Annotated in this window: 59 protein-coding genes and 3 tRNA genes; 56 read left to right on the top strand and 6 right to left on the bottom strand. The window is 37.2% G+C overall.

The genetic code is table 11. The features are described 5' to 3' along the window. Positions 1-433: 433 nt before the first annotated feature. From ACQKIM_RS15195 to rsmI, 13 genes are all read left to right on the top strand, one after another. The gene (locus ACQKIM_RS15195; RefSeq protein ID WP_427545321.1) at positions 434-868 is read left to right on the top strand and encodes an SRPBCC family protein; all 435 of its coding nucleotides are present in this window, start codon (positions 434-436) and stop codon (positions 866-868) included. A gap of 287 nt (positions 869-1,155) precedes the next feature. Beyond that, on the top strand, positions 1,156-1,728 hold the full coding sequence (locus ACQKIM_RS15190; protein ID WP_427545319.1) for a TetR/AcrR family transcriptional regulator: 573 nt from the start codon (positions 1,156-1,158) through the stop codon (positions 1,726-1,728). A gap of 61 nt (positions 1,729-1,789) precedes the next feature. After that, positions 1,790-2,326 carry an HXXEE domain-containing protein gene (locus ACQKIM_RS15185; protein ID WP_427545317.1) on the top strand — a complete coding sequence of 179 codons (537 nt, stop codon included), beginning with the start codon at positions 1,790-1,792 and terminating at the stop codon, positions 2,324-2,326. A gap of 107 nt (positions 2,327-2,433) precedes the next feature. Next, the gene (locus ACQKIM_RS15180; protein ID WP_427545315.1) at positions 2,434-3,858 is read left to right on the top strand and encodes an aminotransferase class I/II-fold pyridoxal phosphate-dependent enzyme; all 1,425 of its coding nucleotides are present in this window, start codon (positions 2,434-2,436) and stop codon (positions 3,856-3,858) included. 18 nt (positions 3,859-3,876) lie between these two features. After that, entirely contained in the window at positions 3,877-4,506 is a 630-nt protein-coding gene (gene tmk / locus ACQKIM_RS15175; protein WP_427545313.1) for a dTMP kinase, read from the top strand. 150 nt (positions 4,507-4,656) lie between these two features. Further along, a complete protein-coding gene (locus tag ACQKIM_RS15170; protein ID WP_010857007.1) occupies positions 4,657-4,986 on the top strand; it encodes a cyclic-di-AMP receptor in 330 nt (109 codons plus the stop codon). Between the two features lie 65 nt (positions 4,987-5,051). Further along, on the top strand, positions 5,052-5,492 hold the full coding sequence (locus ACQKIM_RS15165; protein ID WP_283870247.1) for a YaaR family protein: 441 nt from the start codon (positions 5,052-5,054) through the stop codon (positions 5,490-5,492). 170 nt (positions 5,493-5,662) lie between these two features. Next, positions 5,663-6,667 (top strand): DNA polymerase III subunit delta', encoded by a 1,005-nt coding sequence (gene holB, locus ACQKIM_RS15160; RefSeq protein ID WP_427545311.1) that lies wholly within the window; start codon positions 5,663-5,665, stop codon positions 6,665-6,667. After that, positions 6,660-7,475: a PSP1 domain-containing protein gene (locus tag ACQKIM_RS15155; protein ID WP_427545309.1), complete on the top strand. Its 816-nt coding sequence runs from the start codon at positions 6,660-6,662 to the stop codon at positions 7,473-7,475. Before holB ends, ACQKIM_RS15155 begins: the two co-directional genes overlap by 8 nt. 27 nt (positions 7,476-7,502) lie before the next feature. Beyond that, a complete protein-coding gene (yabA, locus tag ACQKIM_RS15150; protein ID WP_427545307.1) occupies positions 7,503-7,859 on the top strand; it encodes a DNA replication initiation control protein YabA in 357 nt (118 codons plus the stop codon). A gap of 65 nt (positions 7,860-7,924) precedes the next feature. Next, positions 7,925-8,674: a tRNA1(Val) (adenine(37)-N6)-methyltransferase gene (locus tag ACQKIM_RS15145; protein ID WP_427545305.1), complete on the top strand. Its 750-nt coding sequence runs from the start codon at positions 7,925-7,927 to the stop codon at positions 8,672-8,674. Further along, entirely contained in the window at positions 8,658-8,921 is a 264-nt protein-coding gene (locus ACQKIM_RS15140; RefSeq protein ID WP_427545303.1) for a GIY-YIG nuclease family protein, read from the top strand. Before ACQKIM_RS15145 ends, ACQKIM_RS15140 begins: the two co-directional genes overlap by 17 nt. After that, entirely contained in the window at positions 8,918-9,793 is an 876-nt protein-coding gene (gene rsmI / locus ACQKIM_RS15135) for a 16S rRNA (cytidine(1402)-2'-O)-methyltransferase (RefSeq protein ID WP_427545301.1), read from the top strand. Before ACQKIM_RS15140 ends, rsmI begins: the two co-directional genes overlap by 4 nt. Before the next feature lie 231 nt (positions 9,794-10,024). On the opposite strand, the gene ACQKIM_RS15130 is transcribed toward rsmI, so the two are convergent. Continuing rightward, the gene (locus ACQKIM_RS15130) at positions 10,025-10,303 is read right to left on the bottom strand and encodes an AbrB/MazE/SpoVT family DNA-binding domain-containing protein (RefSeq protein ID WP_427545299.1); all 279 of its coding nucleotides are present in this window, start codon (positions 10,301-10,303) and stop codon (positions 10,025-10,027) included. Between the two features lie 335 nt (positions 10,304-10,638). Here ACQKIM_RS15130 and metG point away from each other — a divergent pair, with 335 nt between their 5' ends. The 26 genes from metG (at position 10,639) to ACQKIM_RS15000 (ending at position 35,702) form a co-directional block, all read left to right on the top strand. Beyond that, entirely contained in the window at positions 10,639-12,630 is a 1,992-nt protein-coding gene (gene metG / locus ACQKIM_RS15125) for a methionine--tRNA ligase (protein ID WP_427545297.1), read from the top strand. Between the two features lie 253 nt (positions 12,631-12,883). Then, positions 12,884-13,654 carry a TatD family hydrolase gene (locus tag ACQKIM_RS15120; RefSeq protein WP_283870254.1) on the top strand — a complete coding sequence of 257 codons (771 nt, stop codon included), beginning with the start codon at positions 12,884-12,886 and terminating at the stop codon, positions 13,652-13,654. 135 nt (positions 13,655-13,789) lie between these two features. Beyond that, positions 13,790-15,001 carry a ubiquitin-like domain-containing protein gene (locus tag ACQKIM_RS15115; RefSeq protein WP_427545294.1) on the top strand — a complete coding sequence of 404 codons (1,212 nt, stop codon included), beginning with the start codon at positions 13,790-13,792 and terminating at the stop codon, positions 14,999-15,001. Between the two features lie 244 nt (positions 15,002-15,245). Further along, positions 15,246-15,812 (top strand): ribonuclease M5, encoded by a 567-nt coding sequence (rnmV, locus tag ACQKIM_RS15110; protein WP_427545292.1) that lies wholly within the window; start codon positions 15,246-15,248, stop codon positions 15,810-15,812. Next, on the top strand, positions 15,805-16,686 hold the full coding sequence (gene rsmA / locus ACQKIM_RS15105; protein WP_427545290.1) for a 16S rRNA (adenine(1518)-N(6)/adenine(1519)-N(6))-dimethyltransferase RsmA: 882 nt from the start codon (positions 15,805-15,807) through the stop codon (positions 16,684-16,686). The genes rnmV and rsmA overlap by 8 nt, the downstream gene beginning before the upstream one ends. Positions 16,687-16,842: 156 nt before the next feature. Next, positions 16,843-17,103, top strand: coding sequence for a biofilm formation stimulator Veg (gene veg / locus ACQKIM_RS15100; protein ID WP_283870258.1), 261 nt, complete (start codon positions 16,843-16,845; stop codon positions 17,101-17,103). Positions 17,104-17,216: 113 nt separating this feature from the next. Beyond that, positions 17,217-17,399: a small, acid-soluble spore protein, alpha/beta type gene (locus ACQKIM_RS15095; protein ID WP_054772167.1), complete on the top strand. Its 183-nt coding sequence runs from the start codon at positions 17,217-17,219 to the stop codon at positions 17,397-17,399. A gap of 284 nt (positions 17,400-17,683) precedes the next feature. Then, on the top strand, positions 17,684-18,550 hold the full coding sequence (ispE, locus tag ACQKIM_RS15090; RefSeq protein WP_427545288.1) for a 4-(cytidine 5'-diphospho)-2-C-methyl-D-erythritol kinase: 867 nt from the start codon (positions 17,684-17,686) through the stop codon (positions 18,548-18,550). Between the two features lie 56 nt (positions 18,551-18,606). Continuing rightward, positions 18,607-19,440, top strand: coding sequence for a pur operon repressor (gene purR, locus ACQKIM_RS15085; RefSeq protein WP_427545286.1), 834 nt, complete (start codon positions 18,607-18,609; stop codon positions 19,438-19,440). After that, a complete protein-coding gene (locus ACQKIM_RS15080) occupies positions 19,437-19,811 on the top strand; it encodes a RidA family protein (RefSeq protein ID WP_427545284.1) in 375 nt (124 codons plus the stop codon). Before purR ends, ACQKIM_RS15080 begins: the two co-directional genes overlap by 4 nt. 157 nt (positions 19,812-19,968) lie before the next feature. Then, positions 19,969-20,094 (top strand): hypothetical protein, encoded by a 126-nt coding sequence (locus tag ACQKIM_RS15075; protein WP_427545283.1) that lies wholly within the window; start codon positions 19,969-19,971, stop codon positions 20,092-20,094. A gap of 688 nt (positions 20,095-20,782) precedes the next feature. Next, positions 20,783-21,085 (top strand): septation regulator SpoVG, encoded by a 303-nt coding sequence (gene spoVG / locus ACQKIM_RS15070; RefSeq protein ID WP_054772170.1) that lies wholly within the window; start codon positions 20,783-20,785, stop codon positions 21,083-21,085. Positions 21,086-21,411: 326 nt separating this feature from the next. After that, positions 21,412-22,782 carry a bifunctional UDP-N-acetylglucosamine diphosphorylase/glucosamine-1-phosphate N-acetyltransferase GlmU gene (glmU, locus tag ACQKIM_RS15065; RefSeq protein WP_427545280.1) on the top strand — a complete coding sequence of 457 codons (1,371 nt, stop codon included), beginning with the start codon at positions 21,412-21,414 and terminating at the stop codon, positions 22,780-22,782. A gap of 24 nt (positions 22,783-22,806) precedes the next feature. Beyond that, complete coding sequence (locus ACQKIM_RS15060; RefSeq protein ID WP_427545278.1) at positions 22,807-23,766, top strand: ribose-phosphate diphosphokinase; 960 nt, start codon at positions 22,807-22,809, stop codon at positions 23,764-23,766. A 249-nt stretch (positions 23,767-24,015) separates the two neighbouring features. Further along, positions 24,016-24,591, top strand: a complete 576-nt coding sequence (locus ACQKIM_RS15055; RefSeq protein WP_427545276.1) for a 50S ribosomal protein L25/general stress protein Ctc — start codon at positions 24,016-24,018, stop codon at positions 24,589-24,591. A gap of 152 nt (positions 24,592-24,743) precedes the next feature. Further along, complete coding sequence (gene pth / locus ACQKIM_RS15050; RefSeq protein WP_427545274.1) at positions 24,744-25,304, top strand: aminoacyl-tRNA hydrolase; 561 nt, start codon at positions 24,744-24,746, stop codon at positions 25,302-25,304. A 212-nt stretch (positions 25,305-25,516) separates the two neighbouring features. Next, the gene (locus ACQKIM_RS15045) at positions 25,517-25,744 is read left to right on the top strand and encodes an anti-sigma-F factor Fin (protein ID WP_427545272.1); all 228 of its coding nucleotides are present in this window, start codon (positions 25,517-25,519) and stop codon (positions 25,742-25,744) included. Between the two features lie 137 nt (positions 25,745-25,881). Beyond that, entirely contained in the window at positions 25,882-29,394 is a 3,513-nt protein-coding gene (gene mfd / locus ACQKIM_RS15040) for a transcription-repair coupling factor (protein ID WP_427545270.1), read from the top strand. Between the two features lie 313 nt (positions 29,395-29,707). Further along, positions 29,708-30,244 carry a stage V sporulation protein T gene (gene spoVT, locus ACQKIM_RS15035; RefSeq protein WP_427545268.1) on the top strand — a complete coding sequence of 179 codons (537 nt, stop codon included), beginning with the start codon at positions 29,708-29,710 and terminating at the stop codon, positions 30,242-30,244. A gap of 157 nt (positions 30,245-30,401) precedes the next feature. Then, positions 30,402-32,024, top strand: a complete 1,623-nt coding sequence (locus ACQKIM_RS15030) for a putative polysaccharide biosynthesis protein (RefSeq protein WP_427545266.1) — start codon at positions 30,402-30,404, stop codon at positions 32,022-32,024. 9 nt (positions 32,025-32,033) lie between these two features. Next, entirely contained in the window at positions 32,034-33,494 is a 1,461-nt protein-coding gene (mazG, locus tag ACQKIM_RS15025; RefSeq protein ID WP_427545264.1) for a nucleoside triphosphate pyrophosphohydrolase, read from the top strand. 3 nt (positions 33,495-33,497) lie between these two features. Then, positions 33,498-33,788 carry an RNA-binding S4 domain-containing protein gene (locus tag ACQKIM_RS15020; RefSeq protein WP_427545262.1) on the top strand — a complete coding sequence of 97 codons (291 nt, stop codon included), beginning with the start codon at positions 33,498-33,500 and terminating at the stop codon, positions 33,786-33,788. A 141-nt stretch (positions 33,789-33,929) separates the two neighbouring features. Then, positions 33,930-34,229: a sporulation protein YabP gene (yabP, locus tag ACQKIM_RS15015; protein ID WP_004229167.1), complete on the top strand. Its 300-nt coding sequence runs from the start codon at positions 33,930-33,932 to the stop codon at positions 34,227-34,229. Beyond that, positions 34,226-34,717 carry a spore cortex biosynthesis protein YabQ gene (yabQ, locus tag ACQKIM_RS15010; protein ID WP_427545260.1) on the top strand — a complete coding sequence of 164 codons (492 nt, stop codon included), beginning with the start codon at positions 34,226-34,228 and terminating at the stop codon, positions 34,715-34,717. The genes yabP and yabQ overlap by 4 nt, the downstream gene beginning before the upstream one ends. Positions 34,718-34,734: 17 nt before the next feature. Continuing rightward, positions 34,735-35,139 (top strand): FtsB family cell division protein, encoded by a 405-nt coding sequence (locus tag ACQKIM_RS15005; protein WP_427545258.1) that lies wholly within the window; start codon positions 34,735-34,737, stop codon positions 35,137-35,139. A gap of 134 nt (positions 35,140-35,273) precedes the next feature. Then, entirely contained in the window at positions 35,274-35,702 is a 429-nt protein-coding gene (locus tag ACQKIM_RS15000; protein ID WP_219363866.1) for a S1 domain-containing RNA-binding protein, read from the top strand. A gap of 215 nt (positions 35,703-35,917) precedes the next feature. Here ACQKIM_RS15000 and ACQKIM_RS14995 read toward each other — a convergent pair whose 3' ends face one another. From ACQKIM_RS14995 to ACQKIM_RS14980, 4 genes are all read right to left on the bottom strand, one after another. After that, the gene (locus tag ACQKIM_RS14995; RefSeq protein ID WP_427545256.1) at positions 35,918-36,169 is read right to left on the bottom strand and encodes a hypothetical protein; all 252 of its coding nucleotides are present in this window, start codon (positions 36,167-36,169) and stop codon (positions 35,918-35,920) included. A 178-nt stretch (positions 36,170-36,347) separates the two neighbouring features. Further along, a tRNA-Glu gene (locus ACQKIM_RS14990) sits at positions 36,348-36,419 on the bottom strand. A gap of 6 nt (positions 36,420-36,425) precedes the next feature. After that, positions 36,426-36,502 (bottom strand) — tRNA-Met (locus ACQKIM_RS14985). 9 nt (positions 36,503-36,511) lie between these two features. Continuing rightward, positions 36,512-36,586: transfer RNA gene (locus ACQKIM_RS14980), tRNA-Gly, on the bottom strand. Between the two features lie 456 nt (positions 36,587-37,042). On the opposite strand from ACQKIM_RS14980, the gene ACQKIM_RS14975 reads away from it, so the two are divergent. The 17 genes from ACQKIM_RS14975 to lysS all read left to right on the top strand — a co-directional run bounded on the left by ACQKIM_RS14975 (position 37,043) and on the right by lysS (position 56,534). Further along, on the top strand, positions 37,043-39,427 hold the full coding sequence (locus ACQKIM_RS14975; RefSeq protein WP_427545254.1) for a SpoIIE family protein phosphatase: 2,385 nt from the start codon (positions 37,043-37,045) through the stop codon (positions 39,425-39,427). A 40-nt stretch (positions 39,428-39,467) separates the two neighbouring features. Next, complete coding sequence (tilS, locus tag ACQKIM_RS14970) at positions 39,468-40,874, top strand: tRNA lysidine(34) synthetase TilS (protein ID WP_427545252.1); 1,407 nt, start codon at positions 39,468-39,470, stop codon at positions 40,872-40,874. A 65-nt stretch (positions 40,875-40,939) separates the two neighbouring features. After that, a complete protein-coding gene (hpt, locus tag ACQKIM_RS14965; protein ID WP_283870272.1) occupies positions 40,940-41,482 on the top strand; it encodes a hypoxanthine phosphoribosyltransferase in 543 nt (180 codons plus the stop codon). A 283-nt stretch (positions 41,483-41,765) separates the two neighbouring features. Further along, on the top strand, positions 41,766-43,796 hold the full coding sequence (gene ftsH / locus ACQKIM_RS14960) for an ATP-dependent zinc metalloprotease FtsH (protein ID WP_427545250.1): 2,031 nt from the start codon (positions 41,766-41,768) through the stop codon (positions 43,794-43,796). Between the two features lie 239 nt (positions 43,797-44,035). After that, a complete protein-coding gene (locus tag ACQKIM_RS14955) occupies positions 44,036-44,869 on the top strand; it encodes an aldo/keto reductase (RefSeq protein WP_427545248.1) in 834 nt (277 codons plus the stop codon). Between the two features lie 192 nt (positions 44,870-45,061). After that, positions 45,062-45,829 carry a type III pantothenate kinase gene (locus tag ACQKIM_RS14950; protein WP_427545246.1) on the top strand — a complete coding sequence of 256 codons (768 nt, stop codon included), beginning with the start codon at positions 45,062-45,064 and terminating at the stop codon, positions 45,827-45,829. 21 nt (positions 45,830-45,850) lie between these two features. Further along, on the top strand, positions 45,851-46,732 hold the full coding sequence (gene hslO / locus ACQKIM_RS14945; RefSeq protein ID WP_427545244.1) for an Hsp33 family molecular chaperone HslO: 882 nt from the start codon (positions 45,851-45,853) through the stop codon (positions 46,730-46,732). After that, positions 46,716-47,687, top strand: a complete 972-nt coding sequence (locus ACQKIM_RS14940) for a peptidyl-prolyl cis-trans isomerase (protein ID WP_427545242.1) — start codon at positions 46,716-46,718, stop codon at positions 47,685-47,687. Before hslO ends, ACQKIM_RS14940 begins: the two co-directional genes overlap by 17 nt. 280 nt (positions 47,688-47,967) lie before the next feature. Then, positions 47,968-48,897 carry a cysteine synthase A gene (gene cysK, locus ACQKIM_RS14935; RefSeq protein ID WP_427545240.1) on the top strand — a complete coding sequence of 310 codons (930 nt, stop codon included), beginning with the start codon at positions 47,968-47,970 and terminating at the stop codon, positions 48,895-48,897. 254 nt (positions 48,898-49,151) lie between these two features. Further along, the gene (locus ACQKIM_RS14930; protein WP_427545238.1) at positions 49,152-50,561 is read left to right on the top strand and encodes an anthranilate synthase component I family protein; all 1,410 of its coding nucleotides are present in this window, start codon (positions 49,152-49,154) and stop codon (positions 50,559-50,561) included. Beyond that, on the top strand, positions 50,558-51,139 hold the full coding sequence (gene pabA / locus ACQKIM_RS14925) for an aminodeoxychorismate/anthranilate synthase component II (protein WP_427545236.1): 582 nt from the start codon (positions 50,558-50,560) through the stop codon (positions 51,137-51,139). The genes ACQKIM_RS14930 and pabA overlap by 4 nt, the downstream gene beginning before the upstream one ends. Next, on the top strand, positions 51,140-51,979 hold the full coding sequence (gene pabC, locus ACQKIM_RS14920; RefSeq protein WP_427545234.1) for an aminodeoxychorismate lyase: 840 nt from the start codon (positions 51,140-51,142) through the stop codon (positions 51,977-51,979). A 13-nt stretch (positions 51,980-51,992) separates the two neighbouring features. After that, positions 51,993-52,847, top strand: a complete 855-nt coding sequence (gene folP / locus ACQKIM_RS14915; protein WP_427545232.1) for a dihydropteroate synthase — start codon at positions 51,993-51,995, stop codon at positions 52,845-52,847. Beyond that, entirely contained in the window at positions 52,847-53,212 is a 366-nt protein-coding gene (folB, locus tag ACQKIM_RS14910) for a dihydroneopterin aldolase (RefSeq protein WP_427545230.1), read from the top strand. Before folP ends, folB begins: the two co-directional genes overlap by 1 nt. Next, complete coding sequence (gene folK / locus ACQKIM_RS14905) at positions 53,212-53,706, top strand: 2-amino-4-hydroxy-6-hydroxymethyldihydropteridine diphosphokinase (protein WP_427545228.1); 495 nt, start codon at positions 53,212-53,214, stop codon at positions 53,704-53,706. Before folB ends, folK begins: the two co-directional genes overlap by 1 nt. A 108-nt stretch (positions 53,707-53,814) precedes the next feature. Continuing rightward, positions 53,815-54,855 (top strand): tRNA dihydrouridine synthase DusB, encoded by a 1,041-nt coding sequence (gene dusB / locus ACQKIM_RS14900; protein ID WP_427545226.1) that lies wholly within the window; start codon positions 53,815-53,817, stop codon positions 54,853-54,855. 185 nt (positions 54,856-55,040) lie between these two features. Beyond that, positions 55,041-56,534 carry a lysine--tRNA ligase gene (gene lysS, locus ACQKIM_RS14895; protein ID WP_427545224.1) on the top strand — a complete coding sequence of 498 codons (1,494 nt, stop codon included), beginning with the start codon at positions 55,041-55,043 and terminating at the stop codon, positions 56,532-56,534. A 534-nt stretch (positions 56,535-57,068) separates the two neighbouring features. Here lysS and ACQKIM_RS14890 read toward each other — a convergent pair. Further along, a partial coding sequence (locus ACQKIM_RS14890) for a hypothetical protein (RefSeq protein ID WP_427545222.1) occupies positions 57,069-57,260 on the bottom strand: 192 nt, incomplete at its 5' end.

Raw genomic sequence — 57,260 nt, 5'->3', positions numbered from 1 at the left:
GGTTGGCGGACCTTTCAGTGTGTCTTTAGACATGGGCCAGTACCCCAGCGTTTCACGCGTAGAGCAAACCACCAGTTAGACTGGTGGTTCTGATTATTTGAATTAAACTTGATATACAAAGAGGGATATACGGTATTATACAGAGATTTTAGCTGGGTGATGAGAACTTGGAGTAATTATCGTGGTAATACTGATTATATGATTTTCACTATTAGATAGAAGAAATAAAAATATACTTAGCCATTTTAAAAATAACTTTGAATTCATAAGAAATAAATTAATAACTTAGACTTGGGATTTTTAAAGAATTGACTTGCTTTAGCATACTCATAATATTTGAGGTTTAACTAAAGGCATGCTTTTCTGTTCAAACATATACCACAAAATGCTAAAATTTAAGTAGCTTTCATTTATAAATAAAGGGGTGCTTAAAATGGCAACGGGGTTATATAGTGAAGAAATACAAATTGAGAAGGAAAAATTACAAGCATTTATTCAAAATAAAGAAGAATGGGCTGAACTTATACCAGGCTACTTACATCACGAGTTTCCAGATGAACAAGATATGATTTGGGTGTTTCAAGGTGATTTTGGCATTATTCAAAAGGCTGTAAAAGTGGAACTTAAATATAAGGAATCTCCTACAAATCAAGTTATGTTTGATCTAATAGGTTTATCAGACCCTATAAATGGTGATGGTTTTTTTGAAATTAAGCAAGGGCATGGCGATACATGTCAGCTTGTTGGGAACTTAACAATGAAAGCTAGTGGTTTTTTAGCTGGAATGATGAATCCGATATTAGAAAAATTTGTTCCACAATTAGTAGAGCAACTAGTACAAAAAATGGCAGTTAAAGCAAGCTTATAAAAGTGAGTAACTATTAGAGCAATTAAGTTTATGCAAAAATGATTATAACTATAAGTTGAAAAGATCGTTGCTCTTAGGAGGTAATGGTCTTTTTATGTTGATTACCAAATGTCAGTCATAACAATAGTGGACTCTTATATGTAAATTTCCGGCGATACCTAAAGTAGCTTGTGTGGTATTAAGCATAAAATGTTTCAGGTAAAATTATGGAACAACTTGACAAATTTTTTCAAAAAATTTATATTTGAGTAAATACTCAAATTCTAAGGAAATAGTGGTGAAAGTATTTGGCAACAAAAAAGGATAAAATTTTAGAGGCAGCATTAGATTTATTTACTAAAAAGGGCTTTAATGCAACGACTACTAAAGAAATAGCATTAACAAGCGGTGTAGCAGAGGGGCTAATCTTTTATTATTTTAAAGATAAAAATGATCTTCTCCATAAACTCATTCGAGAATTTTCATTTATAGGTTCTCTTCAAAAGGAAATAATGGAGATTACCAAGATGGAACCATATCCCGCTTTACTTCAATTCGGACAATTATATGCTAATTTTTTGTCACAAAATAAAAGTTTTTTAGTTTTTATTTGGTCTCCAGAAATCGTACAAAACTCGGATGTTGGTGAAGATATTGTAGATTTTATTTTTATTATGCGTGAACATGCTAGTGTACTTTTATCAAGAGTCGTTCCATGTTCTGTTGAGAAGAGGGCTATTGATATAGCAGCCTCAATGTTCCTTTCGTCAATATTAACGCACTTATTAGTTGAAGAAAGAACAATGGGCGACAGTCTAATAATAAATCAATATATTGAGGAGATAGTTACAGTCATATTAAAAGGCATTCAAAATACATAAAAATTTTTTAGAAAAAATTGAGTAATTACTCAGTATTTTTTTGATGAAAGAAGGTATGTCTATGCTTCAGTGGATTGATATTCAGACACTTATTTGGTTATTTCCTATTATGTTTATCCTCCATGATTTTGAAGAAATTATTATGGTGGAAAAGTGGTTAAATAGTAAATCTCCAATTTTGTATGCAAAATTACCAAAAAAAGCTGCTGATAGAGTGATTAAGCAATTTTCTATGTCAACAGCACAGTTTGCGGTAGCTGTAGTGGTCATATTCTTCTTTGTAAGTAGTTCGACTTTTAGTGCCAGTCAATTTGTGAATCAAGGGCAATTAGGGGATATTTATATATTCACTATTGTTACATTAACTTTTTTCCTCCATGCTTTTACCCATCTAGGGCAGTCAATATTTCTTCGTTCTATAACACCTGGTGCAGTCACATCATTAATTATCATTATTCCATATAGCTTAATTCTGTATCACTCACTATTGATGAATAATGTGATAACATGGAACAACATTTTAATTTGCTTACCTTTTTGTCTATTAATAATACCCCTTGCGTTATTTGCCCACTGGGTTGGGAGAAAGATTATATGATAAATAGTTTTTATGTCAATCTGGTGTAAAAGCTATCCTGCTTAGTGGGATAGCTTTTTACTCGTGTTATAATTAAAGAAGAATATAACGGAAATGGGTGTTTTGTTTTGCAAAAGAAAAAGCCGATTGTAGAAGGGTTAGAGCGCTTTCGACAACAACAAAATATTTCCTTTCATGTCCCAGGGCATAAGCACGGAGAGCTATCTCGTCTTCCCCAGGCCTTTAAAGATGTTATGAGGTATGATGTAACGGAGTTATCAGGTCTTGATGACTTACATCATCCTGAGGAAATGATATTAGAAGCAGAAAATTTATTGGCAGATACATATGGGACAATGAAAAGTTTCTTTTTAGTAGGTGGATCTACGGTAGGGAATTTAGCAATGATATATGCTACCTGTAAAAAAGATGATACGATTATTGTTCAACGTAATGCTCATAAGTCTATTTTTCATGCAATTGAGTTGGTTGGGGCAAGACCTGTATTTGTCTCACCTATGTGGGATGATCAAACACTAACGGCAACTCATGTTTCCTATAAAGATTTAAAAGAAGCTGTTGATTATTATCCAGAGGCTCGGGCTGTTGTTTTAACATACCCTACTTACTATGGTATGACGTCTAAAGAAATACAGCAGCAGATTGCCTATTGTCATGAAAAGGGAATACCTGTCTTAGTGGATGAGGCACATGGGGCCCATTTTAGTGCATGTTCCTTATTTCAACCATCAGCATTAACATTTGGCGCAGATATAGTAGTACAGTCTGCACATAAAACTCTGCCTGCAATGACAATGGCATCCTTTATGCATGTTAATTCAGATATAATAAATGTCGATAAAATAAATTATTATCTACGTATGCTACAATCTAGCAGTCCATCCTACCTTTTATTAGCATCTTTAGATGATGCACGCTATTATATACAGACATATATGGAGAGTGATGGTGCATATATAATAGAAAAAAAGGATCAATGGGTGGAAGCATTACGGGCTATCGGTTCTTTAAAAGTTATCGAGGTAGATGATCCTATAAAGTTATTACTTCGTGTAGAGGGCTATAGTGGTTTCCAGCTACAAGAGGCACTGGAGGCAAAACAAGTCTATGTAGAGCTAGCAGATGCAAATCAGGTGTTGCTGGTACTACCTTTATTAAAACAGGGACATAACTATCCCTTTGCAGAAATTCGTGTTCGTATTAAGGATGCGATAACAATATTATTAAATGCACCAAAAACAGATATAATAACGGCTTCGCATACAGCTTATAATTTCGTAGCTATTACCGAACCTGCCTATTCTATTGAGGAAATTGAAATATCGGATAAAGAATGGTTGCCATATATGCGTACAATGGGGCGAATCTCATCAAGCATGGTTATCCCTTACCCTCCAGGCATTCCATTACTTGTTCCAGGAGAAAAAATAACAGTGGCAAAATTGAGTCAGCTTGAGGAATTGCTGGCTACGGGTGCAACATTCCAAGGAAATCACCGTTTAGAAGAAAAAATGATTGAAGTCATGAAATAGTTGGAGGCAATAAACAGGATGAATAGCAATTTATTTATAACATTTGAAGGTCCAGAGGGTGCCGGAAAGACAACAGTCATTCAAAAAATAGCCGAGCGACTAGCTCAGGAGAATATTGATGTATTAGCAACGAGAGAACCTGGTGGTATTGAGATTGCTGAAAAAATTCGGACAATTATTTTAAATCCTGCACATACAGCAATGGATGAGCGTACTGAGGCGTTATTGTACGCAGCTGCCCGAAGTCAGCATTATTTTGAGAAAGTAAGACCTGCATTGGATGCGGGTAAAATGGTTATTTGTGATCGCTTCATTGATTCCTCATTAGCTTATCAGGGATATGCACGTGGTATCGGTGTGGATGAAGTATTATCTATTAATGAGTTTGCAATCGGTAAGAAACTACCTGATATAACAATTTTATTTGATCTTGATCCAGTGATTGGTTTAGCACGTATTCATGCTCATAGTGAACGAGAAGTAAATCGATTAGATGTTGAAAGCTTAGCCTTCCATCAGAAGGTTCGAGAAGGGTATTTACAGCTAGTGAATCATTATCCAGAGCGTATACAAATTGTTAATGCGGATCAAAATATTGAGCGTGTTGTAGAAGATGTATGGGCATTATTATTTGATGCAATGCAGTAAAAGCATGAAGTTGTCTAACACATTGTGATATAATGGTAGCATCTATTATTTTATTTAATGAGAAAAAAACGCTCATTAAATTGAATTATTCCTATAGATAATGGTAACAAAAATCAATCTAGGTTAATTTTATAAAAGGGGTGAGTGCGAATGAAGTTAGTCGTAGCTGTAGTGCAGGATCAGGATAGCAGTCGCTTATCAAATGCTTTAACGAAGAATCAGTTTCGCGCAACTAAGTTAGCGAGCACAGGAGGTTTTTTACGTTCTGGAAATACGACGTTTCTTATTGGGACGGAAGACTCTCTCATACCCAAAGTTTTAGATATTATTCGAGATAATTGCCGAGCTCGGGAACAAATGGTGGCACCAGTTTCACCATTGGGCGGTAATGCGGATTCCTATATACCTTATCCTGTAGAGGTTGAAGTAGGAGGAGCGACAGTTTTTGTTTTACCAATTGAGCAGTTTCATCATTTTTAGTTAAGTACGAAATTTAAATTAGCTTTTGTGTATTGATAAAGAAAGCAAGTGGGGGCGAATACAGCTTGAAGATCAATCAAGATATACGTGTCGGGTTAAATACTAATCGCAAAGAGCCACTACAAAATAATAATCAAAATAACCGATTTGGAGATATGGTCGTCAAGCAGGGAACCAAATTGCAGACTGAACAGCTTACACGATTGCTAGGGGATATTTCTACTGCGGGTGACCGAGTTGCAAGATCACGAAATTTACGAGAGCTTGCTCGTTTTAAAATGCTTGTTAAAAAATTTCTACAAGAAACAGTCGAACATGGTATGGAATTAAAGCAATCACATACTTGGAATCGTTTTGGTGAGGGAAGACGTTTGAAAATTATCGAAACGATTGATTCTCGCCTTGTGGAGTTGGCACAAGATATTTTAGATGAAGAGAAAGAAGCAATTGATCTTCTTGATAAAATCGGTGAGATAAAAGGCTTATTAATTAATCTGTATATGTAAAACCCGTGTCTCGTTCTCTTGTAGGCGCGGGCTTTTTTCAAATATATTTTGCTTATTGCTACAAATATAGTGTGACTAACTATCTTTTCTAATTATTACAGGTAATTCTGTATCGAGAAGAGAGCAATCGCAAACTATTTGTAACAGTTAATAGGAAGGAATTTTAAAAAATGGCCAAGAATGTTGAAGAGCTATTTTCACTACAACCTGTCGTAATGAAGCAGCTTCAAACGATTTTTGACAAAAATAGATTAGCACATGCATACATTTTTGATGGCGAAAAAGGGACAGGCAAAGTAGATATTATGCGTTTTTTTGTCAAATTAATGCTATGTGAGCACCCAAATCAAAATGTTCCATGTGAAACATGTCGAAATTGCAGACGTGTTGATTCTGGTAATCATCCTAATATTCATCAAATATATCCAGAGGGCCAATTTATTAAAATTGATCAAATACGAGATTTAGTTGCTGAAATGAAGATGATGGGTGTTGAAGAAGGGCGAAAGATTTATGTACTTCATCATGCGGATCGATTAAATATTGCATCTGCAAATATGATTCTAAAATTTTTAGAAGAACCTGATGGAGAGGTTACTGCCATTTTGCTAACAGAGCAAATGCAGTCAATATTACCAACGATCCGCTCTAGATGTCAGCATATAAAGTTTCAAAAAATGCCTCGACATATATTGTTAAAGCATTTGCAAGAAAGTAATATTTCTTACTCAATGTCTTGTACAGTGAGCATGATGACGAATGAGCTCGAAACAGCTATATTGTTGGCAAATGACGAGCAGTTTGCACTTGCTCGAAAAACAGTGTTAAAATTAGTAGAGACAATTCGCCAAAATGTACATGAAGCAATGCTGGTTGTGCATGAAGAATGGTTGCCACTTTTTAAAGAAAAAAGTGAGATGGAACAAGCATTGGATTTACTACTATTTGCTTACCGTGATATAGTGTCAATAAAAGCTAATCCCGAGGCAGCTTGTACTTATCCAGACATGTTACAGACTTTTAAAGAAGCTGCGTTACATTCGACTTATGAATGCCTATCTAGTCAAATGGAGTCTATTTTACAGGCGCGCGCATCTTTACAGCGTAACATGAATAGGACGTTATTGATGGAGCAGCTAATGCTAAATCTGCAGGAGGGATACACATTTGTATAATGTAGTGGGAATCCGCTTTAAAAAAGCGGGTAAAATATATTATTTTGATCCAGCATCATATCTACTAGAAGACAGTCAATATGTCATTGTAGAGACAGCTCGTGGTGTAGAATATGGTAAAGTAGTTGTCCCACAAAAGGTTGTTGGGGATAATGATGTTGTATTACCGCTTAAACAAGTACTACGACCAGCGGATGAACGTGATCGTATTCAGGTAGAGGAAAATGCTGCTGAGTCAAAGCGGGCATTTGAACTGGCAAGTACAAAAATTATAGAGCATAATCTAGAAATGAAGCTAGTAGATGTTGAATATACATTTGATCGTAATAAAATTATTTTTTATTTTACAGCAGAGGGACGTGTCGACTTTAGGGATCTAGTAAAGGATTTAGCCTCAGTATTTAGAACACGTATCGAACTTCGCCAAATTGGTGTACGTGATGAGGCTAAGTTGTTGGGAGGCATAGGTCCATGTGGGCGAATGCTTTGTTGCTCAACTTTTTTAGGTGATTTTGATCCAGTTTCTATTAAGATGGCAAAAGATCAAAACCTTTCTTTAAATCCTTCAAAAATTTCAGGTCTATGTGGTCGTTTAATGTGCTGTTTAAAGTATGAAAATGATGAATATGAGGAAGCAAAAGAGGGCATGCCTGACATTGGTGAAATGACGATGACACCAGACGGACGAGGTAGGGTTGTAAGTTTAAATGTGCTAGAAAGACTCATTCAAGTATATTTACAAGAGCAGGAACGCACAGTTGAGTATACACTAGAAGAACTGCTGGCATGCGAAAAAAATCTTATATAAGATAGAGAATTTAACGAGGTGGCTTGGGTGAAGGACCGTAATTTCTTAGATACTGTTATGGAGTTCGAACAACAGCTCGAAGCAATGCAGGAGCAATTTGGTGCATTGAAGCAATTTGTAGCGTTAATGATGGAAGAGCATAAGGCACTTGAAACAGAAAATCATCACCTTCGTACACGTCTAGAAGAACTACTTGCTAAAGATAACTCCGTACAGGCTGCTGATGTGAAGAAAGAGACTTCACTAGATATTGGAGAGGGCTATGATAACCTGGCACGTTTGTACCAAGAAGGCTTCCATGTATGTCATGTTCATTTTGGAAGTTCACGTAAAGGTGAAGACTGTCTGTTTTGTCTATCATTTTTAAATAAACAAAATGTGTAATAGAAGGCTGATTGCCACTGCGGTGGTATCAGTCTTTTGTTTTGTATAGTAGGAGGAAGAAAAATATGAATGATTGGTTAAAGGATGATGAAAGGCTAGATTATTTGTTGGCAGAGAACTTACGCATTATACAAAGTCCCTCAGTCTTTTCATTTTCTTTGGATGCAGTGCTACTTTCGAAATTTGTCAATGTTCCTTACTATAAAGGAAACATTGTTGATTTATGCTCAGGTAATGGTGTCATTCCTCTCTTTTTAAGTGCACGGACTAGGGGACAAATAACGGGGGTAGAGATTCAGCCACGTTTATTTGATATGGCAGCGAGAAGCATCCAGTACAATCAGTTAGAAAATCAAATTCAAATGATACTTGGAGATGTGAAAGAAATACCAAAACAATTGGGTGTTGAAAAATATGATGTTGTTACCTGCAATCCACCATACTTTTTAGCACATGAGGCAAGTGATAAAAATCTTAGTGAGCATCATGCCATTGCACGACATGAACTATATTTAACATTAGAAGAAGCAATTCAATCAGCTAGTAAATTATTAAAACAGGGTGGAAAGGCCGCATTTGTACATCGTCCAGGGAGATTATTAGACATTGTTACGGCTATGCGTGAAAATCGTTTAGAGCCCAAACGAATGCAATTTATTTATCCGAAAGAAGGAAAAGAGGCCAATACATTATTAATAGAAGGAATAAAAGATGGAAAGCCGGATTTAAAAATATTACCACCTCTGTATGTCTATAATGCAAATAATGAATATACACCTGAAGTGAGAGAAATTCTTTATGGAACAGAACAATAGTCACTACTTTTACGTGCTAGAATGCGCTGATCAATCACTTTATGCAGGTTATACAAATAATATAGAAAAGCGTGTAGCTGTACATAACGCTGGTAAAGGGGCAAAATATACAAGAGCTAGAGGACCAGTGAAATGTATTTATATGGAAGAATTTAAAACAAAGCCAGAGGCAATGCGTGCAGAATATGCTTTTAAGCAACTAACAAGAACACAAAAAATTAATTATATAAGGAGGGGTGAATCGTGAAATCACAAAAAAGTACAATACACGATCAGACAGGCTGTTTATATCTTGTAGGAACACCTATTGGAAATCTAGAGGATATGAGCGTGAGAGCACTACGTATTTTAAAAGAGGCAGATATTATAGCAGCAGAAGATACTAGAAATACAAAAAAGCTGTGTAACTACTTTGATATTGAAACACCTTTAATAAGTTATCATGAACATAATTTAGCGGTGGGTGGAGAAAAATTATTAACGTTGCTACAGGAAGGTAAAACAATAGCATTAGTAAGCGATGCAGGTTTACCTTGTATTTCTGATCCAGGTGCAGATATTGTTGAAAAAGCAATTGTTCAAAACTTTCCGGTTGTGCCGGTACCAGGTCCGAATGCCGCAATATCCGCTTTAATTGCATCTGGATTAACACCTCAGCCGTTTTTCTTCTATGGATTTTTAAATCGCGGAAAAAAAGAACGTCGACATCAATTAGAGCAGCTAAAAAAACGTCAGGAAACAATGCTATTCTATGAGGCACCTCATCGCTTAAAGGAAACCTTGAAAGATATGGAACTTATTCTTGGGAATCGTCGAATTGTATTAGCGCGCGAGTTGACAAAGAAATTCGAGGAGTTTTTAAGAGGAACTCTCAATGAGGCGGTAGAATGGTCTCAAAATGAGGAAATCCGAGGAGAATTTTGTATTGTCCTTGAAGGAAATAGCAATATTGAGGAAGAGGATAGTGAAGAAGCATATTGGGCAAAGATGTCCTTTGTTGAACATGTCGATTATATTATTGCTCAGGATGGTGTTACATCAAAAGAAGCCATAAAAGAAGTAGCGAAACTAAGGCAAGTATCTAAACGAGATGTATACAACGAATATCATAGCCAATAAAAAGAAGAGGTGGCCTTTAGAGAGGCGACCTCTTTTGTATATTTAACCAAGTTGAGAATTATGTTTTTTTAATAATTATAAATGTTTAAATTGATAATAATTGTAAAAAATAGTACCCTTAAATATGAAAGGTCTGACATGGACATTATAAGGGTCTCCCCAATTGGGTATATTAAAAACTAGAGAAGCAAAACACCTAAATCGCTATTCTCGATTTAGGCGTACATCATATTATTTTTTTAAGTTATTTTGGATTTCTTTCACTAACATTTCTGCGCCTTCTGGACTTAAAATTAATTTGCCTCCAACTAGACGGAAGTTATCATCAGATACTTCGCCAGTAACAGCACATGTCATGTTAGGCATATATTTTTTTAAGATGATTTTGTCATCATCCACATAGATTTCTAAAGCGTCCTTTTCAGCAATACCTAATGTACGACGTAGTTCGATAGGAATTACTACACGACCTAACTCATCGACTTTACGAACAATTCCTGTTGATTTCATAATTATTTTTCCTCCTAATGTTAAAAGTTATATTGGTATTTCGTCAAATTTCGACATAATTTCTTTGTCTGATAGTTATCATACCAAGTAATGCCATAAACGTCAATTAATTAATGCACTAATATTATTGGTTTCAAAAAAATTTTTGAGGAGAAAACAGATATATCGATTTTTTTAAAAGGTTTTTATTATATATTTTTATTTATAGTAAAAAAGCTTCTTATTTAAGACATTTAATGGATTGAATATATGATTCGACAATTTTCGCGTACGATTCAAACTTTCATTGAAACGAATTTCGTACTTCGTTAGAATAGATAGTATATTGTGAAACAATGGAGGCAGTTCTTGTGAACGAACAAAATAAAACATTCTATATAACAACCCCAATCTATTATCCAAGTGGAAAATTTCATATTGGTACAGCGTATACAACTGTAGCATCAGATACAATTGTACGTTATAAGCGTTTACGTGGTTATGATGTACGTTTTTTAACTGGAATGGATGAGCATGGACAAAAAATTCAAGAGAAAGCAGCTGAAGCGGGCAAGCATCCACAGGAATATGTGAATGAAATTGCAGATGCTGCAAAAAGACTATGGACTTTAATGGATATTTCATATGATGATTTTATTCAAACAACTCAAGATAGACATAAAAAAGCTGTCGAAAAAATTTTCCAAAAGTTTTTAGATAATGGCGATATTTATAAAGGTGAGTATGAGGGATGGTACTGTACACCTTGTGAATCATTCTTTACTGAAACACAATTAGAGAATGGTAACTGTCCTGACTGTGGTCGCCCAGTGCATAAAGTTAAAGAGGAATCATATTTCTTTAATATGAAGAAATATGCAGACCGTCTATTAGCTTATTATGAAGAGAACTTGGAGTTCATTGAACCTGAATCTCGAAAAAATGAGATGATTAATAACTTTATTAAACCAGGGCTAGAAGATTTATCTGTATCAAGAACATCATTCGACTGGGGAATTAAAGTACCTGGAGATCCTAAACATGTTATTTACGTTTGGGTAGATGCCTTAACGAACTATATCACTGCTTTAGGCTACCTATCAGAAGATGAAACATTATTCAACAAATATTGGCCAGCAGATGTACATGTAGTTGGAAAGGATATTGTTCGTTTCCATACAATATATTGGCCAATCTTCCTAATGGCACTAGATTTACCTCTTCCTAAAAAAGTGTTTGCACATGGCTTTATTATGATGAAGGATGGTAAAATGTCTAAATCAAAGGGCAATGTAATCTATCCAGAAATGTTAATTGACCGTTATGGCCTAGATGCGACACGTTATTTCCTATTACGCGAACTACCATTTGGTTCTGATGGTGTATTTTCGCCAGAATCATTTGTGGAACGAACTAACTTCGATCTTGCGAATGATTTAGGAAATTTATTGAATCGTACAATTTCTATGATTAATAAATATTTCGATGGTATTATTCCTACAGAAAATCTTCTACCAACAGAGTTTGATGCGGCTTTAAAAGAGCAGGCTGAGACGGTACGTATTAAATATGAAGAAAGTATGGAAAAAATGCAATTTAGTGTTGTATTGGCAGACTTATGGACACTTGTTTCACGCACAAACAAGTATATAGATGAAACTCAACCATGGGTTCTAGCGAAAGAGGAAACAGATAAGCCAAAATTAGGTGCTACTATGCGAAATTTGGCGGAAAGTTTACACCAAATTGCTGTCATGTTACAACCGTTTATGACAACTACACCTAAACGAATAATTGAGCAGTTAGGCTTGGATGACAGATTCTTAGCATGGGATACAATTGAAACATTCGGCAATACTATTCCAGCAAACATTAAAGTGGTAGAAAAAGGTATTCCGATATTCCCTCGCTTAGAGAGTGAAATAGAGATTGCCTATATTCGTGATGAAATGCGTGGTTCAGTGAAAACGCTGCAGGAAGAGGAACCTAAAGATCAATCGAAAACTCCTGAGATTCCAGAAATTCCTGAAATTACAATTGATGATTTCATGAAAATCGATTTGCGTGTAGCAACGGTAACTGCATGTGAGACGGTTCCGAAAGCAGATAAATTATTAAAGCTTCATGTGGATCTTGGATACGAGCAACGACAAGTAGTTTCAGGCATTGCCAAGTTCTATTCTCCAGACGATTTAGTAGGTCAAAAGGTGATAGTAGTCGCTAATTTGAAACCAGTGAAATTACGGGGTGAATTATCGCAAGGTATGATTTTAGCTGGTGAAAAAGATGGAATTTTAAAGTTAGCATCGGTTGATCCAAAACTTGAAAACGGAGCAAAGGTAAAGTAAAGAATTTTAGTGGGCCTGCTGAATGATAAAAAGTTCAGCAGGCTTTTAAAATCTTTTAATAATCTTCAGTGAGTATTATTGTAAGATAATTTACCTGAGGAAAATAATGTATTTTTATGAGTAATTAGTATCATTTGAGGTGTTTAGGTTTATGTGTAATGTCACAATACCAATTTGTTTGTAATATATTTGTAATACTTACGCAAAAAATGAAATAATAATTTTTAATAAAATCGATGTTAGGAGAATGACGATGTTTATCGATACACATGTACACTTAAACGCAGATCAGTATACAGAAGACCTACAAGAGGTTATTGATAGAGCTCTTGAGGCAAAAGTAGAAACAATGGTTGTAGTTGGATTTGACCGTAAAACCATTGAAAAGACAATGCAACTGATTGAACAATATGATTTTGTTTATGGTGTCATTGGCTGGCACCCCGTTGATGCGATTGATTGTACACAAGAAGATTTGAATTGGATTGAGGAATTAACAGCACATCCAAAAATAGTTGGTATTGGTGAAACTGGGTTGGACTACTATTGGGATAAATCCCCAAAAGATGTTCAACAAGCACTTTTCCGCAAGCAAATTCATTTAGCGCAAAAGGTGAATTTACCAATCATTATTCATAACAGAGATGCAACAGGGGATGTTGTACGTATTTTACGTGAAGAAAATGCAGCATCCGTTGGAGGCGTTATGCATTGCTATAGCGGTAGTGTAGAAACTGCACATGAATGTATTGCTATGAATTTTATGATTAGCCTTGGTGGGCCGGTGACATTTAAAAATGCACGGATGCCCAAGGAAGTGGCGACAGAAATACCGTTAGAGCATTTGATGATTGAAACAGATGCACCGTATCTAGCGCCCCATCCATATCGAGGAAAGCGTAATGAGCCAGCTTTTGTGCCATTAGTGGCAGAAGAAATTGCGCGTTTAAAAGGGTTAACCATTGAGGAAATTGCACAAGTAACAACAGCCAATGCGAAAAAATTTTTTAGGATTGACGTTTAACTAGCTGAGATGCCTCCAATATTGGGTTTGTGGTTGGTCAAAATGGCGAAGTCAATTTTCTTAGAAATACTTTCGGGTTGACAGTGCCAAATCTAGTCCGTATAATCCAACCTTGTATTAAGGAGGCGTTTTTTCATGTCAAATAATTCCATGAAAAACTTGTTCTTAGGATCATTGAGGAGTAAGCAAACAGTGGTAAGAATTATTTCACTTGTCCTGTTTGTATCTGTAATTTCATTTGTACTTTATCAAGGTACTAAACAAACCGTAACGCTTGAAGCAAACGGAGAAAAAATCGAAGTAACAACACATGCCAAAACTGTAGAACATTTATTACAAGATCAAAATATAGACATAGCAGAGCATGACAAAATATCACCCTCTCTGAACACCAAAATTGTTAATGGATTAGCAATTTCATGGGAACAGGCAAAAGAAGTAACTATTTCAGTTGATGGAAATCAGTCAAAAGTTTGGACAACTGAAACACTAGTGAAAGACATTTTGAAAGAAGCGAATATTCAAGTATCTGAACACGACTCTTTAGTACAAGGTCTGGATACAGAGGTAGGAGCAGAGAACAAAATTGATATTCAAAAAGCGTTTCAAGTAGCTCTTGTCGATGGTGTAAAAGAAAGACAAGTATGGTCCACTTCGACTACGGTCGCTAACTTTTTAAAACAACAAGGAATTCAGCTTAATGAATTCGATCGTGTCGAAAATAACCTCGAGGACGTTCTTACTCCGAAGAGTAAAATCACAGTAGTTCGCGTAGAAAAGGTTATCGATGTAGTGGAAGACTCTTTAGATTTCGCAGTTGAAAAGAAGCAGGATGCTTCGTTGCAGAAGGGAAAACAAAAAGTGGTGACAACGGGCGAGAAAGGTTCTATTTCTCGAACGTTTGAAATCGTGAAAGAAAATGGTAAAGTGGTAGCCAACAATCTAAAAACTGAAAAGGTTTTAAAAGAGCCGAAGAAGCAAGTGGTAGCAGTAGGTACTAAAACTGTTGTTGCAAGTGCGGCGACTGTATCACGTGGTTCAGCAGAGCCAGCTAACGGTAAAGAATTTTATGTTACTGCAACGGCCTATACACCATACTGTAAGGGATGCTCAGGTACATCTGCCACTGGCATTAATTTACGTTCAGGTGCTGGATTAAAAGTAATTGCGGTAGATCCATCTGTTATTAAGCTTGGCTCAAAAGTATGGGTTGAAGGCTATGGAACAGCAGTAGCTGGGGATACTGGTGGTGCAATTAAGGGTAATAAGATCGATATACTTGTACAATCTGATTCCCAGGCTAGTAAGTGGGGCGTAAAGAAAGTGCGTATAAAAGTATTAAATTAAAAAAATTGTAAAATTAATCAAATGTTTTTTCACTAACTTTAGCTTTCCTGTTTTGACTGGCGGGAAAGCTTTTTTATCTTTATTTAGTAATTTTTATGTCTAGAAACAGATTGTGTCCTCTAGGCAGAATGCAAATACTTTGTCCATAGGTCAAGTGTTCACAATACATAACCGTGTATTCCTGTACAATCATACAGTGCAGTTGTAAAATGGTCTGAAGATAAGGTAGAAAAGAGGAGCCTTTTTGCAAATAAAAGAAATCATTGTGGTTGAAGGGAAAGATGATACAACTGCCATTAAAAGAGCTGTACAGGCAGATACTATAGAAACAAATGGTTCAGCAATTTCAGAAGAAACGCTGAAGCGAATTCAGCATGCACAGGATAAAAGAGGTGTAATTGTTTTTACTGATCCTGATTATCCGGGACGTCGAATTCGTGCAATTATAGAAGAACGTGTGAAAGGTGTTAAGCATGCCTTCTTACCAAAAGCAAAAACGATTGCCAAAAACGGTAAAGGGCTTGGAATTGAGCACGCAGCAGATGAGGATATACGTAAGGCACTACAACAGGTCTATACGCCGAATAGTGAAAAGCCAACTATTGATGATATAACGCTAGAGGATTTAATGACAGCACGTTTAATTGGACATCCTCAGGCAAAATATCGTCGGGATCGTCTCGGGGAGCTGTTGAATATTGGCGCAACAAATGGTAAGCAGCTTCACAAAAGGCTGAAAATGTTTCAAATTACAGAACAGCAATTTGGTGCGGCTGTCGCACAGCTAGATCAGGAGGAAAACAATGCATAAGGATATTGCAACACCAATTAGAACGCAAGAAATTTTAAAAAAATATGGATTTTCATTTAAAAAAAGCTTAGGTCAAAATTTTTTAATAGACCCAAACATTTTAAGAAATATTGTTAGTCATGCAAATTTAACTGAAAATAGTGGTGCAATTGAAGTTGGTCCTGGCATTGGAGCATTAACAGAACACTTAGCTAGAAGTGCTAAAAAGGTAGTATCCTTTGAAATTGATCAGCGACTATTGCCTGTATTAGAAGATACATTAAGTCCATATAATAATGTAACGATTGTACATTCGGATATTTTAAAGGCAGATGTTGTTAAAGTAATTGAGGAAGAGATGCCGGGTATTGAGGATATAATGGTGGTAGCTAATTTGCCATATTATGTGACAACCCCGATTTTGATGAAATTGCTAAATGACCGCTTACCAATAAGAGGTTTTGTTGTCATGATGCAAAAGGAGGTTGCAGATCGTATAACAGCCAAACCAGGAACGAAAGAGTATGGTTCATTATCGATAGCAATTCAATATTATGTGAAGGCTGATATTGCCATGACCGTGCCAAAGACTGTATTCATGCCGCAGCCAAATGTAGATTCAGCGGTAATACGTCTAATTAAACATGATGAACCCCCTGTAAAAGTGATTGATGAGGATTTTTTATTTGTTGTGACACGTGCATCCTTTGTGCAGCGAAGAAAAACAATCTTCAATAATTTGCAATCGGGTTTACCTAATGGAAAGCAATATAAAGAGAAAATTTTAGAGGCTTTAACAGCAGTAAATATAGAGCCGACTCGTCGAGGAGAAACACTTACCATTCAAGAGTTTGGGAAATTAGCGGATGCACTCTATCCGACATTTGTAAAGTAAGAAATTTTGTTAACATTTTTTCTTGTAAGTAAAAAAAACAGCATTTTTTATAAAAAATAAGTTGACAATATTTATTCAGGGCTGATAAAATATTATATTTTGTTGACATTTTTGGGCGAATCGCTTATACTAATCAATAGTGAGGTGTAAGCGAAAATGCCAAAAACTTTAGCGGACATTAAAAAGTCGTTGGATTGTCATTTGGGTAAACGTTTGCAGTTAAGAGCAAACGGAGGTCGCAAGAAAACGGTCGAGTGTGCAGGGATATTACGTGAAACATATCGTGCTATCTTTGTAGTTGAGCTTGATCAAGAGGACAATACGTGCAAGCGCGTATCGTATAGCTACACAGATATTTTAACTGAAGCAGTAGAGATTACTTTTTTAGACGAAGCAAAGGCTGCTGTCGCAAAATAGTTTCTAGTACTTATTTCTATATTCTGAAACACTCATGTATGTTAAAAACTGCATGAGTGTTTTGCGTTTTTCTGGACATACTAAATTCGTCAGTTGTTAAAGGAGGAGTTTATATGCCTAGAAAAGGTATCATGTCACCTCGATTAAAAGAAGAGATCGCAAAAGAGCTTGGATTTTATGATGTTGTGCAACGAGAGGGCTGGGGCGGCATTAAAGCTCGTGACGCCGGTAATATGGTCAAACGTGCCATAGAAATGGCTGAACGAGCAAGTAATGAGCAAGACCAAAATAAGTAGACTATTTTTGTTAAAATAGCCAACTTATAAAAAATAATTTCGTTTAGCAGGGATGAAATTTTTCTGCTAACACAACAACACAACTGACGAGAGAGAACCGTTACGCCAATTAGGGGTATACGGTTCTTTTTTTCCATTTTCGGGTTCCCATTATGGTAAAATAAAATGAATAATCTTGTACGTAAGATGAAAGGTTGTTGCGAAAGCGAAGAGCTAACGGAGCGCCAGCCAATAATTACGACAAAGCATAAATTGATAAGTGTAGCTATAAGGGAGGAAGAAAGATGCTTTATGTAAAGGCGCCTGCAAAAATAAATTTAACATTAGATGTACTTTATAAAAGACCAGATAATTATCACGAAGTAGAGATGGTCATGACAACTGTCGATTTAGCAGATCGTATTAGTTTGGAATCCCGAGCAGATGGCGTTATAGAAATAATTTCCACTGATAACTTTGTGCCGAATGATCACCGTAATTTTGCTTATCAGGCAGCGCGTCTAATTAAAGATACATACGGCATTGGACAAGGTGTATCCATTACTATAGAAAAAGAAATACCAATTGCAGCAGGTCTTGCAGGGGGCAGTAGTGATGCAGCTGCTACATTGAAGGGTTTAAATGAGCTATGGAATTTAGGGTTATCGATTGATGAATTAGCTGAACTTGGAGCAAAAATTGGATCAGATGTTTCGTTTTGTGTCTATGGCGGCACAGCATTAGCAACAGGGCGTGGAGAAAGGATCCAGGAATTACCACCACCCCCAAACTGTTGGGTAGTCTTAGCAAAACCAAAAATCGGTGTTTCAACTGCTGAGGTGTATGGGGGACTCAAAGTAGAAGGGTTAGAGCATCCAAATACCATGCAAATGATTCATGCTATAGAAACAGAGAATTATGAGCTTCTGTGTTCATCATTAGGAAATGTTTTAGAAACTGTAACATTTAAGCTGCACCCAGAGGTAGTCATGTTAAAAGAGCAAATGAAGCGCTTTGGTGCGGATGCAACATTGATGAGCGGAAGCGGTCCTACGGTATTTGGTCTAGTAGACAGCGAGGCTCGAGTAAGCCGCATTTATAATGGTTTACGTGGTTTTTGTGAAGAAGTATATGCTGTGCGTATTTTAGGTGAACGAAATACGCTTGCTTAAAACCGCAAATTTGTGTTAATTTTACCTATAAATATTCGTGTTTAGGAGAGGGTCGCATGAAATGGAAGCGTAGTGAACGACTAGTGGATATGACATATTATTTACTAGAACATCCACATCAGCTGATCCCGCTAACTTATTTTTCTGAATTATATCAATCTGCAAAGTCCTCCATTAGTGAAGATTTAACGATTGTAAAAGAAACTTTCGAAGAAAAAGGAATCGGGTTATTGATGACAGTACCGGGCGCTGCAGGTGGAGTGAAGTATATTCCTAAAATGTCCGAGGCTGAGGTACGTTTAGTGATTCAAGATTTAAAGGCAGAGCTTGAGCATTCAGATCGTTTGTTACCAGGCGGTTATTTATTTATGACGGACTTACTCGGCAATCCAGATTTAATTAATCGAGTTGGAAAAGTCTTTGCATCGGCATTTGCTGATCAACAAATTGACGTTATTATGACTGTTGCTACAAAAGGGATTTCTATTGCGCATGCTATAGCAAGACATTTAAATGTACCTGTTGTAGTAGTTAGAAGAGATAGTAAAGTAACAGAGGGTTCTACAGTCAGCATCAACTATGTTTCTGGTTCTTCCAGAAGAATTCAGACAATGGTATTATCAAAAAGAAGTATGAAGAGTGGACAACGTGTGTTAATTACTGATGACTTTATGAAAGTCGGTGGTACAATGAACGGCATGAAAAATTTATTAGAGGAATTTGATTGTCAGCTAGCAGGTATCGCCGTACTTGTAGAAGCTGAGCATGCAGATGAAACTTTAGTAGATGATTATTATTCACTCGTTAAGCTTCATGAGGTCAATGAAAAAGATCGTACAATTGCATTAAGTGAAGGTAACTATTTTTCTAAAAGGGGATATGATAAATGAAAGTAGTAGCAACAACAAATGCACCAGCAGCAATCGGACCATATTCGCAAGGAATTATAATAAACGGTATGTTTTACAGCTCTGGTCAAATCCCGTTAACGGCAGCTGGTGAATTGGTAGAGGGTGATATTACAGTTCAAACAAACCAAGTGTTTGCTAATTTAAAAGCAGTTTTAGAAGCTGCTGGAACATCTTTAGATCATGTTGTGAAAACAACAGTTTTTATGAAGGACATGAATGATTTCGTGGCAATGAATGAGGTATACGCGAGTCACTTCGGTAATCATAAACCTGCTCGCTCTGCTGTAGAGGTTGCACGCCTTCCAAAGGATGTAAAAGTGGAAATTGAAGTTATTGCCATTGTTAAATAAGTAAAACTCGCTAAAAGAACAATCTTTTAGCGAGTTTTCATGTTGTTGAAATACTATTATGTCAATGAAATCAAGGTGACAAATTAAAAAGTATAGCCCTTTTTCAAAACGAGGGGTTGATCTCCGTTCCAACTGAGTGCTTTCCTGGGGGCGTCCGATGAGCCGCTTCACTCGCTTTGCTCGCTCCAGGGTCTCATCTGTAACGCTGAATCCCCGAGGAGTCACTCAGTCTACACTCCAATCAACCATTGCTCATCGTATTTTCTATTGGCATTTCACATAAATGTATAGTGATAAGTTTGAAGTCTTAGCCATCACTATTTTGTGCAAAAATGTAGCTTTGATATAACTTTTTTCTTTTGCGAAAAGCAGAGGGACAGCAATAAGTGACTTTATATAAAGTCAAAGTGGTTTTATCCATAAAATGCAGGATAACAACTATAGAATTGTATCACTATTGTATTTATTTAATGATGGTGAGTAACATGCTTTTACTTTACTTTTGAGGGAAGAATATATTTAAAGTTCTACACTATTGCGGATTGGAGTGCAAGGCTACTCGACTCCCGTGGGATAGCGAGACAGACGAGACCCTGCACGGAGCGTCAGCGCAGGAAGCGGCTCGTCGCTCGCCCACAGGAAGCCTTGCTCTGCGCGAAAGCGAAGCGTCAGCGGCAAAGCGAGTAGCCTGGAACGGAGATCACCTTCATTTGACTTAGGAGTGTTCACAAAGAGTCCCTTGACCATTTAGTTTTTCAACACTATGAAAACTCGCTAAAAGAACAATCTTTTAGCGAGTTTTTTTTAGGGCTGACAAACAATTGTCAAAATTTACGTAAATTAGAGAAAATATTATATTAATAAGTATTCAAATTTTTTAGAAAATTTGATAGACTATGAAAAGGAAAATATTCGGTAATTAAGAATATTATATTTTCATTTAGGCATCTAAGAAGAGAGGTGGTGAGAAAATGGAAGTTACTGATGTAAGATTACGTCGTGTTCAGACGGATGGTCGCATGCGTGCGATTGCTTCCATTACACTCGACAATGAGTTTGTAGTTCACGATATTCGAGTAATTGATGGAAATACTGGATTATTTGTGGCTATGCCAAGTAAACGAACGCCAGACGGTGAATTTAGGGATATTGCGCATCCGATTAATTCGACTACTCGTAATAAAATTCAGGAAATTATTTTAAACGAGTATCACAATTCAAGCGAATCAGAAGAGGCCGATAAAGCTGAAGAATTAGAAGGAATTGGCGTTTAGCAAGAAAAATATTATTGTTATCAAAGTACAGGCTGTGAAAAGTTTAGAGCAATCTAAAAATCAAATGATTTGTTAAATTTCTAAAAATTTTCAAATTTAAGGTACTTTTGATAAAAATAAATATTAAGAGCTCTTCTTATTCGGAGAGTTCTTTTTATTTTGGAAGTAAGAGAAAAATAGTAGTTTATGGACATACATACAATCAATCGAGCATAAGGTGCATTTCATTTCGGAATTCATCTTTTTGTCAAGTCTACACACCTTGAAAATAGATGAATTTTGCTATATAGTCATAAGAGAAAATGAGCGTATTGGAGGACTTACAGATGAGCAACGTTTTTGCTGTCATTTTGGCTGCAGGTCAAGGTACACGTATGAAGTCCAAATTATATAAAGTGCTCCATCCAGTATGTGGGAAACCTATGGTTCAACATGTGGTGGATCATATTCAAACGTTAGATGTAAATCGCATCGTAACAGTTGTAGGACATGGTGCAGAAAAAGTACAACAACAGCTTGGCGATAAAAGTGAGTATGTTTTACAAGCTGAACAACTAGGTACTGCACACGCTGTTCAGCAGGCAGAGGCTATTTTAGGTAGTGAAGAAGGGACAACATTAGTTGTCTGTGGTGATACACCGCTTATTCGCCCTGAAACAATGCAAGCTTTATTTGAGCATCATCAAACAAAGGGTGCCAAGGCAACAATTTTAACTGCACTTGCAGATAATCCAACAGGTTATGGTCGTATTTTACGCGGCGACAATGGACAAGTGGAGCAAATTGTTGAGCAAAAGGATGCTTCTACAGAGCAGCAATTAGTAAAAGAAATAAATACAGGCACATACTGTTTTGATAACAAAGCGTTATTTGAGACGTTAAAGCTTGTGAAAAATGACAATGCTCAAGGTGAATATTATTTACCTGATGTTATTGAAATATTACAAAAGCAAGGCGAGATTGTTGAAGCGTATGTAACGGAAGATTTCGAGGAAACACTCGGTGTCAATGATCGTGTTGCTCTATCACAAGCAGAGACATTAATGCGTACAAGAATTAATGAGCAGCATATGCGTAATGGTGTATCTATCATTAATCCAGAGGCAACGTATATTAGTGCAGATGCTGTGATTGGCCGTGATACTATTATTCAACCAGGCTCTATGATTGAAGGGAAGACAATTATTGGAGAGGATTGTCTTATTGGTCCTAACTCACAAATTATAGATAGCCGCATTGGTGATCGTACAACAGTGCATTCTTCTGTTGTGCGTGAAAGCGCTGTAGCAGAAGACACAGCGATAGGACCATTCGCAAATATTCGACCACTTTCTGATATTGGTAGCCATGTGAAAATTGGTAACTTTGTAGAAGTGAAGAAAAGTAAGCTTGGGGATGACACAAAAGTATCGCATTTAAGCTATATTGGCGATGCGGAAATTGGCAACAATGTTAATATTGGTTGTGGTTCCATTACTGTCAACTATGACGGAAAAAACAAGTTCCAAACAATTATTGAAGATGATGTATTTGTAGGATGTAATACCAACTTAGTAGCACCAGTGAAAGTTGGAAAAGGTTCATTTATTGCAGCAGGTTCTACAATTACAAAAGAAGTTCCTGAAGACGCACTTGCTATTGCACGTGCAAGACAAGAAAACAAACCGAATTATGTAAGCAAATTAAATTCAAAATAATTATCAACTAAACAGGAGGCCATCATGCCGTATCATTATGCAAACTCACAATTAAAAATATTTTCACTTAATTCTAATAATCCACTTGCTCAAGAAATCGCGCAAGAAATGGGTGTTGAATTAGGGAAATCTTCTGTTAAGCACTTCAGCGATGGAGAGATTCAAATTAGCATTGAAGAAAGTATTCGTGGTTGTGATGTGTTTATCGTGCAGTCTACTTCTGCACCTGTAAACGAACATTTAATGGAGCTTTTAATTATGGTGGATGCAGTTAAACGCGCATCTGCTCGTACAGTAAACGTTGTAATGCCTTATTATGGATATGCACGTCAAGACCGTAAAGCAAAGGCACGTGAGCCAATTACAGCTAAATTAGTGGCTAACTTACTTGAAACTGCTGGTGCAACACGTGTTATCGTATTGGATCTACACGCACCTCAAATTCAAGGATTCTTTGATATCTTGATTGACCACTTAATGGCGGTACCTTTATTATCTGATTACTTCAAATCAAAAGGTATTCCAGCGGATGAAATTGTAATAGTTTCTCCAGACCACGGTGGTGTAACACGTGCTCGTAAAATGGCAGAACGTTTAAAAGCACCGATTGCAATTATTGACAAACGTCGTCCAAAACCAAACGTTGCAGAAGTAATGAACATTGTTGGTAATGTTGATGGTAAAGTGGCAATCTTGATTGATGATATTATTGACACTGCGGGTACGATTACGATTGGTGCAGATGCATTACGTGCTGCTGGCGCAAAGGAAGTTTATGCTTGCTGCTCTCACCCAGTACTGTCTGGTCCAGCTATCGAACGTATCGAAAATTCTGCAATCAAAGAATTAGTTGTAACAAATACAATTCAGCTGGCTGAAGAGAAAAAATCACCAAAAATTACAGAGCTTTCAGTAGCTAAATTAATGGCTGATGCAATTTCTCGTGTTTATGAAAACAAATCTGTAAGTACTCTATTCGATTAATAAATATATGGCTAAATAAAGAACAAATCTATCTTTACAGGTAGATTTGTTTTTTTATAGGTCTCTTTTGTGTGAATTTTCTTATAAAAGGGTATAATGGTAATTGTGACTTAATAATATTTCACGACTTATAAAGATAGAAGTGAATATTATTATAGCCTTCAACAATTGTCATGCGTATCCTTTTGAGGTGTAGTGACATTTGTAGTAAGGCGTAAATAATTTTTCTTAGAAGGGGAAGATATAGATATGAGTACAGTATTAAGTGTTACAAAGCGCGAAGCTGGGCATCGTTCGACTTTAACCCAACTTAGAAAAGGGGGAGCCATTCCTGCGGTTATTTACGGCTATAATTTAGTTTCAACCCCAATTTCTATTTCAGCGAAAGAATTTAAAAAATCTATTCAAAAAAATGGACAAAACAGTGTGTTCTCGGTGGAGTTAGAAGGAAAACAGGTAAATGTTGTGGTGTCAGAGATCCAGCAGTGCTCTTTAAGAGATGAAGTGAACCATGTAGACTTTTTAGCCATTAATATGTCTGAAGCGTTAGAAGCGGATGTCCCTATTAAACTAGTTGGTGAGTCAATTGGTGTAAGTGAAGGTGGCATTTTGATGCAGCCTAACTTAGAGATAAAAATTAAAGTGAAACCGGCTGACTTACCTGAAGCAATTGAAATTGATATTACGAATCTTAAAATTGGCGAAACCATCACGGTAGCTGATATTCGTGAGACTATTAGTTTTGATGTTGTTAGTGAAGATGATCATATCTTGGTCACACTTATGGCTCCAGTTGCTATTGAAACTACCGAAGAAGAACAATAATAACAATATATTGCAAAGGCTATTAAAGAGGCTACATCTCTTTAATAGCCTTTTTGGTTTAAATAATTTTTATGCAAGAATGTACGAAATGCTTTCTTAGTGTACGATATGGTAAAATAATGACTATTAGATGGAAAAGAAGAGAGGTACTTATGAAAATTATCGTTGGTTTAGGGAACCCAGGTAAACCTTATGAGCATACAAGACATAATATTGGCTTTGATATTATTGATGCAATAGCTGAAAAATGGGGTACACCTTTAACAAATTCAAAGTTTAATGGTATGTATGCAACTGTACATCGTCCAGAAGGAAAGGTTCTACTTGTTAAGCCTTTAACATATATGAATTTATCAGGGGAATGTGTTGGGCCTCTTATGAATTACTTTGATATTGATGTGGAAAACTTAATTGTCATCTATGATGATTTAGATTTAGAAACAGGTAAATTACGCCTTCGTCAAAAAGGAAGTGCGGGTGGACATAACGGAATTAAATCATTGATTCAACATTTAGGCACGCAAGAGTTTAATCGTATCCGTGTTGGTGTGAGTCGCCCTCCCGCTGGTATGAAGGTCGCAGATTATGTGTTGTCAAAATTTTCGAAAGAAGACCAAGCTGCCATAGAAAACACTGTTGAGAAGTGTGTAAATGCAGTTGAAGCATCTCTTTCAAAGCCATTTCTTGATGTCATGAATCATTTTAACGGATAGCCAAATAAAAACGGCTATAAGTTTCAATTTTTTGTAGATGTAAGTGTCATAGGCAGTATTATTGATAGTCTCCAACACAATGCTAAGATTATTCATTTTTTAAGTCAAAGAAATAAAACATTCATGCTTAGTGATTATTGAATAGTGCATAATCCTTTTTAGAAATGTCTATACTTTAAGTAGTAAGCTGCTTAAAGGAGGATGATTTGGAGATGTCAGTTCGCTATCGATGTCGGCATTGTGAAGTAGAAATAGGGACACTCCCATTTGATGCAGATGATACAATTCGAAAGCTGCATATTTTCGAAATGGGAGAAGCGGATGATTATGTTGAGAAAGATCAACATGGACATACAACTGTGCACTGCATATGTGAGCAATGTGAGGATTCGCTGAGACAATATCCAGATTATCATGCACTCAATAAATGGATTCAATAATTGGAGAGATGCTTTGGCGCACATTGTGTGCGTTCAAAGCTTTTTCCGTTTAACAAATGACAAAAATTGATACGTATTATCGTACTAGATTCATAGTATATAGCGATAGAAATACGCGCTGAAAGGAGCTTTTGACTGTGGAAGTTTTACGACAGTTAGTGTCGCAGGACAAACATATCACATCATTTTTACAGGAGATTCAGATCGGTCAAACTGTATCACAGCTTATTACAGGACTAACAGGAAGCGCACGCCCAGTAATGGTCGATGCGTTATTCGAATATGTACAAAAACCGATCTATATAATTTCTCCTAATTTATTGCAGGCACAAAAGATGGTTGATGAGCTTGCTGGTATTTTAGGAGAAAAATATGTTCATTATTATCCTGCTGATGAGTTTATTGCTGCAGATTTGTCTGTAGCATCACCTGAATTACGTGCAGAACGTATTGCTACACTCGATTGTCTAGCTAGAGGTGAAAAGGCTGTTTATGTAATACCAGTTGCAGGCTTACGCAAAATGATGCAGCCAAAAGAACATTGGCTACAATACTTTTTACAAACTGCAGTAGGTGAAGATATTCAAATTGATGAATGGCTACAAACATTAGTGGGAATGGGATATGTCCGTAATTCAATGGTAACAACACCTGGAGAATTTGCATTACGTGGCGGAATTTTAGATATTTATCCTCCTTATTTAGAGTCCCCAATTCGTATTGAGTTATTCGATACAGAGGTGGATTCGATTCGAACATTTTCAGCAGATGATCAGCGATCCATTGATAAATTACAAAAAATTCGAATCCTTCCTGCGTCAGAAGTAATTTTAACGAAGGAAGAAAGGGTGGCATTGGCTGATCGCTTAGAAGCCGCTTTAGCAACAAGCTTAAAGAAGGTTAAAAAACAGGAGACAAAAGAGCTACTGTTTCAGCATATTCAATATGATATTGAATTGTTACAGCAGGGTAATTTACCTGACTATGTAAATAAATATGGTTCGTTGTTGTATGAGAAAACAGCCTATCTCGGTGACTATTTTGCTCATGATGGAATCGTGTTATTTGATGAGCTTGGTCGTATTCAAGAAGTTATGGATGCTTGGGAACGAGAAGAGGATGAATGGTTTTTATCGTTAATTGAAGAAGGTAAAATGGTTCATGATGTAAAACCAGCTTTCTCCTTAAAAGAAATTTTGGCAATGCTGTCTCAACAAAAATTGTATTTCTCATTATTTTCTCGAACATTTGCAGGTGTAACATTTAATAAGACAACGAATTTTTCTTGTAAACCAATGCAACAGTTTCATGGGCAAATGTCATTGTTACAAAGCGAAGTTGAACGTTGGTTACTTGGTAAATTTACAGTACTCATCGTTGCCCGAGATAAAGAGCGTGTTAAACGCGTTCAGCAAATGCTAGAGGAATATGATATTTATGCAGTAAGTGGTAAGCCTACAGAACCGGGTATTTATATTGTAGACGGTACACTTTCTAGCGGTTTTGAGCTCCCTCTGCAACGCTTAACAATTGTGACAGAGGATGAGCTTTTTAAGCAGCAGGTCAAGAAAAAAGCACGCTCTCAAAAGATGACCAATGCAGAACGTATTAAAAGCTATACAGAAATTAAACCTGGTGACTACGTTGTCCATGTTCATCATGGTATTGGGAAATATATAGGTGTAGAAACCTTAGAGGTAAATGGTACACATAAAGATTATTTACACGTTCGCTACCGAGCTGATGATAAATTATATGTTCCGGTAGAGCAAATTGACTTGATTCAAAAATATGTGGCATCTGAAGACCGTGAACCGAAGCTACATAAACTTGGTGGGGCAGAATGGAAAAAGACCAAAGCTAAGGTATCCTCAGCTGTGCAAGATATTGCTGATGATTTGATTAAGCTCTACGCGAAGCGTGAAGCTGAGAAGGGACATCCATTTGCTCCAGACAACGATGATCAACGTAATTTTGAAGCATCCTTCCCTTATGAGGAAACAGAGGATCAATTACGTTCCATTATTGAAGTAAAGCGTGATATGGAGCGTGAACGCCCTATGGATCGTCTTGTTTGTGGCGACGTGGGCTATGGTAAAACAGAGGTAGCTATTCGAGCTGCGTTTAAAGCGATACAGGATGGAAAACAAGTGGCTTTTCTTGTGCCAACAACTATTTTGGCTCAGCAACATTACGAAACAATTCGTGAGCGTTTCCAGGATTTTGCAATGAATGTCGGTCTCCTATCACGCTTCCGTACAAAAAAGGAGCAAACAGCTACGTTAAAGGGATTAAAGGAAGGGCAAATTGATATTGTTATAGGTACACACCGAATTTTATCGAAAGATTTAACGTTCCAAGACCTTGGACTGCTTATTGTCGATGAGGAGCAGCGTTTTGGTGTCACACATAAGGAAAAGATTAAACAGTTAAAAACAAATGTAGATGTCTTAACACTTACGGCTACCCCAATTCCAAGAACACTTCATATGTCGATGGTAGGTGTCCGTGATTTATCTGTCATTGAAACACCACCAGCTAATCGTTTCCCTGTACAAACGTATGTAATGGAACATAGTGGTGCGTTAGTACGTGAAGCCATTGAACGAGAAATGGCGCGTGGAGGGCAAGTATTCTATTTATACAATCGAGTAGAGGATATGGCTCGAAAGGTTGAAGAAATTCAAGTCCTTGTTCCAGAAGCACGCGTAGGACACGCACATGGTAAGATGACAGAATCAGAGCTAGAATCGGTGATATTAGCCTTTTTAGAAGGTGACTATGATGTCCTTGTAACAACGACTATCATTGAGACGGGCGTTGATATACCAAATGTGAATACATTGATTGTGCATGATGCTGACCGAATGGGCTTGGCACAGCTCTATCAATTGCGAGGACGTGTAGGTCGTTCCAATAGAGTAGCATATGCATATTTTATGTATCAACGTGATAAGGTTTTAACAGACGTGGCGGAGCAGCGATTACAGGCAATTAAAGAGTTTACAGAGCTTGGATCAGGCTTTAAAATTGCGATGCGAGATTTATCTATTCGAGGTGCTGGGAACTTATTGGGGGCTCAGCAGCACGGCTTTATCGATTCAGTAGGCTTTGATTTATATTCACAAATGCTGGAAGAAGCAATTGCAGAGCGTCAAACAGGTGTGAAAAAAGAAGAAAGACCTGATATTGAAATTTTATTAAGCGTTGATGCATATATCCCAGATGTATACATTCCAGATGGCTATCAAAAAATTCAAATGTATAAACGTATTAAAGCAATGGATCAGGTGGAAGAATATCATGAAATCATTGAGGAATTAGAAGACCGATTTGGAGATCTTCCGATTGAAACGGAGCGGTTACTAAAAATTGCACGTATGAAGGTATGGGGCTTAAATGCCGGTGTATTATCAGTAAAGGAAAAGCAAAAAATTATTACGATTTTATTATCAGAAGAAGGTACGGCAAATGTCGATGGTGGTAAAATTGTAGAGCAATCCATGAAATTTGAACGTGCTGTTGGCTTCGGCATGGATAATATGCAATTGAAATTAACAATTGATGAACGAAAGTGTGGAAAATATCAGCCTTTTGATATTTTAGAAGAGATGATGCAAATGATCTCTAATGCAAAAAAACAACCTTAAAAGAAAGGCTGATTGTATCTTACATAGGATAACGATCAGCTTTTCTTTTTATATTTTGAGATCAAAATTTAATTACTCAATAAATTTTTTCAGTAATCACTAATAGAAATTTATTCAATTGGTTATTCTAAATTTAAGTTGATTAAGGTTAAATTCTACACACAAATAGCCTTTATAGCATGATTTTTAAGGTTTTTGAAAAATATTGTTGGTTGTGAAATCCTTTTTCTTCAGTTTTTGCATAGATTGTTTCATAAAAAACCATACTATATTTGAATAAAAATTTCATTGTAGCGAAAGCGAGGCATTAAGAATGAAGGCAACAGGAATTGTTCGTCGTATTGATGATTTAGGGCGTGTGGTTATTCCAAAAGAAATTCGTAGGACGCTACGTATTCGTGAGGGTGACCCGCTAGAAATTTATACAGATCGTGAAGGCGAAGTCATTTTAAAGAAATATTCTCCTATTAATGATTTGGGGGAATTTGCAAGAGAGTATGTGGAAACATTGTATGAAACGTTAGGTACTCCAGCGTTTGTAACCGATCGAGATGAAGTAATTGCTGTCTCAGGTATCGGTAAAAAAGAGTACATTAATCGTCGTATTACTTCCTTTGCAGAAGGATTTATGGACGAGCGTTCAACAAAAATAGAGAAAATGGAAACAACTATCGAGATTGTCCCTGGACAATATGAGCAAGTAAAGTCATATTGTGCAACGCCTATAATGGTAAATGGTGATCCTATTGGCTGTATTATCGTTTTATCAAAGGTACACTTTGTAGGTGAAGTAGAAGTAAAAGTTGTCGAAACGGCTGCAAACTTCTTAGCTAAACAAATGAATACTTAGTTGAAATTAAAAGTTATTGTGCTGCCTTTTTGAGGCTGTACAATAACTTTTTTACATAGTCCTTATGTCGATAATAAAAAGAGATGCTATAGGGCGCGTCAAACTTTTGAGATATGCTATACTATTGGCATTGTTAAAGAAGGAAAGAGGGCAATTTATGTCGGAACGTTTTGGCATGAAAAGCTACATGAAGGGTGCGGCCCTGCTTACAATTGCAGCACTGATAGTAAAGGTTCTTAGTGCAATTTATCGTGTGCCTTTTCAAAATCTTGTTGGGGATGAAGGCTTTTATATTTACCAGCAAGTATATCCAGTCATTTCTATTTTTGTCGTATGGACATCTAGTGGCTTTGCAGTAGCCATTTCTAAGATGCTTGCAGATAATGATTGTATAGTAGATCCACTGGAGCGAAATAAAAAACGAAACAGTATTATACGTATTGTTTTTAGATATCTAACTGTATTATCATTGCTGTTCTTTGCAGCTTTGTTTGGTGGAGCAGATATGATTGCACAGTTTATGGGTGATGCCCAGCTAGCACCTTTAATACGAACAGGTTCATTTATAGTACTTGTTATGCCAGCTCTTGCCGTTATTAAAGGAGGCTTCCAATCAAGAGGGATTATGGAGCCAATAGCTTATGCACAGGTGCTTGAGCAAACTGTCAGAGTATCTGTTATTTTAGCAGGTACATTTATGATAATGGCAACGACAAAATCGCTATACGGTGCTGGACAGATGGCTATTATAGGTACAGTCGTTGGTGAAGTTGTTGGTTTTATTGTGTTAGCATTTATCTTTAAAAAAAGATTTGGACTAGTGAAAAATAAGAAATTACAGCAGCATTATGCAGGCTATCCAATTATTAAAGAGGTCACACTACTCAGTTTAAGTGTTAGTATGAGTGGCTTGTTATTGCTTGGCTATCAGTTAGTTGATTCCTTTACAATTTATTCGTTGTTATTAGATAGTGGCATGGACCAAACAATGGCGAAGGAAACAAAAGGTATTTATGATCGAGGTCAGCCTTTGGTACAGTTAGGCGTCGTCATTGCATCTTCACTTTCATTGGCAATCGTGCCACTTGTCGCACATATGTCTAAAAAGCATGAAGGTCGTAATGCCATTCCGTTTATACAGCTAACATATAGAGCATCTGTGCTATTTGGAGGAGCAGCATCTTTAGGTTTAGTACTAGTTATGCCTTATATTAATGAAATGCTCTTTAAAACGGATGTACTGTCAGAAGTACTCATGGTATATGTGTTACAAATCGTCCCTTTGTCAATTATTTTGACGTTCACAGCTATTTTGCAAGGCTATGGAAAATTAAAAAGGCCAGCTATATTTTTATTGGTTGGTTTTATCCTGAAAATAATATTGAATGTGCTGACTATTCGTTTGTTTGGCGTTTTAGGTGCAGCCATTGCTAACAATACAGGGTTATTGTTCACAGCCCTAATGCTAGTTTTCTATTTGAAGAAAATGACAGCAGTGCAATTAGCACCTAGTAGCTTTTATAAAAAATTTGGCATTGCAGCAATCTTTATGACGGCTGTAGTAATACTTTGGCTACAACTTGTACCAGAACTGCTACATCCTTATTTATCGCCTCGAATGGTGGCGGTGATAGCAGGTTTCTCAGCAGTGAGTATCGGTGCATTTGTGATGATGACAGTGATTGCTAAGCTACGAGTATTGGCAGAAAAAGAATGGTATTTACTACCGTTTGGACGTAGAATGGCTGTTTATCAATTATGGTTAAATCGGAAAAAGTAGGTGGATTAATTGAAAACTTTAACAGTGATTGGCTTAGGTGCAGGGGATTTTGATCAGCTGCAAATGGGTGTTTATAAAAAATTAAAGGCGGCACAAAAATTATTTGTTCGCACGGTGGATCATCCCGTACTCGAGGCATTGTCAGCAGAGGGCTTACAGTTTGAAAGCTTTGATGCTGTGTATGAAAAACATAGTTCATTCCAGCCTGTGTATGAGGAAATTGTAGAAAAGCTTGTCCAAGCAACAGCATTTGCTGATGTTATGTACGCTGTTCCAGGGCACCCACTTGTTGCTGAGCAGACGGTTCAATTACTGATTGCTGCTTCAGATGAAGGAAGAATAAATTTAGTCATTGAGGGAGGACAAAGCTTTTTAGACCCAATCTTTGGAGCGTTAAAAATTGACCCAATTGAGGGCTTTCAATTGTTTGATGGTACTAGCTTTACTATGCATGACATTAACATGCGTCAGCATATTTTAATTGCCCAAGTATATGACACATTCAGCGCCTCTGAAGTAAAGCTTACATTAATGGAAAAATATGATGATGAATACCCTGTTACGGTGGTTACAGCCGCAGGATCATCACAGGAAAAATTGATAACAGTACCACTTTATGAGCTTGATCAAAGTGTAGAGGTGAATAATTTAACAACGGTTTATGTACCACCTGTAAAATCACAGGAAGAGGCATTGCGAGATTGGTCAACATTCAGGCAAATTATCGCTGTTCTAAGAGGTCCAAACGGCTGTCCTTGGGATCAAAAGCAAACACATGAGTCCCTGAAAAAATATTTACTAGAAGAAGCTCATGAATATTTGGCGGCTGTGGATGCAGAGGATGACTTTGCTATGATTGAGGAGCTTGGAGATGTACTATTACAAGTATTTTTACATGCGCAAATAGGAGAAGATCAGGGTTACTTTACATTGGAAGACGTTTTAGCTTCCATTAGTGAAAAGATGATTCGTCGCCATCCACATGTTTTTGGAGATGTTTCAGTAGAAGATGCGGAAGATGTCGTAGCCAATTGGGAAGCTATAAAAGCACAGGAGAAGGGTGTGAGTGATAAGCCACTATTGGAAGAAGAATATAGGTCATCGTCTGCCCTTCAAACAGCTTTTAATTATCAAAAAAGAGCAGCAAAAGTAGGTTTCGACTGGCCCGATGTGGATGGTGCATGGGATAAGTTTTCAGAGGAATGGCAGGAATTTCGTCATGAAGTAACAAAAGGTACAAATGCGTCACGTCTTGATGAGTTTGGAGATGTATTATTCACGCTTGTAAATTTAGCACGTTTTTATAAACTATCTCCTGAAGAGGCAATGTTACATGCAAATGAGAAGTTTGCGAGACGATTTGGTTATGTTGAAAAAAGGGTAAAAGAAAGTGGAAAGCCTTTTTCTAATTATACTTTAGAACAATTAGATGCTTTCTGGAATGAAGCTAAGCGAAAAGAAAAGGAGTAAAATATGAGATTAGATAAATTTTTAAAAGTATCCCGTTTAATTAAGCGCCGTACACTAGCGAAAGAAGTGGCGGACCAAGGTCGTATTACGATAAATGGAAAGATCGCAAAAGCAAGTAGTACAGTAAAAGCTGGTGATGAGCTAGCTATTCGTTTTGGGCAAAAAGTTGTCACTGCACGTGTAGATGAATTGCGGGACACTGTGAAAAAAGAAGACGCTGCAAAAATGTTTACGATTTTAAAAGAGGAGCGTTTGGATAAAATAGAGCCAGAGTTCATTGATGATGAAGATTAATTGAATATAAGCAGTTACTTTTTCTGAATTCCTTCTTAGCAATCAAAGCAAAAGGAGTAGATAACTTTAATAAAGTTGTCATGCTTTGGAGGTTGTCCGCATAAAGTGAACAGAAGCTAGGACGACTAAAGGAGGAAGAAAATGACGCTACATCAAGAAAGTAATCGTTACACAATTCCATCTGGAGAACATATTTTAACGATTCGTAATCGTAAAAGAATGGACATGACTTCTGTAAAATCAATTGAACGCTTTGATCAGGAAGAATTTTTCATTAAGACGTCCCAAGGGCATTTGTTAATCCGTGGAGAGGAACTGCATATCGTTCATTTAGATGTTGATAAAGGACTATTGACACTTGAAGGAACTGTAAAGACCTTACAGTATGACGAGGAAGAAAGTGGCTTCTCGAAAGGTTTCCTTCATAAATTGTTTGGATGATTGTTAGTGAACAATTTGTTCAGCTATTAGTCATGGTATTGAGCGGTATAGCAGTTGGGTTTATAATTGATAGTGTTAGGCTCATTGTTTTTTCAACTCCAAAAAGGTCAAGCTTTCGAAAGTGGATGATGGTATTTGAATTACTCACTTGGATTCTACTAGGAGGGCTGACGTATTATTTATTATTTTGGCTAAAAGATGGCGCTTGGCGGGCTTATGACCCGCTGGCGCAGATTGCCGGAATCTTTTTGTATCAAACGTTTTTTCAAACTTTTTTACGTTTCATTGCAAGGATTTTGGTAAATATAACATGGAGACCCTTCTGGTTCATCTTACGATTAATTATCACCATTATTCGACAAATTTTGAAAATAATTATAAACATTTTTGTGTTTGTTTTAAGACCTTTTGTCAAAATTTATTCGTATTTGTCCAACACTTTTTTAAAAAAATTTAGTTTTATCAAGTATAATAAGAAACAACAATAATTTTCGGAGGTGCGGGCATGACTAAACGTCATTCATCAAATGATGACCAACAAAACTTTACTAAACTTGATAATGACTATGTCCGTAACACGGATAAAGCTATTAATCGTAAAAAACAAGCTCGTAAACGAAAAATACGCCGAATTGTCTTTTTTGCGATTGTACCAGTCGTTATTATTGCTTTTCTCGTTAATATACTTTTCCATCAAAATGAAGTTTTGGCTGAAAAAGAGAAGAAAAGGGACGAAGCGAATCAGCATCTTACAGAAATAAAAAATGAACGGGATTCATTAAATCTTAAAATTAAGCAATTAGAAGATGATGAATATATCGCAAAGATGTTACGTAAAGAGTATTTCTTATCCGAAAAAGGAGAAATAATTTTCATTATTCCAGAAAAGAAGGATAAAAAAGACGACTGAAGAGCTATGTATTGTTGACACTCTTTTATTGTTATATATAATGAAAAGAGAAACTTATTGTAGTAAAAAGTTTGATTAAATTGATTACATGGCTCAAAAGAGTCGCTTAATTTTTAAGGAGGAGCATTTTTTTTATGTCAATTGAAGTAGGCAGCAAGGTACAAGGTAAAGTAACAGGAATCACAAATTTTGGAGCATTCGTTGAGCTGCCAGATGGCAAAACAGGCTTAGTTCACATCAGTGAAGTTGCTGACAATTATGTAAAAGATATCAATGAGCATCTAAAAGTTGGAGATGAAGTTGAAGTAAAAGTGATGAATGTTGAAGCGGACGGAAAGATTGGTCTTTCAATTCGTAAAGCAAAGCCTCAAGTTGAGAGACCAGAGCGCCCTCAACGCCCACGTCGTGACAATCGTTCTAACGATCGTAACGAGCGCCACCAGCCAAAAGAGAATTTTGAGCAAAAAATGGCACGTTTCTTAAAAGATAGTGATGAGCGTCTAGCAACGCTTAAACGTGCTACAGAGTCAAAACGCGGTGGTCGCGGAGCTAGAAGAGGGTAGTTTGCTGACTGTTTTAATCGTAGAAAAAGTGTATGAAATAGAGTTGGGATTAGCTTTCTGAAAGAGCTAATCCTTTTTTTATTAGTTTTAAAAAAGAATCCATTATCTTATAAAAATGATGGATTACTTCCTCTACGAAAAAAATTAGTGCAAACTACAAGAATAAATAAGCTACACCCGCATCTATTCCTCTATAACGATTAGTTACTGATTTTTTATAACGTTGAAGTTGGTCTTTTTTTCTTTTTAAGTGTTGATACGGTTGTTTCTTCTACAGTAGTCTCAGAGGATTTAACAGTTGGCCTTACTATCATTTTTATAAGTAACAGTACACCGTAAACACTTATGGCTAGTCCAGTGAGGAGTAAAAATATCTGTACGACAAATGGTAAATTAATAAGGATGGATATGAGAATAATCATAGAGCCGCTACCACAAATCAAGGCGGCTTTTGTTAATGATCCCAAAGGATTAACCTCCTAATAACATGTTCTTTTTTCTATATAGTATGCCATATTATTAGTAGGCAAGGATAGAGAAAAAAGCAATCTCTGTAATTCCGATGTAAATACATGGCTTTTAGATTCCAGTTTTTCAAGTCCCAAAAAGGCGTCTCAGATTATTTTCTGAGACGCCTTTTTATGATGACCCCTACGGGATTCGAACCCGTGTTACCGCCGTGAAAGGGCGGTGTCTTAACCACTTGACCAAGGGGCCTCTCTATGGTGGCGGCCGAGGGGATCGAACCCCCGACCTTACGGGTATGAACCGTACGCTCTAGCCAGCTGAGCTAGGCCGCCAAAAATATATGGAGCGGAAGACGAGGTTCGAACTCGCGACCCCCACCTTGGCAAGGTGGTGTTCTACCACTGAACTACTTCCGCAAACTGCTCTAAGCGACAAGTTAAATAATACAAGCCTTTGTCACTAGTGTCAAGTAGCTTTATAAAAAATATTAATAAAAATACATCCAATGTAATTTTAAAAGTGGGAAATTTAGCAAATATTTTGTTCTTAAGTAGAAACTTATCAGCGCAAGCTTTGACCATTATTTTTATGACGAAAAGTGGAAATACATTAAAGATAAAAAACAATTGAGGTATCTAATCCTATGGTTGCTAATATTTACAGATCTAAAAACAATTTGTGATGACGATTTAATTTTATAAAAAAACAAATTAATATTTAAGTAGCTGAAATTTTTGTAGAGATTGCTGCCAATTCTCGTATTTATGCATATGTATTCGTCGAAATTTTTAAAATATTTCCTGTCACCGTCAGACAATCTTTCCAAGCATAATTTCTTATAATAGCCGAAAGTGTGGAAAGGGGATAGTGAAATGACAAGTATTGAGTGGTTTGACACAGCGAACGTAGCTGACCATAAACTAGGAGTGAAAAAAAGGCAGTTGCTTATTGGCTCTTTATTTTTTATAACATCCTTTTTTTTAGCTCAGTCTGTTGTATTTGAAGCAGCTGTACCTTTCTCGGTTCCTTTTTGGGCAATTATACGAACGAAGTATAAGGAATATGCTAAATATGTTTTAATTGGTGGTTTAATTGGTGGATTCTTTCTTGGGTTTGGACAAGTTGTTATATTAGCCTTTCAAATTGCCATGTATGAATGTATCATGCGTTTTCGGTACTGGAAGCTCCCCAAAAGTATTGCAGTTGCATTAGCTATATTGCTTGTTCAAATGATATGGCAAGGGGTTATGTATCAGGGCTTGCCTCCTGTGCTTGTACAATTTTATGTTGGCTGTGAAGTTGCATTAGCGCTTATTATGACTCTTTTTATGCAAGTCCTTTTTGTTAATTCCTATGAATGGTTTACGAGTCATTGGACATACGAAAAGCTTGGTTCTGGGCTAGTAGTTTTTGCCGCCATGCTTACAGGGATGCAAACAGTTGTTATTAGTTATTTTTCTCTGCCCATTTTCTTATTGCAGCTCTTTATATGCTTTGGTGCATTAGTGGGAAGTGTACCGTTAGCAACTGTAATTGGAGCAGTGCTTGGAACGCTCATTGGCGTTGCAAAGCTGTCTTTTACGGGTATGCTTTCGGTAGCAACATTAACTGGATTGTGTGCAGGAATGGGGGCTCGGGCAGGAAGATTTGGAGTGGCGGCTGGTAGCATCTTGCCTAGTGTATTTTTTCTATTTTACGACGCAACATTACCATTAGATAGCGTTTATTTTACATCCATTACTGTAGGGAGTATAGCTTTTCTAACCATTCCCAAAAAGTATTCTGATAAGGTGAGGGACAAGCTGTTTCCACAACGCGAGGAGATACTGCTCGCCCGTCAAAATTGGTTGACTGAGCATGTCACCTATAAACTAGAGCATTTTCAGCATTTTGTACAATTCATGAAGGAACTTGTGTTTGAACGCTTTATGACAACTCCTGTTGAGGCTGCAAAGGAAGTGTCACCGATGAATACATGCTTAAGTTGTTTCCGTTATGATCGCTGCTGGGGTGCTCAAAATAACGGTATGGACAAGCTGATGACAGATTGGTTTCATATGAAGGGAGTGGGGAAGGAATCTGCTATACATCGAGCAGAGGAACAAATTCGTTATAAATGTGTGAAGTCTACAAAAATTTTCGAGGAGTTAGAAACGGAGCTATACAGAGAGCGTATTAATGGACAATATTTCCACGGAAAGAAAATGATTGCTCTTCAATTACGTGATATGAGCAATCATCTAAATCAACTAATTGCAGAGATGAAGGAGGACACTATATCATTTGTTAGTGTGGAAAAGGATATTATCCAAAAACTAAAGGAGGCAAATATTGAATGCTTCCAGCTAGATGTGCTGAGTAATAAACCTGGAGCAAGGAAAATTGTCTGTGCACTCACACCAGCTAGAGTCGATTGGGAAGAGGATACAACATTGGCAGAAAGGATGATACTGCCGATTTTATATGATATTTTTGAAGAACCGTTTGAAATTGAAAAGGTAGTAACATCAGATGTACCATTTCGCCATATTCAAGTAAGCTTTAGGTCAGCTATTAGTTTTGAAGTAGAGTATGATATATATAGTATGTCAAAAGATGCAACATTATATTCTGGTGATTCCCATGCGTTATTTCAATTGCACCCAGGATTATTTGCTATTTTATTGTCAGATGGTATGGGACAGAGTAAAGAAGCACAGCATGAAAGTAGAAAATTAATACATTTAATGCGGGAATGCTTAAATTACAATATGAATCCAGAGACTGCGATGCACACATTACATTATGTCATGTCCTTAAAACAACAAGATGATATGTATGCAACACTGGATTTTGCCCTTGTCGATTTACAGCACGGTGATTTATGGTCATGGAAGGCAGGAGGAATGTCTACGTATATCTTACGTGGGAAAGAGGTACTAAAAGTTGAAAGTAATGCAGCACCTGTTGGATTTTTATCCATTTCAGCAATTGAGGCAGAAAAAAGAAAACTGAAAGCAGGGGATGTTATTCTAATGCATTCTGATGGATTATTTTCAAGTATTGCTGATTGGGATGAACAAGAAGAATCGTTTTTGGCTTATGCTCAGCAGGTTGCGAGCACTACCAAATCTATACAGGAAAAATTAACGACTATCATGCAGTCTTTCCAAAAGCACTATGATATAGAGGATGATTGTACAGTTTTGATGTTAGAGGTTACACATGTTGTACCGACTTGGGCGGTGTTTAGACCGGTTCAATATTCTATGAGTTAAATGATTAAAGTATAGACAGCGAAAAGGGGAGGAGAAGCGTTTGTCATTTGAATTAAGGGTCAAATTACTTATCGAAGAAGAGCAATTAATACAGCAAGACGACCATCTTCTCATCGCCGTTTCGGGTGGTGTAGATTCCATGGCTTTGCTTCATTATTTTGTTCAAACAAAAGAAAGATGGGGAATTAAGGTAGAGGCTATTCATGTTGATCACATGTTAAGAGGAGAAGCGTCTGCTGAGGATAGGGTCTTCGTCCAAAGATATTGTGATAATCATGAAATATATTTACATGCAAAAGCAATTCCAATACCAGAGATTATGGCTTTAGAAAATGGGAATACACAGCTGATTTGTCGTAGAGAAAGGTATCGGTATTTTAAAGAGATCATGCAAGAAACTAATGCTAGCAAGCTTGTAACTGCACATCATGCGGACGACCAACTGGAGTCAGTATTAATGGCCCTGACTAAAAATGCAACGATTAACAGTATGCAAGGTATTCGGCCACAGCGTTTTTTTGCAGGAAAATCATTAATTCGTCCGTTTTTAACGGTTACAAAGTCTGAAATAAGGGAATATTTACTTAGACAAGGTTTAGATTACCGTGAAGATGCTAGCAACTTTAAGGACACCTATGTACGTAATCGTTTTAGACATCATGTGGTGCCATTATTGGAGGCAGAAAACCCACGAGTAACCGAGCAAGTGACCCATTTTACAGAACAATTACAAGAAGATGATGCCTATTTAATGACTTTAGCGGAGGATGTATTTTCTAGAATAATTAAAATAATAGACGAAAATACATATAGCATGGAAATTGAGGCTTTTCAATTGGTACCACTTGCTTTACAAAGGAGGCTCATTTTAATACTATTAAACTATCTTTACAAAGATTCAAATACGATACAAAGTTATGCTTTATTGACTTCAATTTTAAAGCTTTGTGATACGACAGCAGGGTATGCTGAAGTTCACTTGCCAGAAGAATTTCTAGCAGTTCGCCGTTACGGAAAATTATCGATTCAGAAGAAAGAACCATTAGAAGGTCAAACTTCTCCTGAGAAAAAAATTATTTCGACTGCTAATGGGTGGACAACACTGACAAATGGTGAACGTTTATGCGTAGTCAAGTTGCCTGATTTATCGTCTGAATTGCTGACGGATACTGCACAACTTTTTTATTTTAACGCTAGCAGACTCAAACTTCCTCTCTATGTTAGAGCTCGCAAGGAGGGGGATAGAATGCTGTTAAAAGGAATGGATCAGCCAAAACGCTTATCTCGCCTTTTTATAGATGAAAAGATTCCTTTAAATGAGCGAAATAGCTGGCCGTTACTGATTTCTCCATCTAATGAGGTCGTAGCGGTAATTGGTGTGCGTATGGGAATGTTTTTTTCAACCACTCCGCAACCAAACGATGATACAGTGCTCATCGTAGACTAAGGTCTTTGTAAAACATTTCACCATAAAGGTTGAAGATTTTTTGATACACACGAGGAGGAATCGACATGTTACAAAATGACATCGAAAAAATTATGATTACAGAGGAACAATTGCAAGAAAGAATTGCTGAGCTAGGAGCGCAATTGACTGCAGAATACAAAGATTCATTCCCGTTAGCAGTTGGTGTTCTTAAAGGAGCAATGCCGTTTATGACGGATTTGATGAAGCGTTTCGATTCTTTCATTGAGCTAGACTTTATGGATGTTTCCAGCTATGGAAATGCCACAGTGTCGTCAGGAGAAGTAAAAATTCTTAAGGATTTAAATACAAGCGTTGAAGGACGTGATGTATTAATTATCGAGGACATCATCGATAGTGGTTTAACATTAAGTTATTTAGTAGACTTATTTAAATACCGCAAAGCAAAATCCATCAAGATCGTTACATTGTTAGATAAACCATCAGGTCGTAAGGTAAATTTAGCAGCTGATTATGTTGGGTTTGAAGTACCAGATGGCTTTGTTGTTGGATATGGCTTAGATTACGCAGAAAAGTATCGTAATTTACCATATATCGGTATTTTAAAACCAGAAGTATATTCTTTCTAAGAGTTAACGAAATACCCCCAGCTATGAAAAGTAAGCCTTCAGCGAAGGTCAGATTTTTAATGAATTAATAATAATTCGAAATCTTGACACATTGTTTAGCTGTGCTGAGAACGAGGAACAGGTACAATTACGCTGGGATGCAGTGATTATGACATAAATATGTTTCTATTTCGACAAAAAGCGAACCAAACTTTTTTTAAGTAGGGCTTTTCGTTGTATGATGAAATCATGATATGTTAAGATTTTACTTATAATTTTTCTGTTTGTAATGAGGAGGCTGGAGATGAATCGAATATTTCGATATACCATATTTTATTTACTGATTTTCCTAGTGATTATCGGTATTTTTGGTACTTTCAATGGTAGTAATGCACCAACGAAAGAGTTAACTTATGCAGAGTTTCAAGAAGCTCTAGATAAGAAAGAAATAACAAAAGCTACAATTCAACCTGATAAATCAGTATACATCGTTGAAGGTACACTAAAGGGGTATGAAAAAGGGGAAAGCTTTACTGCAAATATCCCACGTGATAACCCATTTTTAATGGAGCGCATCGATGAGGCTGCTAAGGATAAGAATAGTAATATTAGCTATTTAACAGCACCAGAAACAAGTGGATGGATTCAATTCTTTACAGGGATTATTCCTTTCATCATTATCATTTTCTTATTCTTCTTCCTGATGAGTCAATCACAGGGTGGCGGCAATAAAGTAATGAGCTTTGGTAAAAGCAAAGCAAAACTTTACGATGATCAAAAGAAAAAAGTTCGTTTTACAGATGTAGCGGGTGCTGATGAAGAGAAAGCAGAACTTGTAGAAGTGGTAGATTTTCTAAAAGACCACCGCAAATTCACTGAAATCGGTGCACGTATTCCAAAAGGTATCTTACTTGTAGGTCCTCCAGGTACAGGTAAAACATTGCTTGCACGAGCAGTAGCAGGTGAGGCAGGCGTACCGTTCTTCTCGATTTCAGGTTCTGACTTCGTAGAAATGTTTGTCGGTGTCGGTGCATCCCGTGTTCGTGATTTATTTGAAAATGCAAAGAAAAACGCTCCATGTATTATCTTTATCGATGAGATTGATGCAGTAGGTCGTCAGCGTGGTGCAGGTCTTGGTGGTGGCCATGATGAGCGTGAACAAACGCTTAACCAATTATTGGTTGAGATGGATGGCTTTGGTGCGAATGAAGGTATTATTATTATTGCCGCAACAAACCGACCAGATATTTTAGATAAAGCGTTATTACGTCCAGGTCGTTTTGACCGTCAAATTACAGTAGGTCATCCTGATGTAAAAGGACGTGAAGCAATTCTTAAGGTACATGCACGCAATAAGCCTTTAGCAGATTCAGTTGATTTAGCAGCTGTTGCTCAACGTACACCAGGTTTCTCAGGGGCTGACTTAGAAAACCTTTTAAATGAAGCTGCACTTGTAGCTGCGCGTAAAAGCAAACGTACAATTAATATGACAGATATCGATGAAGCATCTGACCGAGTAATCGCTGGTCCAGCTAAAGCTAGTCGTGTATATTCTGCAAAAGAGAAGAAGCTCGTATCCTTCCATGAAGCTGGTCACGTAGTCGTTGGTTTAGAGCTAGATGAAGCGGATACAGTGCACAAAGTAACAATCGTTCCTCGTGGTCAAGCAGGAGGCTACGCGATTATGTTACCTAAGGAAGAACGCTTCTTTACAACAAAACAAGAATTGTTAGACCGTATTGCAGGGCTTTTGGGTGGTCGTGTCGCTGAGGAAATTGTACTTGGCGAAGTTTCTACTGGAGCACATAATGACTTCCAAAAGGTAACAAGTATTGCTCGTGCTATGGTAACTGAATATGGTATGAGTGAAAATCTTGGTGCGATGCAATTTGGTTCAAGTCAAGGTGGTAATGTATTCCTTGGTCGTGACTTTAATTCGGATCAAAACTACTCTGATTCAATTGCTTATGAGATTGATAAAGAAATGCAAAAAATTATCGACTCTCAATATCAGCGTACTAAGAGAATCCTAACGGAAAAACGTCATTTACTCGATTTAATTGCCAATACTTTGATGAAAAAAGAAACATTGAATGCGCAAGAAATCGAACATTTACGTGATCACGGCGTCTTACCAGAACCAGAGGCTGTTGAGGTGGTTGAAGAAAAAGCTCCTAAAGCTGAAACTAAACCAACATTAGATATCGTTGGTGAGCCAACTGTTAAAAAGGAATTGCTTAGCAAAGAACCAAATCCAACAACGGCTGATTTACCAAAAGAGGGCTCAGAGCTCAATCATAATACACCAAAAGGTATCGATGAAAAACGTGATTAATTTGAGAAAGACTGTTTACAATAAGTGAACAGTCTTTTTCTTTGCCTTTTTTCGTTAACAGGTATTAGGATATAGATATTATCTAACGTAATTTCAAGATAAGCATTTTTACAACTTGCTATTTCTAACTAAGAAGATTCTAGAATAGTCTGGTTGTCAAAGGATTTTGAGGAAGTTACTTATGGTGCTTTATTTGGACATTAGTCTGTATAACAAACGAGATTGGAGTGTATGGAAATATGGAGAATGTGACATTGAATAATGGCTTAGTAATGCCGTTAGTAGGCTATGGTGTCTTCCGAGTACCTGAAGGAGATGACCTGGCTGAGGCCGTAAAAACAGCTATTAAAAAAGGTTACCGTAGCATTGATACAGCGCAAGTATATCGCAATGAGGAAAGCGTGGGGCAAGGAATCCGCACAGCAATTGAGGAAGGGCTCGTAACACGTGAAGAGCTATTTGTCACATCAAAAGTTTGGAATGCTGGACTTTCCTATGAAGAAACACTTGCAGCATATGATAACAGTTTAGAAAAATTAGGCTTAGAATATTTAGATTTGTATTTAGTTCATTGGCCAGGAATCGATGATAATTACATGAATATTTATAAAGCGCTTGAAAAAATTTATCAGGATGGACGAGTACGCTCAATAGGTGTTAGTAATTTTCATGTGCATCATTTAGAAAATTTATTGAAGGAAGCAACGGTTATTCCTGTCATTAACCAAATTGAATTTCATCCACATTTAACACAAGAGGAAGTACGTGCATACTGCAAGGAAAAAGGAATCCAAGTAGAAGCATGGTCCCCACTGATGAACGGTGCTTTATTAGAAGAAGCCTTGATTCAGCAGCTGGCGTTAAAATATAGCAAAACACCAGCTCAAATTGTGTTACGTTATGATGTTCAGCATGAGGTAGTAACTATTCCGAAAACTATGACTCCTACACGCATGTCAGAGAATTTAAATGTCTTTGATTTTGCACTAACAGAAAAAGAAATGTCTCAGTTAGACGCATTGCATGATGGACTACGCTGTGGTCCAGATCCAGAAAAGTTTAATTTTAAATAAACTGTAAGGAGCTACTTAATAGGAGGGTGGCTCCTTTTTAAAATGAGTATGAATGCTATTTCGTAGGGTGTAAAGTATGGTATCATTTTTAAAAGTATTTTAACTTTATTTCAACTACACTTTGTATAGTTGTATCAAATGTATAGAGCCAGTTACAATGACAATGAGGTGCAAGAAATTGGGGGCGTCACTATGATATTAGTTTTAGATGCAGGAAATTCAAATATCGTTTTAGGGGTCTATGATGAAAACGATCATTTAGCCTTTCATTGGCGTATGGTGACAGACCTTCACAAGACTGAAGATGAATACGCAATGCAAGTTTCAGCTTTCTTCAATCATGCAGGCATCTCATTCGAACAAATAACCGGCATTATTATATCCTCGGTTGTACCACCGATAATGTTTTCGTTAGAAGCGATGTGTCAAAAATATTTCCGTAAAAAACCGCTTGTTGTAGGTCCTGGTGTTAAAACAGGTTTGAATATAAAGTATGAAACCCCACGTGAGGTTGGCTCCGATCGTATTGTAAATGCTATTGCGGCTCTAGATGCTTATAAAGCACCAATAATTATTGTTGATTTTGGTACTGCTACAACATTTTGTTACTTAAATGAAAAGGGTGATTACATGGGAGGTGCAATTGCCCCAGGTATAACAATTTCTACGGAGGCACTTTATACACAAGCTGCTAGGCTACCACGTATCGAAATATTGAGATCTACCCATATTGTAGGAAAAACAACAGTTTCTGCGATGCAGGCCGGAATTTTTTATGGTTTTGTTGGACAAGTTGAGGGAATTGTTAATCGCATGAAAGCACAAAGTAAGGAAGAGCCATTCGTGATTGCGACTGGCGGCTTAGCCAATTTAATCGCCGGAGAGACGCAGGTCATTGATGTAGTTGATCCGTTTTTAACATTAAAAGGTTTATATAAGCTATATAAACGCAACCAATAGGAAATGAGGGACATTTCATTTATGAAAGACTATTTAGTACGAGGCTTAGGGTTCAACGGACAAGTTCGTGTTTTTGCAACTTGTACAACAGCAACTGTAGGGGAGGCTCAGCGCCGTCATAATACGTGGCCAGTAGTGTCGGCAGCCCTTGGTCGATCTATGACCGCTGCTGTGATGATGGGTGCCATGCTGAAAGGCGAAGAAAAAATCACTATTAAAATTGAGGGCAACGGTCCAATTGGTCCAATGGTTATCGATAGTAATGCTAAAGGTGATGTACGAGGTTTTGTCACAAATCCTCACGTTCATTTCGATTTAAACGAACAGGGTAAGCTGGATGTTCGCGCAGGTGTTGGAACAGAGGGAGCTCTAACGGTTGTTAAAGACCTTGGTTTAAGAGATATGTTCTCAGGCCAAACGCCAATCGTTTCAGGTGAAATTGCTGAAGACTTTACTTACTATTTTGCTACATCTGAGCAAGTACCGTCATCGGTGGGGTTAGGTGTTTTAGTAAATCCTGATAATACGATTCTTGCAGCTGGAGGGTTTATCCTTCAATTAATGCCCGGCTGTGATGAAGAGACAATCAATGAAATCGAACAGCATCTTTCAACATTAGAGCCCGTTTCCAAAATGATTGAGAAAGGCCATACGCCTGAGCAAATTTTAGAAGCAGTATTAGGAGAAAATCATCTTCAGATTTTAGATTCCATGCCAGTAGAGTTTAAATGTCAATGTTCAAAAGAGCGTTTTGGGGCTGCAATCTTAGGTTTAGGGACAGCGGAAATTCGAGAAATGATTGATGAAGATGGCGGTGCTGAAGCACAGTGTCATTTCTGTTTAGAAGCATATCATTTCTCCAAAGAAGAACTAGAAGGTTATATTGATGAGCTCAACGCGTAATCGTCGACCTTCAAACACTGCAACGCCAAACCAAACGCCCCTATTGCAACGACGTTTAAAAACGAAACCAGCTTTAACAGTTATTGCCGTTTTGTTATTAGGAAATATTTTATGGTTGATTGCTTGGTTAATCCCAAATAAAGGTCAAGAAATTGGTAGCGACGAACAAGTCGCTGCCGTTGACGGGGAGTTTATCACGCGTCAAGAGTGGATGGTTGCCATGGAAGAACGCTATGGTAAAGAGACACTACAAAATTTAGTAAATGAATCTGTGATGGAAAAGGCAGCTAAGAAATTTAAAATTAAAGTAACAGATAAAGAAATTGATTTAGAGCTTGCTCTAATGCGCTCTGCACAGGATAAATTTGATACGGCAATGCAAAATCTGTCTGCTGAGCAACTGCGACAAAAAATACGCTCACAGCTTATTTTAGATAAGGTACTAACAAAAGATGTAGAAATAAAAGAAGATAGTATTGAAAAATATTATGAAGAAAATCAATCACTATACAATACAAAAACGAGCTATCGTACGAATTTCATAGAAGTGGATTCCAAAAAAGCTGCTGAGGAAGCATTAAAAGAGCTAAAAAATAACTCTGATTTTTCCGTGCTAGCACGAGAAATTTCTTTAGATAGTGCCTCAGCTAGTTTGGGTGGAGATATTGGTTTTCTCACAGAAAAACAGGAAAATGTCGATCCAGCAATTATAAAGGCAACGATGGCATTAAAAGCAAATGAGGTAAGTAAAGCATTTAAGCTTAATAACGGTCATTATGGGATTGTAAAAGTCCAAGAGATCATAGAAGGACAATCCTTTACATACGAAGATGTGAAAGAGCATATTGAACGTGAGCTTGCGCTAGATCAATTACCACAATCTGTTACACCAGAAGCATTTTGGTCTGAATTCAAGGCAACTTGGTATTATGGAGAAGAGAAAAAAGATAAATAATAGGTAGCTCCAATGCGTTTAAGAAAGAATCTGCAAGAAATCTGCGGAATAGGTGAGCCAAAAAAACTGCAGACGATTTGCGTCATCAGCATATTGGTATATTCTCGATAGTTCGGCGGATTTTTTTCATGTTTTCACAAAGCTTGATAAATAAATTCTAAGTTTCAATAAATATTCTGAAAATATATGTTTTATTTATTGACAATCGAATGGAAAAATTGATAAAATACAAAATAAGTAAAACCTATAAAAATAGTAGGAATTAGGAGTGGATTAATAAATGAGTAGATTAGCGAACTCAGTAGCTGAATTAGTTGGTAAAACACCAATTGTAAAGTTAAATCAAGCAACAGGTGAAAACGAAGGAACGGTTTATGTAAAATTAGAATATTTTAATCCAGGCAGTTCAGTAAAAGATCGTCTAGCATTAGCGATGATTGAAGCAGCTGAAAAAGACGGTACGTTAAAGCCGGGAGGTACTATTATTGAACCTACTTCTGGTAATACAGGTATTGGTCTAGCAATGATTGCAGCAGCTAAAGGCTATAAAGCTATTTTAGTAATGCCAGAAACAATGAGCTTAGAGCGTCGTAACTTATTACGTGCATACGGAGCAGAGCTTGTTTTAACACCGGGGCCATCAGGCATGAAAGGGGCAATTGCTAAAGCGGAAGAATTAGCGGCTGAAAAAGGTTACTTCTTACCACAACAATTCACAAACCCTGCTAATGCTGTTATTCACCGTTTGACAACAGGTCCAGAGATTGTTGAAGCGTTTGATGGTTTAACACTAGATGCATTTGTCTCTGGAGTAGGTACAGGAGGTACAATTACAGGTGCAGGTGCTGTACTAAAAGAAAAATATCCAGAGATCGAAATTATTGCAGTTGAGCCAAAGGATTCACCAGTACTTTCAGGCGGCCAGCCAGGACCGCATAAGATTCAAGGTATTGGCGCTGGATTCGTACCTGAAGTGTTAAATACAGAAATCTATTCTTCAGTATTCCCTGTTGAAAATGAGATTGCTTTCGAAATAGCACGTAAAGTAGCGCGTGAAGAAGGAATTTTATGTGGTATTTCATCAGGTGCAGCTATCTATGCAGCAATTGAAACAGCAAAACGTTTAGGCAAAGGCTCAAATGTCCTTGCAATTGTTCCATCTAATGGTGAACGTTATTTATCAACACCTTTATACCAATTTGAAGACTAATCTAATGATTTGCTGACAAAGGCTCCTTTAACGAGGAGTCTTTTTTCTGTTAAAGAATTTTAAAAAGGAAGTCTTAGGGCGTGTGATGAGTTTTATGGCTATAGATAGCTAGTCTCTCAACGACCAGACCATGTAAACATTTTAGAGCATTTGTTATGTATGAAATTGATTGGAACGATTTAAAAATATTCGCTTCTCAGCAATATTCAAGTTAAGATGGAATCACATCAAATGATTTAAAGGGGAATGGCAGCTTGAAGACAATAAAAACTAAAACAATAACGATGGATGTAGATTCGTTTTTTTATAGCTATAAAAAGCAAGTAGAAGCAGAACGAGCACATGTATTTTTAGAAAGTGGACGTGGAGGGCATTTTACAATAGGGGCATGGAATCCATTAGCCACTGCGCAATCAGTTAAGGATGGTCTGCTTGTGAATTGGCGAAATGGGGATAGTGAAATTCTACTCGGTGAATCCCTTTCATTATTAGAGGATTTGGTAGCGAAATACCAAATTTCATACAATGCTGCATTGCCAGTATTCCAAGGCGGTGCAATTGGGTTTGTAGCATATGATTATGCGCGAAAAATTGAAGAGTTGCCAGATTCCGCAGAGGACGATTTACATATTCCTGATATATACTTTTATATTTTCGACTGCTGGGCTGTGCATGATGTGAATACAAATAAAGTCACGCTTATGAAGTTAGAAAAAAGCGATGTTGATTTGGAAGAGTGGGCTAATGCATGGTATGTAGCGGCTCAAGAAGGTTTAAATGACCGTAAATTTGAAAAAACAAGTGCTGTAGAAATAGTAAATGATGAAAATGAATTGCTAGTATCATTTGCGGGAACTGACTTTGAAGAAGCAGTAGGTAAAATTCAATCATATATAGCGCAAGGCGACGTATTTCAAGTGAACCTATCTGTCCGTCAATCTAAAAAATTAACCGCATCAGCGATGGATGTATATGAGGCATTACGTGCTTTCAACCCATCCCCTTATATGGCTTACATTGAAGCACCTGATTTTGCGGTTGTTTCTGGATCACCAGAGCTTTTAGTGAAGCGCCATGGTAATGAATTGTCTACACGACCAATCGCCGGTACACGACCAAGAGGTAAATCTGAGGAAGAGGATATAGTATTAGCGCAGGAATTAATCGACAACGACAAGGAACGAGCAGAACATGTAATGCTCGTTGATTTGGAGCGCAATGATTTAGGCAGAGTGTCCACATATGGAACAGTCGAGGTGGATGAGTTTATGGTTATTGAACGCTATTCACATGTAATGCATATAGTGTCTAACGTGCGGGGAGAAATCGCTGAAGGTAGATCAAATGCAGATGTTATCCGTGCTATGTTCCCAGGCGGCACAATTACAGGTGCCCCAAAAATTCGTACGATGGAAATAATTGAAGAATTAGAACCTGTAAGACGTGGGCTTTATACAGGCTCAATTGGCTGGCTTGGCTATACAGGTGATATGGAATTCAATATTGTTATTCGTACGGCCTTTGTAAAAGATTGTGTAGCACATATTCAAGCAGGAGCAGGAATTGTCATTGATTCTGTTCCACAGCGAGAATATCAAGAGTCTTTGAATAAAGCGAAGGCAATGTGGCAGGCAAAGGCAATGGCAGAGGGGCGAGCAAAATGATTTTAATGATAGATAACTATGATTCTTTTACGTATAATCTTGTTCAATATTTTGGGGAATTTGGACATGAGCTAGTTGTGAAAAGAAATGACACGTTAACAGTGAAGGATATTGAGCAACTTGCACCTGATATGATCGTTATTTCACCTGGACCGTGTAGCCCAAATGAAGCGGGTGAAAGCTTGAACATTATTAACTATTTCGCGGGAAATATTCCGATTTTAGGTGTTTGTCTAGGGCATCAGGCGATAGCGCAAATATTTGGAGGAAATGTTATTCGAGCAGAACGTTTGATGCATGGAAAAGTCTCACCTGTATTGCATGCTAACATAGGTCTGCATAAGGACATGCCAAATCCGTTTCAGGCTACTCGTTATCATTCTCTCATTGTAGAAAAGGAAACATTGCCAGAATGCTTTGAAGTAACTGCCTGGACAGATGAAGGTGAAATTATGGGCATTCGCCACAAGGATTATCCTATTGAAGGTGTACAGTATCATCCAGAATCCATAATGACAGAGCAAGGAAAAAAGCTTCTGCGTCAATTTATAGAATTGTATGTAGAGGGAGCGAAGTAAATGTATTGTTGGATGAACGGAGAATATATAGAAGCTCAAGATTTACGTATTTCACCATATGATCATGGATTTTTATATGGCTTAGGCTTTTTTGAAACGTTTCGGACATATGGAGATAAAGTATTTGAGTGGGACATGCATATGGAAAGGTTACATACTGCACTCTCACAATATCATATTCATTTGACATATTCTTCAGATACATTACTAGAGGCTGTTCGGCAATTAAATAAACAGTCTAATGGACAGGATGGTTATTTCCGTCTAAATGTATCGGCTGGGGAGCATGGTATTGGGTTGCAGCCAATGGAATACAAGCAACCCAATGTGATTGTTTTTCGTAAAGAATTACCGTCTACACCTAGGGGTACAGAAAAAAATGCGCAGTGGCTGGAGACGCCTCGTAATACCCCTGAAAAGGGAATCCGCGTTAAGTCACATCATTACGGGAATAATGTTCTTGGTCGCTTTGAAATGCCATCCTTAGCACAACAGGAAGGCTTATTTTTAACAAGAGATGGCTTTGTGGCTGAAGGTGTAACATCAAATGTTTTTTGGGTAAAAAATGATATACTATATACGCCTTCCTTGGACACAGGCATTTTACCAGGTATTATACGAGGATGGGTAATCAGACAAGCGTTATCTCTAGGCATTGAAGTAAAGGAAGGATTCTTTACGAAGAATGATGTTGAGAATAGTTCTGAATGCTTTATTACAAATTCAATTCAAGAACTTGTGCCAATTCGTAAACTAGCAAACAAACTGTTGCTAGGCAAGGAAGGACCTATTTATTCGAGTATACATGAAGCGTTTATTAAAGAAGTAGAGCAAGGATAGAAGGAGCGTTATCATGCTAGAAAAATATATAACACCATTAACGATTAATGGTATTACTTTAGACTATACAAAAGAAACGTTTGTGATGGGCATTTTAAATGTTACACCAGACTCTTTTTCGGATGGTGGCAAATACAATAACGTAGAATCCGCTGTTGCACAAGCGAAAAAAATGGTAGCTGAAGGAGCTAAAATCATTGATGTTGGCGGAGAATCAACTCGCCCAGGCTATACACGTATTTCGGATGAAGATGAAATAGCCCGCATTGTTCCAGTGATTCATGCGCTAGTGGCTGAAGTGCCAGCCATTATATCGATTGATACGTATAAGGCTAATGTAGCTCGTGCTGCAATAGAAGCTGGTGCACATATAATTAATGATATTTGGGGTGCAAAGGCTGAGCCTGAGATTGCTCAAGTCGCTGCAGAGTTAGATGTTCCAATTATTCTAATGCATAATCGTAAAAATACAGATTATAGTTCAGACTTTTGGACAACAGCAAGAATGGATTTAGAGAATAGTATTGCCATTGCTCATAATGCTGGTGTCCCTGATAGCCATATAATTTTAGATCCAGGCATTGGATTTGCTAAAACTACAGAGCAAAATATAAAAATGATGCAACATTTAAACGATTTAGTGGAAATGGGCTATCCCGTTTTGCTAGCAACATCACGTAAATCAATGATTGGTAATGTTTTGCAGTTGCCTGTTGAGGAACGTATAGAAGGTACAAGTGCAACAGTTGTTTATGGCATAGAAAAGGGGTGTCATATTATTCGAGTTCATGATGTACAGGAAATGGCACGAGCTACCCATATGACTGATGTATTAATTGGTAAACGCATTTATAAGGAGGAAGCGTAATGGACTATATTCATTTAAAGGATATGCAGTTTTATGGTTATCACGGTGTATTGTCAGCAGAAACAACACTTGGTCAGCGCTTCCGGGCGAATGTTTCACTTGCGGTAGATATGACAGATGCTGGGGAAACAGATGATCTAAACTATACGGTAAACTATGCTGAAGTTTATGCGCTTTGCCGTGATATCGTTGAAGGTGAGCCTTTAAAGCTAATTGAAGCACTTGTTACGAAAATAGCAAATAGTATATTAGAGACATACGTAGATAAAGTGAAGGGTGTTCGTGTAGAGCTTATTAAACCAGACCCACCCATACATGGTTACTATAAAGAAGTTTCGGTTGAAGTAACGAGGGGTGAGTTTTAATGAATGATGTTTATTTATCTATCGGCACGAATATGGGAGAGCGCTTAGAAAATCTCCAACACGCTGTAGAGCTTTTAAAAGATACCGAAGGGATTGAGGTTGATCGTATTTCCTCCGTTTATGAAACATCTGCTGTTGGCTATACTGATCAAGCTGATTTTTTAAACATTGCAGTTCATATTAAAACTGCCCTATCTTCTTCTGAAATGTTGAACATATGCCAATCAGTTGAACAAGAACTTGGGCGTGTACGTGAATTTAGATGGGGCCCTCGTATCATAGACCTTGACATTTTGCTTTACAATCAAGAAAATATTGAAACGGAGCGCTTGATTATTCCACATCCAAGAATGTATGAGCGAGCTTTCGTGTTAGTTCCGTTGGTAGAAATTACACCTGTACCTGCTGGAGAACAATTACAACGAGCACATAACCTATGCCAACAGTTAAATTGTGCAGACGAAGGTGTAACCCTATGGCTGGAGTCTAAGTAGAGTTAGTTATGTTGCAATCATAAATTAACAATTGTGTGTATGGATGATCAATCATTTCATCGTATTGTAGGTAGGATATATAAAACCCAACGAAGGAGGAAATCAACATTGAGTCAAGCAACTGAGAAGCCGTTTCAGATTGGCGATATTGTTATGGACAACCGTGTCGTATTAGCGCCAATGGCTGGAATTTGTAACTCTGCCTTCCGACTAACTGTAAAAGAATTTGGAGCAGGGCTTGTATATGCGGAAATGATTAGTGATAAAGGGATCGTCTATAAGAACGAAAAAACTTTAGGAATGCTTTATATAGATGAGCGTGAAAACCCGCTTTCACTACAAATTTTTGGCGGAGATAAGGCAACATTAGTAGAGGCTGCAAAGTATGTAGATGTAAATACAACTGCAGATATTATTGATATTAATATGGGTTGCCCGGTTAATAAAATTATTAAATGTGAAGCTGGTGCTCGTTTACTTTTAGATCCAAATAAAATATATGAGATGGTAGCGGCTGTTGTAGATGCTGTAAAAAAACCTGTCAGCGTAAAGATGCGTATTGGCTGGGATGACGAGCATATCTTTGCGGTTGAGAATGCACAGGCAGCAGAACGTGCAGGTGCATCTGCTGTAGCGGTTCATGGACGAACTCGTGTGCAAATGTATGAAGGAAAAGCGAATTGGGATATCATTCGTCAAGTAAAGGAAAATGTAAAGATCCCTGTACTAGGTAACGGTGATGTTGAGACACCTCAAGATGCTAAACGGATGTTAGATACAACTGGTGTTGATGCTGTGATGATTGGTCGTGCTGCCCTAGGCAACCCTTGGATGATTTATCGTACAGTTCAATACCTTGAGACAGGTGAGTTAAAGGAAGAGCCAAGTGTTCGTGAAAAAATGGATGTGTGTTTACTTCATTTCGAGCGCCTTATTCAATTGAAAGGTGAGATTGTGGCAGTACGTGAGATGCGTAAACATGCCTCATGGTATTTAAAAGGTGTAAGAGGGAACGGGAAAGCCCGTAATGCTATTAATCAAACAGAAACAGCTTCTGAGTTCCGCGCCTTGTTAAATGGTCTTGTGCAAGACTATGAAGAAAGTGAGTCTAAGTTAATTGTACCAGTAGCAAAAGAATTAATTATGTAATTACCAGAAGGCGTCTCGATGCTTAAAAGAGACGCTTTTTTTGTTGTGGACTTTAATTTTCAGAATCATTAATCATTTTTGCTGATCTCGAAAAAAAACTGAAACAGATGATTACAGCAATAAAATTGTGTACAATAGAAATATTATGGACGTAAAAGCGGACAATTTAATAAGGAGTGAAATAAGTGTCAAATATAGAAGAGTTAAATGATCAGCTTTTGGTGAGACGCCAAAAAATGACGGCTATCCAAGAGAACGGCCAAGATCCATTTGGAAGTCGTTTTGAGCGTACACATTTATCAACGGAAGTACGTGAGCAATTTGCAGATCAAACAAAAGAGCAGCTAGAAGAACATCTACAAGAAGTAATTATTGCAGGTCGCATTATGACTAAACGGGGTAAAGGCAAAGCTGGCTTTGCACATATTCAAGATTTAAGTGGTCAAATTCAAATTTACGTTCGTCAAGACCATGTTGGCGAAGAAGCATATGAATTATTTAAACAAGCTGACCTCGGAGATATTGTTGGAGTTCGAGGAAATGTATTCCGCACGCAAGTTGGAGAGCTTTCAGTAAAGGCTGAGGAGTTTACATTTCTAACAAAAGCCCTACGCCCTATGCCAGAGAAATTTCATGGCTTACAGGATGTGGAGCAACGTTATCGTCAACGTTATTTAGATTTAATGACAAATGAAGATAGTAAAAAAACGTTTATTGCTCGTTCTAAAATCATTCGTTCAATTCGCAATTACTTAGATAATGCTGGATACTTGGAAGTAGAAACACCAATGCTTCATACAATTGCTGGTGGTGCTGCGGCTCGTCCGTTTATTACACACCACAATGCGCTTGATATGGAATTATATATGCGTATTGCAATTGAATTGCATTTAAAACGTTTAATCGTTGGTGGGCTAGAAAAAGTATATGAAATTGGCCGTGTTTTCCGTAATGAAGGAATTTCAACTCGTCATAATCCCGAATTTACGATGATAGAGTTATATGAAGCATACGCTGATTATAAGGATATAATGTCTTTAACAGAAAACCTGATTGCTCATGTTGCACAAGAAGTTCTTGGTACAACGACAGTTCAATATGGGGAAGATGAAATTAACCTTACTGTGGGTTGGAAACGAGTTCATATGGTAGATGCCGTAAAAGAAATGACAGGTGTGGATTTCTGGCAACCAATGACTGTAGAACAAGCTCAAGCACTTGCTAAAGAGCATGGAGTTGAGGTTAAAGAAGCTCATGAAGTAGGTCATATTATTAATGAGTTCTTTGAGCAAAAGGTTGAAGAAACTCTTGTACAACCAACATTTGTTTATGGTCATCCGGTAGAAATTTCTCCTCTAGCGAAGAAAAACCCAGAGGACGAGCGTTTTACAGACCGTTTTGAGCTCTTTATCGTGCGCCGTGAGCATGCGAATGCCTTCACAGAGCTAAACGATCCAATCGATCAACGAGAGCGCTTCGAGGCACAAATGGCTGAAAAGGCAGCAGGAAATGATGAAGCGCATGAGATGGATAATGACTTCATTGAAGCATTAGAATTTGGCATGCCTCCAACAGGTGGTTTAGGTATTGGTATCGATCGTTTAATCATGCTCCTTACAAACTCACCTTCAATTCGGGATGTACTATTATTCCCAACTATGCGTCATATTACAAAATAATTATATATAAGAAGGCGTTATCCTTTAAAATGATAGACTTCATTAGAAAGGACACGCATAAATAGCAGGAGTCAAGGGGTTTAATAAGTACCGTGGCTCCTGTTTTTGTTTCTAAACCGATTAAAATAATTATGCAGTACTTTAAAAAATAAGGCTCAACCTTATGTACAGTTGATTTAAAATATGCCCAGTTCTAATTTTTATTTGTTGAGATTTATATAAAAGAAATGTATATTTAAACAAATAATCATGTATAACACGAGCGTACATTAGTTCACCTCTCTAGAAAATACGTAAAATAGCTCGTAAAATCAAAGATTTTAAAAATATGAATTAATATTTCAAAAATGCTTGCATAGTTGTTTGAATCATGATAAATTATTACTTGTCGCTAAGACGACGCAAGAGTTGACATTGAGAATGCAAATTTCAAATAAATGTTGACATTAGAATTTAATTATGATATATTTCGAGAGTTGTCTCTTGAACAACTAAATTAAAATAATTTAGTGCTTGACAACAAAAAGAAAGATGTTATAATACAATGGTTGCTGTTGATGCAATCACAATGAACCTTGAAAACTGAACAAGCAAAACGTAATCAATCAAGTTTTTAGTAGCTAGCTTCTGCTGGTGAACAAAACAAAAATTTTGGACATCAAAATTGATGCCAGCAAAACAATTTGAGCTAATCAAATTTCTTTTATGGAGAGTTTGATCCTGGCT

It is taken from the genome of Lysinibacillus sp. NPDC047702, assembly GCF_050272555.1.
Taxonomy (GTDB): domain Bacteria; phylum Bacillota; class Bacilli; order Bacillales_A; family Planococcaceae; genus Lysinibacillus.
This window is presented reverse-complemented; position numbering and strand designations above follow the sequence as displayed.

What these genes read in the sequence shown, in the direction of transcription:
- pabC (WP_427545234.1), top strand. Translation starts at nt 51,140, where the DNA reads ATGTATTGTTGGATGAACGGAGAATATATAGAAGCTCAAGATTTACGT.
- ACQKIM_RS15115 (WP_427545294.1), top strand. Translation starts at nt 13,790, where the DNA reads ATGTCAAATAATTCCATGAAAAACTTGTTCTTAGGATCATTGAGGAGT.
- pth (WP_427545274.1), top strand. Translation starts at nt 24,744, where the DNA reads ATGAAAATTATCGTTGGTTTAGGGAACCCAGGTAAACCTTATGAGCAT.
- folK (WP_427545228.1), top strand. Translation starts at nt 53,212, where the DNA reads ATGAATGATGTTTATTTATCTATCGGCACGAATATGGGAGAGCGCTTA.
- ACQKIM_RS15130 (WP_427545299.1), bottom strand. Translation starts at nt 10,303, where the DNA reads ATGAAATCAACAGGAATTGTTCGTAAAGTCGATGAGTTAGGTCGTGTA.
- ACQKIM_RS15095 (WP_054772167.1), top strand. Translation starts at nt 17,217, where the DNA reads ATGCCTAGAAAAGGTATCATGTCACCTCGATTAAAAGAAGAGATCGCA.
- ACQKIM_RS15045 (WP_427545272.1), top strand. Translation starts at nt 25,517, where the DNA reads ATGTCAGTTCGCTATCGATGTCGGCATTGTGAAGTAGAAATAGGGACA.
- metG (WP_427545297.1), top strand. Translation starts at nt 10,639, where the DNA reads ATGGAGGCAGTTCTTGTGAACGAACAAAATAAAACATTCTATATAACA.
- tmk (WP_427545313.1), top strand. Translation starts at nt 3,877, where the DNA reads ATGAATAGCAATTTATTTATAACATTTGAAGGTCCAGAGGGTGCCGGA.
- ACQKIM_RS15120 (WP_283870254.1), top strand. Translation starts at nt 12,884, where the DNA reads ATGTTTATCGATACACATGTACACTTAAACGCAGATCAGTATACAGAA.
- holB (WP_427545311.1), top strand. Translation starts at nt 5,663, where the DNA reads ATGGCCAAGAATGTTGAAGAGCTATTTTCACTACAACCTGTCGTAATG.
- ACQKIM_RS14975 (WP_427545254.1), top strand. Translation starts at nt 37,043, where the DNA reads ATGACAAGTATTGAGTGGTTTGACACAGCGAACGTAGCTGACCATAAA.
- folB (WP_427545230.1), top strand. Translation starts at nt 52,847, where the DNA reads ATGGACTATATTCATTTAAAGGATATGCAGTTTTATGGTTATCACGGT.
- ACQKIM_RS14940 (WP_427545242.1), top strand. Translation starts at nt 46,716, where the DNA reads ATGAGCTCAACGCGTAATCGTCGACCTTCAAACACTGCAACGCCAAAC.
- glmU (WP_427545280.1), top strand. Translation starts at nt 21,412, where the DNA reads ATGAGCAACGTTTTTGCTGTCATTTTGGCTGCAGGTCAAGGTACACGT.
- cysK (WP_427545240.1), top strand. Translation starts at nt 47,968, where the DNA reads ATGAGTAGATTAGCGAACTCAGTAGCTGAATTAGTTGGTAAAACACCA.
- ispE (WP_427545288.1), top strand. Translation starts at nt 17,684, where the DNA reads ATGCTTTATGTAAAGGCGCCTGCAAAAATAAATTTAACATTAGATGTA.
- ACQKIM_RS15000 (WP_219363866.1), top strand. Translation starts at nt 35,274, where the DNA reads ATGTCAATTGAAGTAGGCAGCAAGGTACAAGGTAAAGTAACAGGAATC.
- ACQKIM_RS15020 (WP_427545262.1), top strand. Translation starts at nt 33,498, where the DNA reads ATGAGATTAGATAAATTTTTAAAAGTATCCCGTTTAATTAAGCGCCGT.
- ACQKIM_RS14955 (WP_427545248.1), top strand. Translation starts at nt 44,036, where the DNA reads ATGGAGAATGTGACATTGAATAATGGCTTAGTAATGCCGTTAGTAGGC.
- veg (WP_283870258.1), top strand. Translation starts at nt 16,843, where the DNA reads ATGCCAAAAACTTTAGCGGACATTAAAAAGTCGTTGGATTGTCATTTG.
- ACQKIM_RS15185 (WP_427545317.1), top strand. Translation starts at nt 1,790, where the DNA reads ATGCTTCAGTGGATTGATATTCAGACACTTATTTGGTTATTTCCTATT.
- pabA (WP_427545236.1), top strand. Translation starts at nt 50,558, where the DNA reads ATGATTTTAATGATAGATAACTATGATTCTTTTACGTATAATCTTGTT.
- hslO (WP_427545244.1), top strand. Translation starts at nt 45,851, where the DNA reads ATGAAAGACTATTTAGTACGAGGCTTAGGGTTCAACGGACAAGTTCGT.
- ACQKIM_RS15195 (WP_427545321.1), top strand. Translation starts at nt 434, where the DNA reads ATGGCAACGGGGTTATATAGTGAAGAAATACAAATTGAGAAGGAAAAA.
- ACQKIM_RS14950 (WP_427545246.1), top strand. Translation starts at nt 45,062, where the DNA reads ATGATATTAGTTTTAGATGCAGGAAATTCAAATATCGTTTTAGGGGTC.
- spoVT (WP_427545268.1), top strand. Translation starts at nt 29,708, where the DNA reads ATGAAGGCAACAGGAATTGTTCGTCGTATTGATGATTTAGGGCGTGTG.
- yabQ (WP_427545260.1), top strand. Translation starts at nt 34,226, where the DNA reads ATGATTGTTAGTGAACAATTTGTTCAGCTATTAGTCATGGTATTGAGC.
- ACQKIM_RS15030 (WP_427545266.1), top strand. Translation starts at nt 30,402, where the DNA reads ATGTCGGAACGTTTTGGCATGAAAAGCTACATGAAGGGTGCGGCCCTG.
- ftsH (WP_427545250.1), top strand. Translation starts at nt 41,766, where the DNA reads ATGAATCGAATATTTCGATATACCATATTTTATTTACTGATTTTCCTA.
- ACQKIM_RS15140 (WP_427545303.1), top strand. Translation starts at nt 8,658, where the DNA reads ATGGAACAGAACAATAGTCACTACTTTTACGTGCTAGAATGCGCTGAT.
- ACQKIM_RS15055 (WP_427545276.1), top strand. Translation starts at nt 24,016, where the DNA reads ATGAGTACAGTATTAAGTGTTACAAAGCGCGAAGCTGGGCATCGTTCG.
- yabP (WP_004229167.1), top strand. Translation starts at nt 33,930, where the DNA reads ATGACGCTACATCAAGAAAGTAATCGTTACACAATTCCATCTGGAGAA.
- ACQKIM_RS15080 (WP_427545284.1), top strand. Translation starts at nt 19,437, where the DNA reads ATGAAAGTAGTAGCAACAACAAATGCACCAGCAGCAATCGGACCATAT.
- ACQKIM_RS15060 (WP_427545278.1), top strand. Translation starts at nt 22,807, where the DNA reads ATGCCGTATCATTATGCAAACTCACAATTAAAAATATTTTCACTTAAT.
- ACQKIM_RS15170 (WP_010857007.1), top strand. Translation starts at nt 4,657, where the DNA reads ATGAAGTTAGTCGTAGCTGTAGTGCAGGATCAGGATAGCAGTCGCTTA.
- ACQKIM_RS15005 (WP_427545258.1), top strand. Translation starts at nt 34,735, where the DNA reads ATGACTAAACGTCATTCATCAAATGATGACCAACAAAACTTTACTAAA.
- spoVG (WP_054772170.1), top strand. Translation starts at nt 20,783, where the DNA reads ATGGAAGTTACTGATGTAAGATTACGTCGTGTTCAGACGGATGGTCGC.
- rsmA (WP_427545290.1), top strand. Translation starts at nt 15,805, where the DNA reads ATGCATAAGGATATTGCAACACCAATTAGAACGCAAGAAATTTTAAAA.
- ACQKIM_RS15145 (WP_427545305.1), top strand. Translation starts at nt 7,925, where the DNA reads ATGAATGATTGGTTAAAGGATGATGAAAGGCTAGATTATTTGTTGGCA.
- ACQKIM_RS15075 (WP_427545283.1), top strand. Translation starts at nt 19,969, where the DNA reads ATGAGCCGCTTCACTCGCTTTGCTCGCTCCAGGGTCTCATCTGTAACG.
- folP (WP_427545232.1), top strand. Translation starts at nt 51,993, where the DNA reads ATGCTAGAAAAATATATAACACCATTAACGATTAATGGTATTACTTTA.
- hpt (WP_283870272.1), top strand. Translation starts at nt 40,940, where the DNA reads ATGTTACAAAATGACATCGAAAAAATTATGATTACAGAGGAACAATTG.
- purR (WP_427545286.1), top strand. Translation starts at nt 18,607, where the DNA reads ATGAAATGGAAGCGTAGTGAACGACTAGTGGATATGACATATTATTTA.